53 protein-coding genes (2 of these 53 running past the window's edge) are annotated in these 57,671 nt (G+C 63.2%); 20 read left to right on the top strand and 33 right to left on the bottom strand.

Annotated elements, in window-relative coordinates; translation table 11 throughout:
• From BLT26_RS06775 to BLT26_RS06785, 3 genes are all read left to right on the top strand, one after another.
• On the top strand, nt 1-23 hold the 3' end of the coding sequence (locus BLT26_RS06775) for an amidohydrolase (RefSeq protein ID WP_091510611.1). It extends 1,276 nt beyond the left edge of the window; only the last 23 of its 1,299 coding nucleotides appear in the window; the start codon falls outside the window, past its left edge; the stop codon is at nt 21-23.
• A 260-nt stretch (nt 24-283) separates the two neighbouring features.
• Nucleotides 284-1,552, top strand: a complete 1,269-nt coding sequence (gene ectB, locus BLT26_RS06780; RefSeq protein WP_091510614.1) for a diaminobutyrate--2-oxoglutarate transaminase — start codon at nt 284-286, stop codon at nt 1,550-1,552.
• Between the two features lie 9 nt (nt 1,553-1,561).
• On the top strand, nt 1,562-2,917 hold the full coding sequence (locus BLT26_RS06785) for an aspartate kinase (protein ID WP_091510618.1): 1,356 nt from the start codon (nt 1,562-1,564) through the stop codon (nt 2,915-2,917).
• A 70-nt stretch (nt 2,918-2,987) separates the two neighbouring features.
• On the opposite strand, the gene BLT26_RS06790 is transcribed toward BLT26_RS06785, so the two are convergent.
• Nucleotides 2,988-4,307, bottom strand: a complete 1,320-nt coding sequence (locus BLT26_RS06790; protein ID WP_091510622.1) for a DEAD/DEAH box helicase — start codon at nt 4,305-4,307, stop codon at nt 2,988-2,990.
• 515 nt (nt 4,308-4,822) lie between these two features.
• Here BLT26_RS06790 and BLT26_RS06795 point away from each other — a divergent pair.
• Nucleotides 4,823-5,419, top strand: coding sequence for a GNAT family N-acetyltransferase (locus tag BLT26_RS06795; protein WP_091510625.1), 597 nt, complete (start codon nt 4,823-4,825; stop codon nt 5,417-5,419).
• Between the two features lie 215 nt (nt 5,420-5,634).
• On the opposite strand, the gene BLT26_RS06800 is transcribed toward BLT26_RS06795, so the two are convergent.
• From BLT26_RS06800 to BLT26_RS06865, 14 genes are all read right to left on the bottom strand, one after another.
• Nucleotides 5,635-6,120, bottom strand: coding sequence for a hypothetical protein (locus tag BLT26_RS06800; RefSeq protein WP_091510628.1), 486 nt, complete (start codon nt 6,118-6,120; stop codon nt 5,635-5,637).
• A 268-nt stretch (nt 6,121-6,388) separates the two neighbouring features.
• Nucleotides 6,389-7,180, bottom strand: a complete 792-nt coding sequence (locus tag BLT26_RS06805; protein ID WP_091510633.1) for a tetratricopeptide repeat protein — start codon at nt 7,178-7,180, stop codon at nt 6,389-6,391.
• 175 nt (nt 7,181-7,355) lie between these two features.
• A complete protein-coding gene (locus BLT26_RS06810) occupies nt 7,356-8,126 on the bottom strand; it encodes a tetratricopeptide repeat protein (protein ID WP_091510637.1) in 771 nt (256 codons plus the stop codon).
• 210 nt (nt 8,127-8,336) lie between these two features.
• A complete protein-coding gene (parE, locus tag BLT26_RS06815; RefSeq protein WP_091510645.1) occupies nt 8,337-10,226 on the bottom strand; it encodes a DNA topoisomerase IV subunit B in 1,890 nt (629 codons plus the stop codon).
• A gap of 56 nt (nt 10,227-10,282) precedes the next feature.
• Entirely contained in the window at nt 10,283-10,906 is a 624-nt protein-coding gene (locus BLT26_RS06820; RefSeq protein ID WP_091510647.1) for a YqiA/YcfP family alpha/beta fold hydrolase, read from the bottom strand.
• Nucleotides 10,907-10,971: 65 nt separating this feature from the next.
• Nucleotides 10,972-11,664 (bottom strand): hypothetical protein, encoded by a 693-nt coding sequence (locus BLT26_RS06825; protein ID WP_091510649.1) that lies wholly within the window; start codon nt 11,662-11,664, stop codon nt 10,972-10,974.
• Nucleotides 11,665-11,792: 128 nt separating this feature from the next.
• Nucleotides 11,793-12,623 carry a metallophosphoesterase gene (locus BLT26_RS06830; protein WP_245720623.1) on the bottom strand — a complete coding sequence of 277 codons (831 nt, stop codon included), beginning with the start codon at nt 12,621-12,623 and terminating at the stop codon, nt 11,793-11,795.
• A gap of 44 nt (nt 12,624-12,667) precedes the next feature.
• The gene (locus tag BLT26_RS06835; RefSeq protein WP_091510651.1) at nt 12,668-13,174 is read right to left on the bottom strand and encodes a DUF1249 domain-containing protein; all 507 of its coding nucleotides are present in this window, start codon (nt 13,172-13,174) and stop codon (nt 12,668-12,670) included.
• Nucleotides 13,175-13,261: 87 nt separating this feature from the next.
• Complete coding sequence (locus BLT26_RS06840) at nt 13,262-13,936, bottom strand: NUDIX domain-containing protein (protein WP_091510654.1); 675 nt, start codon at nt 13,934-13,936, stop codon at nt 13,262-13,264.
• A gap of 73 nt (nt 13,937-14,009) precedes the next feature.
• Entirely contained in the window at nt 14,010-14,549 is a 540-nt protein-coding gene (locus BLT26_RS06845) for a DUF4136 domain-containing protein (RefSeq protein ID WP_091510657.1), read from the bottom strand.
• An 82-nt stretch (nt 14,550-14,631) separates the two neighbouring features.
• Nucleotides 14,632-15,186 carry a DUF4136 domain-containing protein gene (locus tag BLT26_RS06850; RefSeq protein WP_091510663.1) on the bottom strand — a complete coding sequence of 185 codons (555 nt, stop codon included), beginning with the start codon at nt 15,184-15,186 and terminating at the stop codon, nt 14,632-14,634.
• A 19-nt stretch (nt 15,187-15,205) separates the two neighbouring features.
• Nucleotides 15,206-17,551, bottom strand: a complete 2,346-nt coding sequence (locus tag BLT26_RS06855; protein ID WP_091510666.1) for a PqiB family protein — start codon at nt 17,549-17,551, stop codon at nt 15,206-15,208.
• Complete coding sequence (locus tag BLT26_RS06860; protein WP_245720624.1) at nt 17,544-18,230, bottom strand: paraquat-inducible protein A; 687 nt, start codon at nt 18,228-18,230, stop codon at nt 17,544-17,546. The genes BLT26_RS06855 and BLT26_RS06860 overlap by 8 nt, the downstream gene beginning before the upstream one ends.
• Entirely contained in the window at nt 18,227-18,910 is a 684-nt protein-coding gene (locus BLT26_RS06865; protein WP_091510668.1) for a paraquat-inducible protein A, read from the bottom strand. The genes BLT26_RS06860 and BLT26_RS06865 overlap by 4 nt, the downstream gene beginning before the upstream one ends.
• Before the next feature lie 367 nt (nt 18,911-19,277).
• On the opposite strand from BLT26_RS06865, the gene BLT26_RS06870 reads away from it, so the two are divergent.
• Complete coding sequence (locus BLT26_RS06870; RefSeq protein WP_091510671.1) at nt 19,278-20,759, top strand: TolC family outer membrane protein; 1,482 nt, start codon at nt 19,278-19,280, stop codon at nt 20,757-20,759.
• Nucleotides 20,760-20,925: 166 nt separating this feature from the next.
• Here the strand turns inward: BLT26_RS06870 and waaA are convergent, their stop codons facing one another.
• Entirely contained in the window at nt 20,926-22,224 is a 1,299-nt protein-coding gene (waaA, locus tag BLT26_RS06875) for a lipid IV(A) 3-deoxy-D-manno-octulosonic acid transferase (protein ID WP_091511152.1), read from the bottom strand.
• Between the two features lie 114 nt (nt 22,225-22,338).
• Nucleotides 22,339-23,250 (bottom strand): glycosyltransferase family 2 protein, encoded by a 912-nt coding sequence (locus BLT26_RS06880; RefSeq protein ID WP_175453049.1) that lies wholly within the window; start codon nt 23,248-23,250, stop codon nt 22,339-22,341.
• 271 nt (nt 23,251-23,521) lie between these two features.
• On the opposite strand from BLT26_RS06880, the gene BLT26_RS06885 reads away from it, so the two are divergent.
• The 3 genes from BLT26_RS06885 to BLT26_RS06895 all read left to right on the top strand — a co-directional run bounded on the left by BLT26_RS06885 (nt 23,522) and on the right by BLT26_RS06895 (nt 26,892).
• Complete coding sequence (locus tag BLT26_RS06885; RefSeq protein ID WP_091510677.1) at nt 23,522-24,637, top strand: glycosyltransferase family 4 protein; 1,116 nt, start codon at nt 23,522-23,524, stop codon at nt 24,635-24,637.
• The gene (locus BLT26_RS06890; RefSeq protein ID WP_091510680.1) at nt 24,634-25,296 is read left to right on the top strand and encodes a YrbL family protein; all 663 of its coding nucleotides are present in this window, start codon (nt 24,634-24,636) and stop codon (nt 25,294-25,296) included. The genes BLT26_RS06885 and BLT26_RS06890 overlap by 4 nt, the downstream gene beginning before the upstream one ends.
• A 177-nt stretch (nt 25,297-25,473) precedes the next feature.
• Entirely contained in the window at nt 25,474-26,892 is a 1,419-nt protein-coding gene (locus tag BLT26_RS06895) for a mannose-1-phosphate guanylyltransferase/mannose-6-phosphate isomerase (RefSeq protein WP_091510683.1), read from the top strand.
• Between the two features lie 11 nt (nt 26,893-26,903).
• On the opposite strand, the gene BLT26_RS06900 is transcribed toward BLT26_RS06895, so the two are convergent.
• The gene (locus tag BLT26_RS06900; protein WP_091510688.1) at nt 26,904-27,995 is read right to left on the bottom strand and encodes a glycosyltransferase family 4 protein; all 1,092 of its coding nucleotides are present in this window, start codon (nt 27,993-27,995) and stop codon (nt 26,904-26,906) included.
• 66 nt (nt 27,996-28,061) lie between these two features.
• Nucleotides 28,062-28,961, bottom strand: coding sequence for a mitochondrial fission ELM1 family protein (locus BLT26_RS06905; protein ID WP_175453050.1), 900 nt, complete (start codon nt 28,959-28,961; stop codon nt 28,062-28,064).
• 248 nt (nt 28,962-29,209) lie between these two features.
• Here BLT26_RS06905 and BLT26_RS06910 point away from each other — a divergent pair, with 248 nt between their 5' ends.
• The 3 genes from BLT26_RS06910 (at nt 29,210) to BLT26_RS06920 (ending at nt 32,907) form a co-directional block, all read left to right on the top strand.
• On the top strand, nt 29,210-30,226 hold the full coding sequence (locus BLT26_RS06910) for a glycosyltransferase family protein (protein ID WP_091510693.1): 1,017 nt from the start codon (nt 29,210-29,212) through the stop codon (nt 30,224-30,226).
• The gene (locus tag BLT26_RS06915; protein WP_139169423.1) at nt 30,210-31,505 is read left to right on the top strand and encodes an O-antigen ligase family protein; all 1,296 of its coding nucleotides are present in this window, start codon (nt 30,210-30,212) and stop codon (nt 31,503-31,505) included. Before BLT26_RS06910 ends, BLT26_RS06915 begins: the two co-directional genes overlap by 17 nt.
• A 61-nt stretch (nt 31,506-31,566) precedes the next feature.
• The gene (locus tag BLT26_RS06920; protein ID WP_091510699.1) at nt 31,567-32,907 is read left to right on the top strand and encodes a UDP-glucose dehydrogenase family protein; all 1,341 of its coding nucleotides are present in this window, start codon (nt 31,567-31,569) and stop codon (nt 32,905-32,907) included.
• Between the two features lie 76 nt (nt 32,908-32,983).
• On the opposite strand, the gene BLT26_RS06925 is transcribed toward BLT26_RS06920, so the two are convergent.
• From BLT26_RS06925 to tfpB, 3 genes are all read right to left on the bottom strand, one after another.
• The gene (locus tag BLT26_RS06925) at nt 32,984-33,940 is read right to left on the bottom strand and encodes a branched-chain amino acid transaminase (RefSeq protein ID WP_091510700.1); all 957 of its coding nucleotides are present in this window, start codon (nt 33,938-33,940) and stop codon (nt 32,984-32,986) included.
• 85 nt (nt 33,941-34,025) lie between these two features.
• Nucleotides 34,026-36,881, bottom strand: a complete 2,856-nt coding sequence (glnE, locus tag BLT26_RS06930) for a bifunctional [glutamate--ammonia ligase]-adenylyl-L-tyrosine phosphorylase/[glutamate--ammonia-ligase] adenylyltransferase (RefSeq protein ID WP_091511158.1) — start codon at nt 36,879-36,881, stop codon at nt 34,026-34,028.
• A gap of 48 nt (nt 36,882-36,929) precedes the next feature.
• On the bottom strand, nt 36,930-38,720 hold the full coding sequence (tfpB, locus tag BLT26_RS06935; protein WP_091510701.1) for a type IV pilus assembly ATPase TfpB: 1,791 nt from the start codon (nt 38,718-38,720) through the stop codon (nt 36,930-36,932).
• A gap of 168 nt (nt 38,721-38,888) precedes the next feature.
• Here tfpB and BLT26_RS06940 point away from each other — a divergent pair, with 168 nt between their 5' ends.
• The 3 genes from BLT26_RS06940 (at nt 38,889) to BLT26_RS06950 (ending at nt 41,755) form a co-directional block, all read left to right on the top strand.
• Complete coding sequence (locus BLT26_RS06940; RefSeq protein WP_091510702.1) at nt 38,889-39,566, top strand: TIGR00153 family protein; 678 nt, start codon at nt 38,889-38,891, stop codon at nt 39,564-39,566.
• Nucleotides 39,567-39,578: 12 nt separating this feature from the next.
• Nucleotides 39,579-40,853, top strand: a complete 1,275-nt coding sequence (locus BLT26_RS06945; protein ID WP_091510703.1) for an inorganic phosphate transporter — start codon at nt 39,579-39,581, stop codon at nt 40,851-40,853.
• 104 nt (nt 40,854-40,957) lie between these two features.
• Nucleotides 40,958-41,755: a PhzF family phenazine biosynthesis protein gene (locus BLT26_RS06950; RefSeq protein ID WP_091510704.1), complete on the top strand. Its 798-nt coding sequence runs from the start codon at nt 40,958-40,960 to the stop codon at nt 41,753-41,755.
• Between the two features lie 50 nt (nt 41,756-41,805).
• Here BLT26_RS06950 and BLT26_RS06955 read toward each other — a convergent pair whose 3' ends face one another.
• Nucleotides 41,806-42,264, bottom strand: coding sequence for a DUF6314 family protein (locus BLT26_RS06955; RefSeq protein WP_091510705.1), 459 nt, complete (start codon nt 42,262-42,264; stop codon nt 41,806-41,808).
• Between the two features lie 32 nt (nt 42,265-42,296).
• Between BLT26_RS06955 and BLT26_RS06960 the strand changes: the two genes are divergently transcribed.
• The 4 genes from BLT26_RS06960 to ilvD all read left to right on the top strand — a co-directional run bounded on the left by BLT26_RS06960 (nt 42,297) and on the right by ilvD (nt 47,727).
• Nucleotides 42,297-43,175 (top strand): carboxylate/amino acid/amine transporter, encoded by an 879-nt coding sequence (locus BLT26_RS06960; protein ID WP_091510706.1) that lies wholly within the window; start codon nt 42,297-42,299, stop codon nt 43,173-43,175.
• 40 nt (nt 43,176-43,215) lie between these two features.
• Nucleotides 43,216-44,376, top strand: a complete 1,161-nt coding sequence (gene argE / locus BLT26_RS06965; protein ID WP_091510707.1) for an acetylornithine deacetylase — start codon at nt 43,216-43,218, stop codon at nt 44,374-44,376.
• A 60-nt stretch (nt 44,377-44,436) separates the two neighbouring features.
• Complete coding sequence (gene argA / locus BLT26_RS06970; RefSeq protein ID WP_091510708.1) at nt 44,437-45,756, top strand: amino-acid N-acetyltransferase; 1,320 nt, start codon at nt 44,437-44,439, stop codon at nt 45,754-45,756.
• A gap of 135 nt (nt 45,757-45,891) precedes the next feature.
• On the top strand, nt 45,892-47,727 hold the full coding sequence (ilvD, locus tag BLT26_RS06975; RefSeq protein ID WP_091510709.1) for a dihydroxy-acid dehydratase: 1,836 nt from the start codon (nt 45,892-45,894) through the stop codon (nt 47,725-47,727).
• Nucleotides 47,728-47,792: 65 nt separating this feature from the next.
• Here the strand turns inward: ilvD and BLT26_RS06980 are convergent, their stop codons facing one another.
• The 10 genes from BLT26_RS06980 to lgt form a co-directional block, all read right to left on the bottom strand.
• The gene (locus BLT26_RS06980) at nt 47,793-48,440 is read right to left on the bottom strand and encodes an energy transducer TonB (RefSeq protein ID WP_091510713.1); all 648 of its coding nucleotides are present in this window, start codon (nt 48,438-48,440) and stop codon (nt 47,793-47,795) included.
• A 226-nt stretch (nt 48,441-48,666) separates the two neighbouring features.
• Entirely contained in the window at nt 48,667-50,004 is a 1,338-nt protein-coding gene (locus BLT26_RS06985; protein ID WP_091510716.1) for a tetratricopeptide repeat protein, read from the bottom strand.
• 11 nt (nt 50,005-50,015) lie between these two features.
• Entirely contained in the window at nt 50,016-50,639 is a 624-nt protein-coding gene (locus BLT26_RS06990) for an energy transducer TonB (protein WP_091510719.1), read from the bottom strand.
• A 5-nt stretch (nt 50,640-50,644) separates the two neighbouring features.
• Complete coding sequence (locus BLT26_RS06995; protein WP_091510722.1) at nt 50,645-51,046, bottom strand: ExbD/TolR family protein; 402 nt, start codon at nt 51,044-51,046, stop codon at nt 50,645-50,647.
• Nucleotides 51,047-51,173: 127 nt separating this feature from the next.
• Nucleotides 51,174-51,701 carry a MotA/TolQ/ExbB proton channel family protein gene (locus BLT26_RS07000; RefSeq protein WP_091510724.1) on the bottom strand — a complete coding sequence of 176 codons (528 nt, stop codon included), beginning with the start codon at nt 51,699-51,701 and terminating at the stop codon, nt 51,174-51,176.
• 14 nt (nt 51,702-51,715) lie between these two features.
• Nucleotides 51,716-53,086, bottom strand: coding sequence for a MotA/TolQ/ExbB proton channel family protein (locus BLT26_RS07005; protein ID WP_091510727.1), 1,371 nt, complete (start codon nt 53,084-53,086; stop codon nt 51,716-51,718).
• The gene (locus BLT26_RS07010; RefSeq protein WP_091510731.1) at nt 53,083-53,865 is read right to left on the bottom strand and encodes a DUF3450 domain-containing protein; all 783 of its coding nucleotides are present in this window, start codon (nt 53,863-53,865) and stop codon (nt 53,083-53,085) included. The genes BLT26_RS07005 and BLT26_RS07010 overlap by 4 nt, the downstream gene beginning before the upstream one ends.
• Nucleotides 53,866-54,137: 272 nt before the next feature.
• Nucleotides 54,138-54,647: a type 3 dihydrofolate reductase gene (gene folA / locus BLT26_RS07015; RefSeq protein ID WP_091510739.1), complete on the bottom strand. Its 510-nt coding sequence runs from the start codon at nt 54,645-54,647 to the stop codon at nt 54,138-54,140.
• Nucleotides 54,647-55,480 (bottom strand): thymidylate synthase, encoded by an 834-nt coding sequence (locus tag BLT26_RS07020; RefSeq protein ID WP_091510744.1) that lies wholly within the window; start codon nt 55,478-55,480, stop codon nt 54,647-54,649. Before BLT26_RS07020 ends, folA begins: the two co-directional genes overlap by 1 nt.
• Nucleotides 55,481-55,513: 33 nt before the next feature.
• Nucleotides 55,514-56,353, bottom strand: coding sequence for a prolipoprotein diacylglyceryl transferase (gene lgt / locus BLT26_RS07025; protein ID WP_091511165.1), 840 nt, complete (start codon nt 56,351-56,353; stop codon nt 55,514-55,516).
• A 113-nt stretch (nt 56,354-56,466) separates the two neighbouring features.
• On the opposite strand from lgt, the gene BLT26_RS07030 reads away from it, so the two are divergent.
• Together BLT26_RS07030 and BLT26_RS07035 are read left to right on the top strand one after the other, a co-directional pair.
• Entirely contained in the window at nt 56,467-57,306 is an 840-nt protein-coding gene (locus BLT26_RS07030) for an NRDE family protein (protein ID WP_091510747.1), read from the top strand.
• 340 nt (nt 57,307-57,646) lie between these two features.
• Nucleotides 57,647-57,671, top strand: the beginning of a protein-coding gene (locus tag BLT26_RS07035) for a L,D-transpeptidase family protein (RefSeq protein WP_091510751.1). It continues 1,907 nt past the right edge of the window; only the first 25 of its 1,932 coding nucleotides appear in the window; it begins with the start codon at nt 57,647-57,649; its stop codon lies off the right edge, out of view.

Consider the following 57,671-nt stretch of genomic DNA (forward strand, 5'->3'; position numbering starts at 1 on the left):
TGCAGAAGTACAGTCGCGACTAACTTTACCCTGCCATGACACCACCCGGGGCCGCGGGGCCCCGGGGCTCCCCTCCTGCACTGGCCGTACGCCGCTTTCGAAACTAACCTTCTGCAATGATGCGAGGCTTTTGGCGCCAGCGCCGTGCCTCGCCAACCCGGCGCACCGGCCAGCCGATCCGGCGTGCAGCGCGACGACCGCGCGCGGCACCACCGACACTGGTGCGTGTGGGCCTGGTACCGCCCGGCGGGAATCGCCAGTCAACAAGCAGGGGGCATGCCCTATGCGAATCTTCGAAGAGATGGAATCCGAGGTGCGCGGCTATGTGCGCTCCTTTCCCACGATATTCGACACCGCCCACGGCTCGGAGATGTTCGATGAGCAGGGCAAGCGCTACCTCGACTTCTTTGCCGGCGCCGGTACGCTCAATTATGGGCACAACAATCCCCTGATCACCGATGCGCTGATCGCGCACCTACAGCGGGGCGGCATAGTGCACGGGCTGGACAAGGCCACGGTAACCAAGCGCGCCTTCCTTACGAAACTGCGCGACACCATCCTCGCGCCGCGCAACCTCCACTACAAGGTACAGTTCACCGGACCCACCGGCACCAACGCCGTGGAGACCGCCATGAAGCTGGCGCGCCTGGTGAAGCGCCGCTCGAATATCATCAGCTTCACCAACGGCTATCACGGACTGACCCTGGGCTCACTGGCCGTCACCGGCAATTACGACTACAAGGACGAGACCTACGGTTCCCGCAGCAACACCGCCTTCATGCCGTACGACGGTTTTCTCGGACCGGACGTGGATACCATCGACTACATGCGCCGCTTCCTCGAGGACGGCAGCAGCGGCGTCGACCTCCCCGCAGCGGTGATCCTGGAAACCGTCCAGGGTGAGGGCGGTATCAATGTCGCCAGTGTCGAGTGGCTCAAAAAACTGGAATCGCTCTGCCGGGAGTTCGACATCCTGATGATCGTCGACGATATCCAGGTGGGCAATGGCCGCACCGGCACCTTCTTCAGCTTCGAGCGCGCGGGGATATTTCCCGATATGGTAACCCTGTCGAAATCCATCGGCGGCGGCCTGCCCATGGCCCTGCTGCTGATGCGCTCGGAACTCGATCAGTGGCAGCCCGGCGAGCATACCGGCACCTTCCGCGGCAATAACCTGGCGTTCGTCGCCGCCACCGAGGCCCTGGCTTACTGGGAAAGCGACGACCTGTCCCAGGCAGTGCTACGCAACGGCGAGCTGATACAGAAAGAGCTGCAGCGCATTGCTGACAAGTATCCGGAGCTGGATGCCCGCGTGCGGGGACTGGGAATGGTCTGGGGTATCGAGCTGCCCCAGAGCGGTGTCGCTGGCGCCGCCTCCGCCGAGTGTTTCGAGCGCGGCCTGCTGGTCGAAACCGCCGGCGACCGCGACCAGGTGCTCAAGCTCCTCCCCTCGCTGCTGATTGAGGAAGAGCTGCTGCGGGAGGGACTCGGCATTATCGACGATGCGCTGGGCGTGCTGGTGGAGAAACGCCACAAGGCCATCGGCGGGTAGGGCTGGCCCATGGCGGATATCATCGTCAGCAAGTTCGGCGGCAGCTCGGTGGCCAATGCCGGGCAGATTCAAAAGGTGCGGCGGATCGTGGAGGAAGACTCCAGGCGGCGCATCGTCGTGGTGTCCGCACCCGGCCGCAGCAAGTCGTCGGAGCAGAAGATTACCGATCACCTGTTCAATATTGCCACTGACGGCATGCACTTCCGCGACCAGCGCCTCAGCATCCCGGTGGCGGACAGCAAGCTGGCGGTGATCGAGCGCTTCACGGAAATCCTGCAACAGCTGGATATCTCCGGGGAGGGCATTATCGAGGCGCTGAAACAGGACCTGGACTGCAAGCTGCGCGGCGACCGCCGTGTGGCATTCCTGGCCTCGCGCGGAGAGCACTACAACGCCCGCATCATCGCCGAGTATTTCCAGGCGTCGGGGATGGAGGCCGAAGTTGGGCTGCCAGAGGATTTCGGCCTGCTGGTAAGCGAGCAATTCCTCAATGCGAGCCTGCTCCAGGAGGCCTACGGCAACATGCAGCAGCTGGGCGGAGAGAAAATTACCGTGGTGCCCGGTTTTTACGGTGTCACCAAAAGCGGCGAAGTGGCGGTTTTCTCCCGCGGCGGTTCCGACTTGACCGGCGGTGAGATTGCCCGGGGCGTCCACGCCGCCAGTTATGAGAACTGGACCGACGTCAGCGGGGTTTTCGAAGCGGACCCGCGCCTGGTACCCGAGGCACGCGCCATCCCCCGTCTCACCTTCAAGGAGATTCGCCTGCTATCCAGCAAGGGTTTCAACGTCTTTCACCTGAATGCCATGCTGCCGTGCAAGGAACGCAAGATTCCCATCCACATCCGCAATACCAATGCGCCCGAGGAAGGGGGAACAGTGATCCTGTTCGAGCGGGTCCCCGAGGAGGGGGTGGTAGGCGTGGCCCGCCTGGACAGCGTCGCCTATATCTATCTCGAGAAGGATATGCTGGGAGAGGAAATCGGCTTCACCGCCGACCTGCTGGGCATACTGCGCGAATTCGGTATCCAGACCTACCACTTCCCCACCGACAAGGACGACATCGCGGTACTGGTAAACCAGGACGACCTGACCGGCGCCATCAATGACCTGCGCCGACGTATCGAGCAGCAACTGAAACCGGATTTCATGGATGTGGTCTACAACCTGTCAATCCTCACTGCCGTGGGACTGGGCCTGCAGGGTAATTCCTACCCCATCGTCGATGCACTGAGCGCGCTGGGCAAGGCGCATATCCCGATCGAGATGATCGACCAGAGCCCCTCGCAGATCTGCTTTCATATCGGCGTACAACAGACAGTGGCCGACGATGCCCTGAAGATCCTGTACCGGGCGCTGATCGGCTAGCAGAAATTAGCCGACCCGAAACCAAAAAGGGCGCGGTGATAGACCGCGCCCTTTTTTGATTGGCTGGCTGTTACGCCGTGCGCGAGCGCGACGGCCGGCGCCGGCGCCGTGGTGCCTGGCCGTCACGATTGCCATCGTTGTGGCGGCGCTCACCCCGGTTGTCACCGGCTCCGCGGCCACCGTCGCGGCGACCGCGAGCGGGGGCGCCGGAGTTGCCGCGCGGGCTACCGCCCTTGGGCGCGGAGGTCGGCAGGCTGTGGTCCGGCTCGAACCCCTCGATCTCCTCGCGCGGAATCGGTTTCTTGATCAGCCGCTCGATATCCCGCAGCTGCTTGATCTCGTCGGCGCTCACCAGCGACACCGCCTGCCCGCGGGCACCGGCGCGGCCGGTACGGCCGATACGGTGCACATAGTCCTCGGGTACATTGGGCAGGTCGAAATTGACCACCTGCGGCAGCTGGTCGATATCGATACCGCGGGCGGCGATATCGGTGGCTACCAGCACCTGCACCTTGCCGTTCTTGAAGTCCGCCAGTGCCTTGGTACGCGCATTCTGGCTCTTGTTGCCGTGAATGGCCGCCGCGCGGATATCGTCGCCCTCAAGCTGTTTCACCAGCCGGTTGGCGCCGTGCTTGGTGCGGCTGAATACCAGCGCCTGGTGCCAGCCATTCTCGTGGATCAGGTGGCTGAGCAGTTTCTGCTTGCGCGTCTTGTCCACCGGGTGCAGCTTCTGCTGCACGCTCTCCGTGGTGCTGTTGCGCGGGCTTACATCGATCTCCACCGGGTCGTGCACCAGGCCCTTGGCCAGCTGGCGGATCTCCGGCGAGAAGGTGGCCGAGAACAGCAGGTTCTGGCGCTTCGCCGGCAGCAGCTTCAGCACACGCTTGATATCGTGGATAAAGCCCATGTCCAGCATGCGGTCGGCCTCGTCCAGCACCAGCGCCTCCAGTCGGTCGAAGCGGATGGCACCCTGGCCGTGCAGGTCCAGCAGGCGTCCCGGTGTCGCCACCAGGATGTCCACGCCGCCGCGCAGCCGCGAGATCTGAGGGTTGATCTTCACGCCGCCGAACACGCAGGCGTGCTTCAGGGGCAGGTACTTGCCGTACAGCTGCACATTGTCGAATACCTGCGCCGCCAGTTCGCGCGTGGGAGTCAGCACCAGGGCGCGCACCTGCTTGTCTTTTGCCCTGTCGCCGCCCATCAGGCGGTGCAGCAGCGGCAGGGTAAAGCCGGCGGTCTTGCCGGTGCCGGTCTGCGCCGCGGCCATGATGTCGCCACCGCGCATTACCGCAGGGATCGCCTGCTCCTGGATCGGTGTGGGTTTTTCGTAGCCCTGCTCGGCTACCGCGCGGGCCAGTTCCTGTGCCAGGCCCAGATCTTCAAACAACATAAAAGTCCTCAGGTTGCGCTTCACGCAACTGAACAGATCCCCGCCCTTTGGCGGGAAAACCAAGAAAACCAGAGATCACGAACTTATTCGATTCGCTCTGCCGTCATGTGACCGGATATTCATTAACCGGTTCGGTGCGGCATTCAGTAGGGAGTTCCAGGGGAGACTTTGGAAAAAGCATTCCAGGGAGGATGCCGCGCGTGGTAAGGCGGCCTACAGATGACGCAGCTGGCCTGATGCCAGCGCGGGCACTATAACATAAAGGACCCGACCGGGAAGTTTTCTTTTCCCGAGTCGCGCGGCGCCCCGGCCACGGGTGTGTCACCGTCCAACGATATGCACGGGAACGCTTTCAACAGCATCCCCTGCTCCCCTTTATGCTTTGCACTGCCCGCCGTCCACCATAGTGTTTCTTCAACAGCCGGAAATGGCCGGCTTTTAAATACACCTGGAATCCAAGGGTCGAGTTTGAACACCTGCCAGGGAGCCCAAGCTTACTCGGGAGGGGGAAGAAAATGTCCAGCTATTACTGTGAAAACTTCCAGCCGGAAAACGTCGCCCTGCACGATGGCCGCGAGGTGCAGATACGCGCGGTGTGCAAGGAGGACGGCGAGCTGGAGAAACAACTGTTCGAGGGCCTGTCCCCGGAGCTGCGCCGCGACCGCTTTCTGGGCGGCAACCACAAGGTCAGCGAGAAGCTGCTGGCACTGTTGACCGATAACGACCACAACCTGCACGAGGCGCTGATTGCGATCGCTGATCCCGACACAGATCCCCGTGCCGTAGGGGTGGCACACTACGCCTGCGATGCCAGTGGCCATGCCTGTGAGTGTGCGGTCGTGGTCGCCGACGACTGGCAGCACGTTGGCCTTGGCCGCCTGCTGCTGCAAAGCCTCACGGAGATCGCCCAGGGCCACGGACTCGACGAAATCTACTCCGTCGAGTCGGCGGAAAACCATCACGGCGAGCGACTCGCCCGGGCCATGGGCTTCCAGGCCCACGCGGACCCACACGACTACACGCTGCTGACCTACACCAAGTACCTGCACCCTGATTACCTGGTGAGCAGAGAGGCGGCAACCGGTGTGGGGCGCGGACAGGCCAGGCACTGACCCAGCGATAAACTATAAGGGCGCTTCCCACCCCGCTCGTCACGGAAGGGAAACGCCCCCAGACCAAGCTACCCGGTTCGCGGAGGGGCTTGACCAGCCCACGCACCGGCGGCGTCGCACAACGATATTAATTTTCATGGAAGTTCAAAAAGCTTTTTTCGACGGCGCACTATTATCAATCCCGACGCCGGACGCCGCCGCCCACTTCGGCTGCCTCACTTTTGAGGGGTAACGGCTTTTTCTGACACCTCCCCATTCGAGTAAAAATATTGAACAGCAGAGGCCAGGCCAGCAGCCGGAAACTCAATCACAACCCCCGACCCTGATAAAGAAATCTTAGGTTGGTCACTACAATTACCTATTGAATCCGACATGAAATAGGGGGTTAAAGAAAAATCAAATAACGTATAGGTGGCAGGGCATCCAGAGCCACCTGAAGCCTCTTGCAGTATCAAGTACCTCAAGCCCGTTCCCGCGTCATGAAAAGACTCAACCTCCACCAGTGAGCCATCGAAACGCCTGACCACATCCCCGCCATAAACGACTTCGAACACCGGGAAAAAGTCCTGCTCGACCTCCCTGAGTAACTCAAGCTTTGTGCCAGACTCGGAAACAGCAGAGAAATCGACATCCCAGCTCTCACTCGCCGTGGACATGCAAGACATACATATCAGGCATAAAAAAAGGGAATAGCGAATCACGGTTTAATCTCCTTTCACCTACCTATCCGGTGAAACTGCTTTGTGGATACAGTGCTATCACCTAGTGGTGCCGGGTCTAGCTACCGGAACCAAATGCTGCCCCCATCTACCCGCCTTCTGCCGGTAAATGTATTTTCAGGCACGGCTGAAGCACGGATCCCGGTCACTTGACAATTGACTGCCGTCATAACCATTTCCTGGAATCATTTCAATTAGCTTCTTCATAGCCGCTGCCCTACAGAGGCGCGCCAGGCAATCGGAGTATTCGCTAGATGCCCTTCAGCGTCACCAGGTGAGCGTCGGTAGCTGCATCTCCAGACTCTTTTGCCTTGTGAATTCTCTTCCTGAGATCAGACAGGGCTTCCTGGAAGTCTGAGTTTTCCTCTGCTGCGGGGTTGTTGTGCAAGAGCATTTTCAATGCATTAGTGGCCACAACAAATTTTCCCTGCATTGCATAGCACCGGGACATCACCAGCATGGAGCCCAAGTCATGGAAGGTTTTTTCATCCAAGGCGGCTGCCTGGTCGACGGATGAAACAGCCTGATCACAGTTGCCAAGGGCATAGAATGCAACGGCAGCTGCCTGATAGGCCTCAGCCATGGGTTCGATTTTTGCAGAGGCTATGAAGTGTTCCAACGCCTCATCAAACCGTTGCTCCGAGCTTAACAGTTTCCCCAGCACAAGTTGTACCGCCGCACTCTGGCTGTGATTCCGCAGGAAGCCCTTTAGCACCCGCATAGCCTCGCGCGTGCTGCCCCGCGCGGCGTATACCCTTGCCTGCAGTATTACAAAATGCTCCTCGTATATACCAAAGTCTGGCTTAGCCGATACCACGGCAAGTGCTTCATCGAAGCGCTTGTTTGTAGCAAGAAGTCGGGCCTTCACCAGGTCATAATAATGATCACCGCCACATTTCTCCTCCATGTCCAGCAGCGAGTCCAGCTTGGCAGTATAAGACTGACCGGAAGCTAAGCCCTCCTCGACCTTTACCCGGCAGAGTTCTGCAGCGCCGCACTCCGCCATAAAGAGGAATCCCAGGGCAAATAAAATGTGCTTCATAATCCATTCCTATCGCACTTACAGATTTTGATTTCTTGTTTTCGATATTTCTTTACTGGCGTTACTTTAATGGTTACTGCCAGCTAGCCGCGGAGGACATAGTTAACAGCTGTAGGCCCCCTCCGGCGGCGCGGGATTTCATCCATTCACGAGAGGCAAGGTACCCGACGCGCCGTCAGTCTTGCGGCACACTGCTGTCGATACCGCCAGCCTCTGCTGCGCGGATATCCCGCTCGAGCATTGCGATCGCCTGGTGGAACTGCTGGTCCTGCTCGGCGCGAGGATTGTTCTCCGCCAGCACCCCGAGCAGGTTCCGTGCGACCACAAACTTGCCCTGGCTGGCGTAGCACCGCGAAGCGACCACCATTGCATCAATATTGCCGTAGGTGGCCTTGTCCAATGAGGCAGCCTGCTCGATTGCCACAATGGCCTCACCACAGTTGTCGACTATATAGAGCGCCCTCGCGGTACTGATGTAAGCCTCGGGTGTGGGCTTTAGCTTTATGGATGCTATAAAGCTCCGAACAGCCGGGTCGAACTTCTTTTGCTGCAGCTGCATTTCGCCGAGAAGCAGGTGCGCACGAGGACTATCGGGGTGGGCCCGCAGGTAGCGCTGCATGATCGTCTCGGCCTTGTCGAACCGGCCCAGCTTGCCGTGCGAGCTGGCCGCGAGAATCGCATATTCTTCCGGAAATTCGACGACTTTACCTGCACCCTCGACCATGGCGATCGCTTCGCCGTATTCGCCGGCCCTTGCATGCAGCTGCCCGAGGACCAGCAGGTGGTATTCATTTCCGTTACAGGTATTTTCCATAGCGGCGATACTGGAGGCTTTCTTCGCGAGCGAGAAATTTCCCTTAAGGACCTGGTCCACCTGTTGGCGGCAGGTATCGGCGGAAGCGTGTGCGGCGGCAAGCAGCCCGAGAATGGCGAATATAATCTTCATGCGGTTATCCCTAACATGGCAAAAAAAACTTTGGCCCTATCCCCGACAGCGGGGGGTTATTTTTCTCTAACCGGAGCCAGCCTATAGGTATTTATTGAAAACCTCCACCCGCGCTGGCTGTTTCCGGATAAGGGGGGGGGGAGGACGGCGGACAGTTCCAGAATAAAAAAAGCCCCGCATGGCGGGGCTTTTTAGTTCACGGAAAATATGTCAGCTGACCACCTCGGCGAGGTTACCCTTGCTCTCCAGCCACTGCTTACGGTCCCCCGCACGCTTCTTGGCCAGCAGCATATCCATTACCTGGTTGCTGTCATCGCCGTCGTCAACATAGAGCTGCACCAGACGGCGGGTATCGGGGTCCATGGTTGTTTCGCGCAGCTGCAGCGGGTTCATTTCCCCCAGCCCCTTGAAGCGGGTTACCTGGATCTTGCCCTTTTTCTTCTCCGCACTGATGCGGTCGAGAATGCCCTGCTTCTCGGCCTCGTCCAGCGCGTAATAGGTATCCTTGCCGATATCGATACGGTAGAGCGGCGGCATGGCGACAAACACATGGCCGTGCTTGACCAGGGGGCGGAAGTGGCGCAGGAACAGGGCGCAGAGCAATGTGGCAATATGCAGGCCATCGGAGTCGGCGTCCGCCAGGATACAGATCTTGTTGTAGCGCAGCCCCTCGAGGTTGTCGCTTGCCGGGTCCACCCCCAGGGCCACGGCGATATCGTGCACTTCCTGGTTGGAGAAGATCTCCCCGGAGTCCACCTCCCAGGTATTCAGGATCTTGCCGCGCAGCGGCATGATGGCCTGGAAGTCGCGGTCGCGGGCCTGCTTGGCGGAGCCGCCGGCAGAGTCGCCCTCCACCAGGAACAGCTCCGAGCGGCTGGTGTCGCCGCTGGCACAGTCCGCCAGCTTGCCCGGCAGTGCCGGCCCCTGGGTGACCTTCTTGCGCGCCACCTTCTTGGCGGAGCGCAATCGCTTCTGGGCGTTGCCGATGCACAGCTCCGCCAGCCGGTCGCCCTCCTCGGTATGCTGGTTCAGCCACAGGCTGAAGGCGTCCTTGGCCACCCCGGAGACGAACGCGGTGGCCTCGCGGGAGGACAGGCGCTCCTTGGTCTGGCCGGAGAACTGCGGGTCTGCCAGCTTGGCAGAGAGCACGTAGGAACACTGGGCCCAGATATCCTCCGGCCCCAGCTTGACGCCGCGCGGCATCAGGTTGCGGATCTCGCAGTACTCGCGCATGGCCTCCAGCAGGCCGGAGCGCAGGCCGTTGACGTGGGTTCCGCCCTGGGCGGTGGGGATCAGGTTCACGTAGGATTCGGCGGTAACCTCACCGCCCTCCGGCAGCCACTGCACGGCCCAGTCGGCCGCCTCGGTGGAGGCGCTGAAGCTGCCCACGAAGGGCTCACCGGGCAGGACCTCCCAGCCCTGGTTGGCAGCCGCCAGGTAGTCCTTCAGCCCGTCCTCGTAATACCACTCGTCGGACTCGCCGTCCTGCTCATTGATGAACACCACGGTCAGGCCGGGGCAGAGTACCGCCTTGGCCCGCAGCAGGTGGCGCAGGCGCGGCACCGAGAACTTCGCCGAATCGAAATACTGCGGATCCGGCATAAAGCGCAGGCTGGTGCCGGTTGTGCGTTTGCCGCAGGTGCCAATCACTTCCAGGTCGGACGCCTTGTTGCCGTTCTGGAAACCCATCCGGTAGACCTGGCCGTCGCGCTGGATGGTTATCTCCAGTACCTTCGACAGTGCGTTCACAACGGATACACCCACACCGTGCAGGCCACCGGAGAACTGGTAGTTCTTGTTGGAGAACTTACCGCCGGCGTGTAGCGTCGACAGGATCACCTCCACCCCGGGGCGGCCCTGTTCCGGGTGGATGTCCACCGGCATGCCGCGACCGTCATCGCTCACGGACAGGGAATTGCCCTTGTGGAGGACTACCTCGATCTTCTTCGCATGCCCGGCCAGGGCCTCGTCGACGCTGTTGTCGATCACCTCCTGGGCCAGGTGATTGGGGCGCGTGGTATCGGTGTACATGCCCGGGCGCTTGCGCACCGGGTCGAGCCCCGTGAGTACCTCGATATCTTCAGCGGAATAGTTGGCCATAATTCTTATTTTCCCGCCTGCGAACAGGCTCCTACATCAAATGGAAACGAAATCGATCATGTATTTTCGGCCTTGCGGCCGAACAGGAAGTCCACAATGGCTTCGCAATAGCGCTCAAAGCCCTGGAAGCCGTGGTCGCCGCCATCCTCGATGGTCTGGCGTTGCCCGGCGTAAAAGGCCTCTGCCTCCCGGCAGTCCAGCGTCTCGTCGCCGCGCTGGGCCAGCAGCCAGTAGCGCCCCCGCAGCGGCAGCTGCAACTCCCTCTCCAGGCTGCGCATGTTATCAACGTCGGCGGCAGTAAGGCGATACTCCCGGCTTTCGCCGCTGTAGGGCAATAGCGGCTGCCCCACGTAGGCGGGCATAAAACGGGCGGGATGCACCGCGGGATTTACTACTACCGCGGAAAGGCCGTGACGCTCGGCCAGCAGGGAGGCATAGAAGCCGCCCATGGAACTGCCCACGAGCCCGATGTCTCCACGGTATTCTTCCACTACCTGCTCGAGCGCAGCCGTCGCACTCGCGGGATGCGGAGAGATCAATGGAGCGCAGAAGTCTACGTCGGGCCGTTCGCAGGCCAGCCAATCCTCCAGCAGCCGGCACTTGTGTGACTGCGGCGAAGACAGGAAACCGTGCAGGTAGAGCAACAATCGTGGCGAACGGGATGATGAAAGTTCGGACATGGGCAGGGATTATAGCGCCCCCGCCGCGAAGAGCGAGTAGCCCGTCCCCGCAGGTTCCCTGAGGCCTATCGCAGCGCACGATCGAGGGATGAGAATGCCCGGCGCATATCGGCCCGCATATCGCCCCAGAAAACGGGGCCGCTGAACTGTTGCAGCTGCCCCCCCGCGGTGAGGGAGCCGGGGTTCTCGCCGATATCCCGCCGGTCGCGGAACTGCATTACCAGTTTCCCGTCCCGGTCATACAGTTCGCCCGCAAGCACCCCGTACGCGCTCTGTTCGGTAAGGGTCCTTTGCGTCCACGTGGGAGGCTCCAGCGGGGCACTCAGCGCAAAGTCCTCGAGACGCAGCTGCAGGCGGTAGTCCGCCTCGGCGGGACTGGTCGCGAGCCGGCTGTTGCGCGGCTGCAGGAAGCGCTCAGCGAACGCCCCCTCCATCAATCGCTGCAGTCGCTCCCGCTCGCGCGCATCGAACTCGAAGTCACGCGCGTGCAGTCGCTCCCGAACGTCGCGCGAGCGCTCCCGGTACTGGACCTGTATCGGCGCCACATACACACTCGCGTTACTCAGGTCGAAGGCAAACGCCGCAGCGACCTGGTCGAGGTTAGCGGAGCGTGACTGGAGCCCCTCCCTGGCAACCGCAGTCTCCGGCCCGTCCAAGTGCGGGCGCGACGGCAGCGGCTGTGCACAGGCCACTGTGAGGACGGAAGCTCCCAGCACCGGCACTATCTTGTGTAGAGATACCTTGCGTAGAGATACCATTGCTCACCTTGCTGCAGCCTTGAATGCAGTCGGTATTATAAGGTGGCGGGCAGCCGTGCACCGCCCGCGGAGTGACGATCGGGGTCGACCGTCCAGAAAGGGGGTATTCCGCCGGCAATCCGCTAGTTTCAGTATCCGGCGGAGGAAAGGTCGACGTTGTACTCGGAGACCTGCACACGCTCGACCCCGGTCCTGTAGGAACCGTCGTCACAGAGATCGAACCAGCGATAACCGGGCAGTTTGTCGTCCACCGAGAAAGGGCCACTGCCCGGCGTGAACTGGACCGAAGTGGATGGCGTCGCGTGCAGCCCGATACCCTCCAGCTCGCCGTCAAACTGCTGGTGCACATGCCCCCATACCAGGGCCTTCACATTGCCGGCGGCCACCACAAGCTCCAGCAGCTGTGCCGCGCCCTCTTTCAGCATGTGTCCATCAATCCAGTTGCTGCCTACCGGAACCGGCTGGTGGTGCATCAGCACCATCACCGGCTGGCCGCGGCACTCCCGCAGCAAGGTAGCGAAACGCTCGAGCTGCGCCTCGGTGAGGCCGCCGCAGATCTGTCCCTCGACACTGGTATCCAGAAGCAACAGGCGCCAGGCGCCCAGCTCGATCAGCTCGGCACAGTTGGCCGGCGCCACCTCCCGCATCCGCTCGGAACGGTCGTGATTGCCCGGCAACCAGAACCACGGGGCCGAGAGAGAGACTCCACGCATCTTGCGCACAAAGCGTTCATAGGCGGCCTCGGCGCCGTTAGCACTGATATCACCGGTGGCCAGCAGCAGCTCGGTTTGGGGCTGCTCGCGCTCAATGGCCCGCAACACATCGTCGAGGGTCCTGCCGGTATCAAGTCCGAGTAGCTGATAGTCCGGCCGCCCACCGATATGGGGATCTGTAAGCTGCACCAGCCGGTGCCGGGTAGTGCTCAATTCTTTCTGCCTGGTTCCGTCGCTTGCAATCACTTGTTCACCCTGTCACCACATCCATGTGAGCGCCGACAGCGGCGTCAGAGCTGTCGACCGTCTAATACCAGTTCAAATTCCACCCGGCCATTCGCAAGGCAATGCCCCAGCCACTCGCCGAGAAAGCGGTTGGCCTGCTGCCGCTCATCGGCGCCCTGCATACGCGCCCCGGCATGCTGCACCCCCGGCGCCTTCTCACCCAGCGGTCCCTTGCCGTCCACTGCCACCACCTCGGCCATCTGCGCGTCATGGTACAAGCGTACCGTAATGCACGGGAGCGCGAGCCAGCGCTGATCATCGGCAGACAATGCGCTCAGGTTTACTTCGGTGGTGTAACGCGAGCGCTCCACCACCTCCAGTTCCAGGGAGCCGTGGGGCACGCGGTACCGCCATTGCTGGCGCTCGGCCAACTGGGGCAACAACTTGCACAGGCGCAGGTAGTTAGCGTCACAGTCGGCATGATACGCCGGCAAATCGACCCGGTAGGAAGGCCGCTTGCGATTTTTTAACCGCAAGTCCCCGGCCGCCCGGGCCTTTGTCTGAACCGCCATTATCGACACTCCAATTCTATTGTCGCCGTGAATTGCATCTCAGTTTCCGTCGCTGGCCGTCAAATGCATGTTTTATACGATGACCCGTTAACCACGTTCAGTACCCGGCCTGCCAGTCAGCCGGGCCCGGTTGAGCTGCAGCCACTGCAGGCATATCAGTGTGGCCGCATTGTCCACGGCAACGGCCTCCGGGGCGGAGCCGGACAGTGCCGGCAGCAGCCTGTCCAGCGGAATGACCCGCAGGCGGATATCCTCGTTTTCCTCCGGTAACCCGAAGATACCCCCGGCATTGTCCAGGTCCGCCAGGGCGCAGTAGAGATGCAGGCGCTCCGAGCTGCCGCCCGGACTCGGCATGTAGCTGTGGATGAATTCCAACTCGCCCACATCCAGCCCCGACTCCTCCTCCACTTCCCGGCGCGCCACCTCCTCGAGGCTCTCGCCCTCCTCTACCATGCCCGCGACCACTTCCAGGCACCAGGGGCCGCCGGGGCGCTGCAGCGCGCCTACGCGGAACTGCTCTATCAACCCCACCAGCTCACGCCGGGGATCGAACAGGAGCACCCCCACCGCGTTGTCCCGCACGAACAGTTCGCGCTCGAACAGGCCGCTCCAGCCGCCGCGAAATAACCGGTGGCGCAGGCGCAGGCGCATCATTTTGAAGAAGCCGTCAAAGACGGTTGTACGCTCCACCACTTCCACCGCGTCGCGGGAGAAAGAAGGCTTCAGCTCAGTTTCCCTGGTCTGTTCATTGTATTCGGGCATGGCAGGGCTCAAGGCAGCTGGGGTTTGGTTCGGGATGCGAGGCCGCGGCTATCACCGACCGCGGCCGCTATTATCAATAGGCTGGAGGAAAGCGGTTCAACAGCAGTGCGGCCTCTTCCCGCAACCGCTGGTGGCGCTGGGCCGGGTCCCGGTAACGACCCGCCCTGGAGGGCATGCTGGCGCGCCACAGGGGCGAATTTTCCGGCGACAGGACATCGACCACCAGGATGTCCTGGCGGTATTCCCGCACCTCCACCGGGGCGCGCCAGCCGAACCCCCAGTAGCGATAACCCCCGTACAGGCCAAACCGGTCCTCGTAAACCGCCACCTTCTCAACCGACTGCATCTGCACCTGCACCAGGAAGTCCGCGTCTTCCGGGTGTTCCACGGAACGGTAGCGGTTGCTGAGGATGCCCTCCACCGCCTGGCGGGCCCGCTTCAGCTCCAGCGGCGAGACCGGGCCGGTGGCCAGTGGGTCGAGGAGATGATAGGTGCGCAGGCCACTGAAATCCGCCTGCGGATCATAGTCGAGCGCCACGGGCGGCGCGGTGGCACAGCCGCCCAGTAACAAAAAGAGAAACAGCGCCAGCACCGGCGCCCGAAATCTGGCCATGGTTTTTCTCCGTATTCTGCAGCTCTACTCTGGCAGATCGGGCTTCCGTGCCGGATATTGCCCCGCTCCTTGCGGGGAGTAATCAGTAACCGGCGGCCGGGGGCAGGTCGCTCAGCAACTGCCTGACCATGTTTGCCAGCAGTTGCTGGCGTTCGGGCGCGTCTTCGGGTTGACCCAGCACCTCAGTGGAGGTCCCCCCCCAGATAGCGGCGCCCTGGCTGCGGCCGATCTCCAGGGTCAGGATCAGGCGCGGCGCACCGGTATCGGTGGGCAGTTCCACCGCGCCGCGGGGCGCGTTGCTGTCAAACTGTGCGTCCCAACCGGGGTTGGTCTGCTCGGTGGTGATCTCGCCCTCGACCACCGCAACCTGGTAGCTCACCACCATGTCGGCACTCTCGGGCTCGTCCACTTGCCGGTAGCCACGATTGCGCAGATACCCGTCGACTATCTGCCGCAACTCGTTGTCCATTTCGACCAGCTGTGCCGAGGCATCGTCGACCTCACCCAGCGCAGCCATGCCCCAAGCATAGGTGGAAAACGAAACCGGCGCCTCCGCGGGCTGGACCCTCTCCACCAGGGGAGCCTGGCAGCCCGCTACCAGCGCGAGGAATACAAACCCTAACATTATCTTTCGCATAGTGAATCCTTACTTCAGTCTATTTTTCCAGCAATACCGGATCGTGCAGGTCAATCTTGGGACGCCAGAGCAACCATTCTGGTTTCGGCTCAGGATACAGCGGGAAGTGGCTGCCGGACATGACCTCCATGCCCATCTCCCCGGCTTCCGGCGTTGCGAAGGCCACTCCCCCGGCCAGCAGGGCCTGGGCAGACTCCGTATGGACGTTGAGCCCGGTCTGCAGGCCGAAATTGACGTCGACACCACTGGCGTTCCAGAACACCGTGTGTTCACGCACCAGGGTCTGGTACGGAGGCTCGATATATACGTAGATGTATACGCGGTCCGCCAGTTCCCCGAGCGCAAAGCCGGTAACTTCCCCCACCTGCACCTGGCGGTAATACACCGGGCTGCCAGGCACCAGCGAACCGCGCCGTGGCGCATCCAGGATGATCGCGAGCCCGGGGCGCATCATGATATCCGCCAGTCCCGGTTCCGGGGGGGCGGCCAGGGCGACGAACTCCGTCTGCACATCCCCCTCTCCGGGCTCCAGGGCCAGGTAGCGCCCCGTGACCAGGGTCTCGAGGTTGGCCACCTCTTCGATGCCGATCTCCGGCGCAACCACCCACATCCGGGTGCCGGCACGGGCGAAGTACTCGGCCCGGCGATAGAGCGTGGCGTGGGCGATGACTTCCGCGGGATGCTCTCCCAGCCGCAGCCGGACGATCTCGCCCACCTGCACGCCCTTGTAGCGCAGCGGGGCGCCCTCTCGCAGTCCTTCGGCACTGGGCAGGGCGATGCGGATACGCACCCCTGCCTCGAGGGCGGCCTCCCGACTTGAATAGAGACGGAAGCGGTCACCGCTCTCGACCGGGCCCTTTTCATCCCTGGCGCGCGGGTCACTGCCGAATGCAATCCCGCCACGCAACAGCGACAGCAGGGAGTCGGCCTCTACCTCAACCCCGCTGAGACTGGCCTTGGCGCGAATGCCACTGACATTCCAGAAGCGGGAGCGGTGGTTCACCAGGTGCGCGTAGCGCGGCTCGATAACGATGTAAACCTCCACCCCGTCACCTTCGGCATTGAGCTCCATGCCCTGTACCTTGCCCACCTCGATTCGGCGATAGTAGACGCTGGCACCACGCTGCAGCGAACCCGGCGATCGTGCCGTGAGCCGCAAGTGCAGGCCGGGCACCCGCGGATCCCGCGGCGGCGGTGAGGCTCGTGCCGCAAACGTGCGCAGGGAACGCTGGCCGCGCTGCAGGTCCACCTCGAGCCGGTTGCCTGACAGCAGGTCGCCGAGGCCCGAGGAGATATCCAGGGTTGGCGGCGCCATCCAGAAGCGGGTGTTTTCGCTCAGGAGGTCATCGGTAATGGGATCCATCAGCACGCGCACTTCCATGCCCTTTATGTTGCGGCTCGCCTTGACCTCACTGACCTCCCCCACCTTGATGCCCTGGTAAACCACATTAGTACTGCCGGGCGTGACATTTACCCCACGGTCGAAATTCAGCACCACCTCAATGCCCGCGTCCGCCGCGGAAAAACTGCGGTAAAGTTTGAACTCACTACCGTTGACCGCGAGCGGCGAGTGGCGCTGGGCTTCCGGCGTATGGAAACTGACGCCTCCGGCCACCAGGGCCGCGAGAGATTCCATGTTGACGGTAACGCCACTGATCCCTCCCTCCACGGACAGCCCGGAACTGTTCCAGAAACGGCTGCCCCGGTGTACCAGGTGGGCGTATTCCTGGCGGATGAACACGTCGACCTCCACCTGTGCGTCATCTGCGGAGAGACGGTAGTCTTCCACCTGGCCCACGCGCAACTGCCGGTAATAAACCGGTGAGCCACGATTGAGGGAACCCAGGCGCGGCGCCTTCAGCACCACCCGCAAACCCTCTCCACGCACACTCGCCGGCGCGCGCTGCAGGGCCACAAACTCGCGCTTCCGTGCCCCGCTGCCGGGTTCCATGCCGATATAGTTGCCCGACACGAGGGTCTCGAGGCCGCGAATCCCGGTGATGGTGAACTCCGGCTTTACCAACCAGAACTTGGTGCCCTGCACCAGCAGGTACTCTGCACTGCGATTGAAATCTACCTGGGCGCGTACGCCGTCGGCGCCATCAAGTTCCGGAGCATTGGGCACCAGTTCGAAGTCCTGTACCACACCGATATCCACTCCGGAGTACTTGACGACCGTCTTGCCCTTTACCAGCCCTTCGCCCGAGAGGAACAGGATCTCCGCACGTATATCGCCCGAGGTAAAATCCTTGTAGACCAGCCACACCGCGATCATCGCCGCCACCAGCGGCAGCAGCCAGATCAGCGGCAGCCCGTGACTGCGCTTCACCACGGGTTGCTCTTGTCTGGGGAACTCCTCAGGCATCCCCGTTCGCTCCTTTTCCCAATGGTTCCGTTATCGTAGGTTCACTCCTCTCGAAACGCTGCTCATCATAAGTGTCCCAGATCAAGCGGGGGTCAAAGCAGCGCACCGCCACCATAGTAATCACTACCACCGACGCAAACGCGGTACTGCCCGGTCCGGCAGCCACGCTGGCAATGGTACCCATATCCACCAGCGCGACCAGGATGGAGATCATGAACAGGTCGAGCAGCGACCAGCGACCTATGGCCGCCACGATACGATACATCTTCATCGACTGCGAAGGCTCGATGGGCAGGCGGCCCTGGACCTGCAGCAGGAGCAGCACAAGGCCCACCAGTTTCATCACAGGCACGGCGATACTCGCAATAAACACTATCAGGGCAATGCCCCACAGGCCGACACTATAAAGCTGCATCACGCCACCGATGATCGTGCTGGGCTCGCCGCTGCCCAGGTAAATCACGGTCATGATCGGCAGGATATTGGCCGGCACCAGCAAAAGGGCGCCAGTAATGGTCATCGCCCAGGTCAACATCACGCTGCCGTCGATCCGCTGGTGCACCATGCCACCGCAACGATCACAGCGGCAGCCGCCGCCACCCCTCGGCAGCGTAACCAGCCAGTGACAATTCAGGCAGCATGTGCGGCCGCCCTCACGCGCCTTCGGGTGTGGGGTCACGGTCGCGGCTCCCCCCGCCGGGCAGCCGGTTCCCGGCCCCCCGCGTCCCGGCGCCGCCGCTCTTCCAGCCGGGACCAGATTGCCTGCTGGTCGTAACTCAGGGTCGTCAGGTTAGACACCAGCATCATGGCCACAAAACAATAGAGACCCGGTTCCACCTCCATTTTCCCAAGGTCGCTCATTTTGATCAGAGCGACGAGCAAGCCGAGCATGTATACGTCCAGCATGCCCCACTCTTTCAGGTGCTCGTACCAGCGCACGGCCCAGGTAACCGGGCGATCGAGCAGCCGCCAGTGACAGCCCAGCGAGATGAACCCCAGCAGCAGGAATTTGCCCAGCGGTGCAATCACGCTGCAGAACAGCACCAGTCCGGCCATCCATATATAGCCTTCGCCAAACAGCGCGATCACCCCGTTCAGCAGGGTGTTCTCCGCACCGAATGCAAGAATCGAGAAGCTGAGCAGGGGCAGTGACAGGACCGGGAAGAAAAGCAGCAGGCCGGTAAGGCTCAGGGCCGCGGTGTGGGCGGCACTGCCGCGGGGGTTGCGATGCAGCACGGCATCGCAACGCGGGCATTCCAGTTTTTTGCCCGGGGGAGCCACCGCGTCACCCAGCAGCAGGTCGCATTCGTGGCAGGCCCGCTGCCGCCGCGACCAGCGCCGCTCAACGGACGCCGCCATCCGGCCAATCTCCCTGCGCGATTCTGTTGATTGCCGTCTGCATCCGAAAAGCCATCGCCTGCGTCTAAAGAGAAACCGCGCCTGTTCCGGTCATCGCTTGCCAGTTGCCACTGGCCACTGCACCAGTGACCGCACATTCGCGTCGGTTTAACGAAGATATACCAAAATGCTGCCAGCGTCGCCTCGACGCTCCAGGCGCGCGCGGGTACACTCTCGCGACTGAAATGACCGGGCGTACGCATAGAGACGGGGCAAGACCTGCTCAAGGGGCCCCGCCCGCCGGATTGAGATCGCGCTCGCATCCCGCCAGGGGGGAGACTGGCAGTGCATTTGCAGCTTTGAGACCCGCCACAGGAAGTTGAGACAGATGAAAGCAAAAGAATTCGCCAAGCGAGGCCGCGCCCTGCGCCCGCTGAAAACCATGCTCGCCGCAGCAGTGATCGGCCTGGGCTCTATGCAGGCACAGGCATCCACCCTGTGGGAAATCTACCAGCTCGCGCTGGACAACGACCCGCAGCTGGCTGCAGACCGGGCGGCGTATCACGCCGGGCTCGAGGCCAAGAACCGGGGCCGCTCGGCCCTGCTCCCGCAGATAAACGGCAGCGCCGAAGCCAGCAGCACCAGTTCCACCTCCACCCAGTTTGACTACACCTTTACCCCTGAAGTGGTGATTCCCACGCCCAACAGCCGGGATACGGATGTGGACGACCGGGTTTACTCTGCACGCCTCGACCAGGCCCTGTTCGACGCCACTGCCTGGTTCGGCTACAAGCAGGGCAAGAAAACCAGTGAGCAGGCGGCGGCAGAATTCAGCGCCAACCAGCAGGAAATGATGCTGCGGGTCGCGACAACCTACTTCGATGTACTGCGCGCCTACGATGTACTGGAGGCCGCCCAGGCGGAAGAGGAAGCCCTGGCGAAACAGCTGGAGCAGACCCGCCAGCGCTTCGAAGTGGGCCTGACCGCAATAACCGACGTGTATGACAGCGAGGCAGCGTACGAAAACGCCGTCGCCCGCCGGCTGACTGCCGAGGATAACCTGCTCAGTAATTTCGATGCGCTGTCGATCCTGACCGGCACCCAGCACGACCAGGTGGCTCCATTGCAGGACGGTTTTACCGTCGTCCCGCCTGAGCCTGCCGATCGGGCCGCCTGGGTCGATTTCGCCCTGGCGAACAACTTTACCCTGAAGGCCGCCCGCCTCAATGCGGACGCCGCCCGCTACAGCGCGCGGGCCGCTGCGAGTGAACACCTGCCCACGCTCTACGGTTCGGTGAGCTACCAGGACTTCCGCCAGGACGGCGAAGCCTCCACCTCTGTCCCGGGTGAGCCCACGGTCGACCTGCCCATCGATACGACCCGTGAAACCACCGTCACCGCAGTGACCCTCAACGTGCCGATCTTCACTGGCGGCCGCTTGAGCGCCAACCGTCGCGAGGCGCGCAGCCTGGCGTTCCAGGCGGAAGACCTGCGCAACCTGACCCAGCGCAACACCATCCAGAATACCCGCACCCTGCACCGCAACCTGGTGACTGACGTGTCTCGGGTAAGGGCGCGCCAGCAGGCCGTGATTTCGGCGCAGAGCGCCCTTGAGGCGAACCAGGCAGGTTATGAAGTGGGCACGAGAAATATCGTCGACGTGCTCCTGGCCCAGCGGACCCTTTTCCAGGCCCAGACCGATTACGCCAACGCCATCTATGACTACATCGACAACACCCTGCGCCTGAAACGCGTTGCCGGCCTGCTGTCCCCCGCTGACCTGCAGGAGCTGGAAGCGAAGCTGAACCCGGCCATCCCCGTTGTGCGGGTCGGTGCAACCGCTGCCGCCCCGGCCGAGCCGACCAAGTAACGGCCAGGCTCGCAGCCGGCCTGAAGAAACGAAAAAGCGGGGCTCAGGCCCCGCTTTTTCGTTTCGCATAAACCACTGACCGCTGCTCAGGTTTTTTCATTTCCAACAACCAGAGCTGCACCGTAAGCGATGCAATTTCTCCCACCAGGCGACCGCTGGCAGCCCCTCAGGGACCCGCCAGCGCGTCAATCTCATTGACCAGCCTCTGCAACGCCCCGGTATTCTCGGACGCAACCTGGCGCCCGCGGGCCCCGGCGGCGTGGCGCTCCTCACTGTCTTCCAGCCAGGCGCGCACCTGGGCCGCCATCTGGGCCGGGTTCTCCGCCACCCGCAGCGCGCGCGCATCCTGCAGCAGCGAAGCCACCCGGGAAAAGTTGTGCAGGTGTGGCCCACAGACCACGGGCACGCCCCACGCGGCCGGCTCGATCATATTGTGGCCGCCCACCGGCACCAGGCTGCCGCCGACGAAGGCGACATCGCAGGCGCCATAGAAACGCAGCAACTCCCCCATGCTGTCGCCGAGCAGGACCTGGGCCGATGGCGCCGGCGCACCGCCCTCACTGCGACGCTTCAGGGTGAAACCCCGCTCATGCACCAGCTCCGCCACCACCTCGAATCGCTGCGGATGCCGGGGCACCAGCACCAGCAGCAGGTCGGGAATTGTCTCCAGCAAATCGGCAAAGGCGTCCAGCACCAGGGCCTCTTCACCGTCGTGGGTGCTGGCTGCGAGCCACACCGGCCGCGCACCCTTGCCAGGTAGCGGTCCCCGCCACTGGTGCGCCAGGGCCTGGGCCTCGCTGGCCATACCCATACCGATTTCCAGGTCGAACTTGATATTACCCACGGCCACGACGCGCTCCTCGGGCAATCCCAGGGACACAAAGCGGCGCGCGTCTTCGGGATACTGGGCCACGACCCGCGAGAGCCTGCGCAGCATCTTGCGGGTGAGTCCAGGGACCCGCGCATAGCCTTTGGCCGACTTGTCGCTGAGGCGTGCATTGGCCAGCAGCACCGGAATATCACGCCGCTCACAGGCGGCGAGCAGGTTGGGCCAGAGCTCCGTTTCCATGATTACCAGCAGGCGCGGGTGCAGCGCAGAGAGGAACCGGCGCAGGTACTCGGGCAGGTCATAGGGCAGGTAGTAGTGCAGCAGGCGGCCGTCGAGCATGGGACGCAACCCTGACTCGACCCGCTCGGAGCCCGTCGGGGTGGTGGTTGTGACCAGCCACTGCCAGTCGGGATGGCGGGCTGCCAGCTGCTCGATTACCGGTACCGCTGCCAGGGTCTCACCTACAGAGACTGAGTGCACCCACACCAGTGGCGCCCGGCTCGCTCGTACTGGCACCCGCCCGAGGCGCTCGCGCCAGCGCAGGCGATATTCCGGCTGGATTCGGCCCCGCCACCACTGGCGCAGCAGGATAAACGGCAGGGCCAGGCGCAGGAGCCAGGTATAGAGGAACTGCATGCGGACGTCCGACACTCGAATTGACTTGGTGGAAATGCCGGATTTTAACCGGCTGGCAACCGCACGTCGCCCAACTCGCTGCCAGCTACCGCCCGCGCACTCCCTCCACCGGCTTCAGGAGGACGGGGAGCGGTAAAACTGCGACTCGGCGCCCATCGCCCCGCTCGCCATCCCGGCGGAACGGCATACGCGCAACCAGGCGCGCGTTCGATGCCGGCTTACCGCGACACCAAGCGCGCATACCAGGGCCGCATTGAGCAATTGGACCGTGGCCGATAGCAGCACCATCGCCCGACTGCGGCCGCCATACATTTTCTGGCGCGCCAGGGTAATGCCGACCGAATACTTGCGTCGCGACAGCCAGCGAATGGTGGCACGGTGCTCGGGGACATCCTCGTAGACTACCGCTTCCGCGCAGTGAAAAATGGATACCCCGCGCATGGTCGCCTCGGTGAAGAACAGCACATCCTCGCCACCGGCAAACGGACGCCTCTCATCAAATCGCAGTCCAAGCCTGCGGACTTCTGCCAGGGGTATCAATACATTGTTGGTGGCACAGTAAGGCAGTCGCTCCCCGGTGCGACGGCGCTTGCGGGAGAAAAACATGGAATAGTAATCCGGCGCAGAGGCCGGCAGCAGGCTGATCACACTCCCGCACACCACGGCCTTGTCGCCAGCGTCCAGCGAAAAGCCGTAGAGTTTCTGCAGCCAGTCCCCGGCCACCCACTCATCATCATCGATAAACACGAGGTAATTGGCACCCTTGGCCTGTGCCTCGTCGAGACAACGGTTGCGCGCGAACGGGATACCCCGCAGCGGCTCTACGACGTACTTGAGCGGTACCGGAAAGGTCGCTCCCAGCTCCTCAGCCACGGGCCGCGCCTGTTCCGCCGGGTCGTTGTCGACGACCGTAACCGAAACCTTCACTGTATCAGGCAATTGCGCGGCCGCGAGGCTGGACAGTGCGCGGCGCAACAGCTCGGGCCTCTGGCAAGTGCAGATACAGATATCGAGATGGGGATGCAACTTAAACTCCAGTCACCAGCCAAAACCCAGGGAAAGCGCCCACCGGGCGGAAAGCTGGCAGCCTATACCCCAATGCTGGAGATGTCTATAATAGCCCGCTTTGCCCCCCTCCCCGCACCGGGGCGTCACATACATGCACGGCCCCGGGCCGGTTGAGTGACAGGGGCCAGGCATCGCCACGTCCGCGTCGCTATCGAACAACCTCTGTGCTCGGTTCAGCATTCAACGGCGTCCGGCTCACTCGGAACTCACTCGGAACTAAGGGCCCCCGATGAAAGTCATGCAGTTGCTGCCAGCGCTGAACTCCGGTGGTGTCGAGAGAGGAACCCTCGATCTCGCCCGCGCGCTTGTGGCGGCGGGCCATGAATCTGCAGTGGTCTCCAGCGGCGGACGCCTGGTGCAACAGCTGGAGCTCGAGGGCTCCCGCCACCTTACCCTGCCGATTCACCGCAAGTCGCTGGCGAGCCTGCGGGAGATCCGCCCGCTGCGGGAACTGATCCGCGCAGAAAAACCGGATATCCTCCATGTGCGCTCTCGCGTGCCCGCGTGGCTTACCTATTTCGCATGGAAGAAGCTGGACCCGGAAACCCGCCCGCGACTCGTCAGCACCGCCCACGGGCTCTACTCCATCAACCGCTACAGCGCCATCATGGCAAGTGCCGAACAGGTGATCGCTATCTCCGACTGTGTGCGCGATTACCTCACAGGTAACTATGCCCGCTACCTTAAGCGGCCGCCGGAAGTGATCTACCGCGGCGTGGACACTGGCGAATTCCATCCCGGCGTACAGCCCCCCGACGGCTGGCGGGACTCCGTGGAGGCGGAATTTCCCGCGCTGCGGGACAGACGCTGGCTGCTCCTGCCGGGTCGCCTGACAAGGTGGAAGGGCCAGGAGGATTTCCTGGAGCTGATGGCAGAGCTGGATCGGGATGACCTGCACGGTGTCGTGCTCGGCGGGGCAGAGCCCAATAAACAGCACTACGAAGAAGAACTGCGCCAGCGGGCCGTGGAGCTGGGGCTTAAGGACAGGGTCTCATTCGTCGGCCAGCGCAGTGATATCCGCTTCTGGTACAAGGAATCTTCACTTGTATACAACCTGTCGAAGCGACCGGAACCCTTCGGCCGTACCGTGATCGAGGCCGTGGCCATAGGTACACCGATCATCGGCTACAATATCGGCGGCCCCGCTGAGTCACTACGCGCCTGCTTTCCCGAAGGCCTTGTCCCCAGCGGCAGTATCCCCGGGCTAAAAGATAAAACCCTCGAACTGCTCGACAGCAGCGCCCGCCCGGTCCTGCAGGACGATTTTACGCTCGCGACCCAGGCGAGCCGCACCATTTCCCTGTATGACAGGCTTCTGGCAGAGCGCCGACAGGGGGTATCGTGATCGACCTCAGTGGCCTCACCCCATTTGCCAGCGGCGGCAATCGCCACTGCTATCGCCATCCTGACGACCCGGAGAAATGCGTCAAGGTGATGCGCCCCGGGCGTATTGAGGAGCTGCGCGGCCGGGCCCCCTGGTACAAGCGTCTCGCAGGAGAGGCCCACTTCGATGACAACCTCAGGGAACTGGCCGGCTACAGGCAGCGCGCGCTGCGCCGCGCCGGTAATGACAACCCGGTCTGGCACCACCTCCCGCGCTGGTACGGTATCCAGGAGACCAGCGCCGGCCCCGGTGCCGTCTCGCAACTGATCCTCGACCACAAGGGAGAACCGGCGCCGACGCTCGAGCACTACCTGCAGCAGCACGGGTTGGATACCCCGATTACCGCGGCCCTGGAGCGCTTCGCGCGCTGGCTGAGGGACACCGGTGTACTGACCAAGAACCTGTTGCCGCACAATCTCGTGGTGACCATGCGGCAGGGCGCACCTGAGCTGACACTTATTGACGGCCTGGGTCGCGCGACCCTGCTGCCGTTTCCGGAGTGGTTCCGGTGGTCCAGGAGGCGCTACATTCGCCGGCGTATCGAGCGGATGTGGCGGCGGATCCACTGGGAGGTCTCGGACAAGTCCCTGTCGTGGAAGGAAGCGGAGCGCCACGGCTAGCCGCCCCACCCCCAAAGCCTATCGCCCCAACACAATCAATAGCCAAGACTTATAGTCCTGTCCCGGCCCGCCCGTGGCTGCCGCAGCCCGCAAAGTCCATACTTACTTGTTCAGGGAGCGCGCGGCCCGGACCAGGGGGCGCGCCCCGCCGTTTGGTTTTCAGGGACTCGCCAGGAAATGATCTTGCCCGTGATAATGGCCGGTGGTTCCGGCTCCCGCCTGTGGCCGCTCTCCCGCCGGCTGTACCCGAAGCAGTTCCTTCCCCTGTTGGGCGAGCAGACCATGCTCCAGGAAACCTGTGCCCGGCTCGCCGGCCTCGAGCACCAGCCACCACTGCTGGTCTGTGGTGAAGACCATCGCTTCATGGTGGCCGAGCAATTACGTGCGGCGAGCCAGCCAAACAGCGGCATAATCCTGGAGCCGGCGGGTCGCAATACCGCCCCCGCACTGGCTCTCGCGGCACTGCATGCCACGGCATCGGGGAAGGAAGACCCCCTGTTACTGGTGCTCGCCGCGGACCATGTCATCAAGGAGGCCAGGGCTTTCCTGGACGCCGTCATTACGGCGCGAGCCCAGGCGGAAACGGGCCGGCTGGTGACTTTCGGTGTTGTCCCCACCGGACCAGAAACCGGCTACGGCTATATCCGGCGGGCGCAGGCAGAGGCCCCGGGCAGCCAGCCGGCGTTTGCCGTTGACGAGTTCGTGGAAAAGCCGGATCTGGACACCGCAGAGCAATATGTCGCCAGCGGGGAATTCTTCTGGAACAGCGGCATGTTTTTGTTTCGCGCCAGCCGCTACCTGCAGGAACTCCGGACGCACCGACCGGACATCCTTGCCTCCTGCGAGGAAGCCATGACCGGGTCGACAGTGGATGCGGATTTCGTACGCCCTGCCAGGGGCGCCTTTCTCGCATGCCCCGCTGAATCCATCGATTACGCCGTAATGGAAAAGACCCGCGATGCCGTGGTGGTACCGATGGATTGCGGCTGGAGCGACGTGGGATCCTGGTCGGCACTGTGGGAAGTCTCCGACAAGGACACACAGGGGAATACCGCCATTGGCGACGTAATCCTTTACGACAGCCGGGGCTGCTACGTGCAAAGCGACCGCAAGCTGGTGGCGGCGATCGGCCTCGAGGACGTGGTTGTCGTCGAGAGCGATGACGCGATCATGGTGGCCACCAAGGACCGCGTGCAGGATGTGAAGCAGGTGGTCGAACAGCTCAGTGCGGGCAACCGCCCCGAAGCCAGGGTGCACCGCAAGGTTTACCGGCCATGGGGATTTTACGATTCCCTGGAGTCGGGGCACCGGTTCCAGGTAAAGAGGATTGTGGTGAACCCCGGGGCCCAGCTGAGCCTGCAGATGCATCACCACCGGGCCGAGCACTGGGTTGTTGTCTCCGGCACTGCAAAGGTGACCTGCGGCGAAGAGGAGCTGCTGGTGACCGAAAACCAGTCCACTTACATTCCGCTTGGAGTGAAGCACCGCCTGGAAAATCCGGGCACGATTCCCCTCGAACTGATTGAAGTACAGTCAGGCTCCTATCTCGGTGAGGACGATATCGTGCGTTTTGCGGACCGGTATTCGCGCAGCTGAAAACCCGGCAGCTAATTTACTGCCTCAAGAAAGCGCTCTATGGATGCGCGCCACTGGCCCCTGCCGCGGGCAAGCCGCTCGGCGTTGGCCCCCATCTCCCGCAGCCTGGCGGGCTCATCCAGCAGTGAGAGGATATGGGCGGTGACATCCGCCTGCTGACCGGCATCGCACAGCAGTCCCGTCTCGCCGTCGCTGACAGCGTCCGCTGCGCCACCCTCGCGCCCTGCCAGGGCCGGCACGCCATACCAGTTGGCCTCCCGGTAGACGATACCGAACCCCTCCACGGAATCGCCCTCGCGCCGCGCGGGCATCACAAACAAATCTGCGCGTGAAAACAGTGCCGCCTTCTCCTGTTCGCTCACGGCGCCGGCAAAGTGGACGCTGTCCGCAACGCCCGAGGCACTGGCGAGCTGCTCCAGCCGGGCCCTGTCGTCCCCCTTCCCGGCAACGATGTACAGCACCTTCGGGTGCCGCTGGCGGATTTCCGGCAGGGCGCGAATGACCGCGTCCACCCCCTTGCGCGGTTCGAGGCGTGCCAGGGTCAGCAATACCGGCCCGCGGTCACCGATCACCTGCTCCAGGGCGGCAACCCGGGCCGGCTGCGGCTCTGGCTGGGGCCCGATCGGCGGGTTGATCACCACCAGCCGGGTACCTTCCCCGATGTAGGGTCTTGCCAGCTCGGCGGTGTACGAGGAATTGGCAACGACCGTTGTGGCTGCCGCAAATGTCCTGGAGATTCGCGCGCGCTTGGCCCGGTCCGGGTTGGCGGGAAACTCCATGCCATGGGCCAGCACCACCAGCGGTACCCCGAGGCCGGAAAGAAGCTCCGCGCTCTTCCACGAATCCGCAAATACGGCCTCGACATCACCCCTGCGCACCGCGGCGCGTACCGCCCGCGCCTTCCGGCGCCTCCGCCAGAGCTTCCAGCCACCATAGAGACTGAGTTCGTAGCCCTTCCCATGGGGCCCCTCTTCCTCTCCAACCCGGTCCGCGAGCACCCGGACCCGGTAGCCCGCTTCCACGAGATTCTCGGCCAGCCCTTCCATCAGCATCTCTATGCCCCCGCGCCGGGGAGGGAAGCACTGGGTCGTAATCAGGATCATCTTGACCTCCGGGTAACTAAGCCTGCAAGGGCCTGAGGAAGGGTACAGTCGCGCCGGGCAGGCCCGTCATTCGCCCAATCGGGGACAGCGCCGCAACAGCGCCCGCGCACAGGCGACCTGCTGACCCAGGGGCGGCCTCGGGGGCCGGACGCCGGCCCGGGCGGCATCGGCCAGGCGGTCCGTCACCAGTCCCTGGTCCAACAGGCGCTGGACCGCCGCGCGGACCTTGTTGGCAGGCCGCCGGCTGGGCAACTGGATCACGCCCACCTGGGCCTCGCTCTGCAGCGCCTCGAACAGCATCGAGACACTGTCCCCGGTCACCCAGATCTGTTCAGCCTGCGCAAGCTGGTCTGCCAGCCATCCCGGCGGACAGTCACGCCAGTGACAGAGCTCCGCCCCGCCGGTATCGAGCCCCTCCAGTGTACCTGCCGGGGTCCGGCGGCTGTCGGACACTACCCATTGGCCGGGCGTTTCCAGCAGGCTGTTTACCGCCGAGCGCACCCCGGCCGCGTCCCAGGCAAAGTGCTTGCTGGGACCCCCGAGCAGGATCAGGCCCCGGCCGGGACGTATCCGGCCGCAAGGCAGGGGCTCGGTCAGCGCCCCCTGGCTGAGGATCACGTTGGCCAGGGGCGGTGGGCGGTCGTGCTCGGGGATGATGGCGAAATCGAACCAGCGCAGCGGCAGTGACGGGCGCATGATGACGACAGTGAGCCCGCCGAACTGCCGGCGCGCCAGCAGCAGGGCCAGGTGAGTGCGATGACCGGCACCAATAATCAGGTCCGGCGGCGGCAGCTCCCGCAGGTTCGCGGGCAATCCGCTGCGCACCAGCGCAAGCCCCCCGGGAGCGGGAATATCGTGGCATTCGACTGCGGCGCCGGCGCATTCGCGCAATCCGCTGACCAGCGCCGCGCTCTGCTTTTCATGAGCGCGATTGCCATCGAGAAAACGCCAGACCGTGAGCCGCACTTGGGGAACCCCGATTCGTGAAAGGTAATGCACCGACAGCGGGCGCGGGGCGCTTATGCTAACCGATAGGCCAGCGCGATTGAACCCGGGCGCCCGCCCTTGAGCCACGCCGGCAGCGTGGACTTGCTCTGCGCCAGGCCGGTATAATCGCGCCCCTTGTAAACTGCCTATTGCCCCGCATTCAGCCGCGTCCGCGGCTGGCGCCCCGGGGTCACGGCTCGCCATACCGCCGACGGCTAACCATCCTTATGCGCATCATCCATGTCGACAACCACCAGCAACGCAAGTACGGCTACACCTCCGTCAGCTGGGCCCTGAAGCTGTATACCGGGCTGGTCCGGGCGGGGCACAATGTGCTCGCATTCAGTGACCGGGATGTCGCGGCCTTCGAGGCCCCCTTTCGCATGCGGGAACTGGTCAGCCGCAAGAAAGTGAACCGGCGCCTGCTCCAGAGCGTCGAAGCCTTCGAGCCGGACCTGGTGATTTTCGGTCACTGCGACCTGATCGATAACGAGACGTTTGGCGAGATCCGCCGCCTGCGCCCCGGCATCGTCATCGCGGCCTGCAATAACGACCCACTGTTCGTGCCGCGCAATTCAGACAATATCGCCAGGCGCTGCGAAATCGCAGACGCCATGTTCGTGTCCACGGGAATCGACGACCTGAAGCGCTACGAGGGCAAGCGGGCCAGCCTCTGGCACATGCCCAATCCCGTGGACCCCTCGGTAGAGGACGCCGACTGCAGCCAGCGCACCGACCTGGATGTGGACCTGCTGTTCTGCAGCAAGTCGCAGGCGCATACAGAGCGGGGCAAGCTGGTGACGGCCTTGCGCGAGCAACTGCCACCGGATTTCAACTTCCGCACCCCCGGCATGTTCGACGAACCCACCCTGTGGGGACGGGATTACGACCGCATCCTGGCCAACAGCAAGATGGGCCTGAACCTGAACCGCCAGGAGGGCTACCAGTGGTACTCCTCGGCGCGCATGGCGCAGATGGCGGGCAACGGCCTGCTGGTATTTACCCATGCCTCGGCCAACTTTGCCGACTTCATGCCCGAGGAGACACTGGCCTATTTCGACAGCGAGGAATCCCTGCTCGCGGGCATCCTCGAATTCCACGCCGACGACGCCAGGCGCCGCCACTGGGCGAGCCGCTGCCGGGAATTCTTTCACCGGGAAATCAACAACACCCTGTACGCCCAGTACATTGTCGAGACTTCCATGAACCTGCCGCACAGCCACGATTATGTCTGGATCAAGTAGTACCACCACCGCTCTTGCCACCCCGTCCCTCGAAGGCCTTTATCGCCAGCCGGACTCGCGCTGGGTGGCGGGCCTGACCAGGTTTGTGAGCGCCAGCCTGCTGCTGATACTGGTGGGCTTCCACCTGCTGCCCGAGGTGGGCCGCATCCAGACCATCTTCTACCTGACCCTGTTGCCGGGCACCCTCCTGCTGCTGGGGTGGCGGCGCGACTGGGGCTTCCTGCGCTCCTGGCAGTTCGCCTGCTTTATCAGCGTGCCGCTGGTGCTGGCGCTGTCCACCCTGTGGGCCGACAGCGCCACGGCCACCGTGGAACGGGATACAAGCTTCTACTTCAAGGTGCTGGCCTACCTCGTACTCTTCTATTGCGCGGTGTACCTGGTGCTGGAGCAGCGCGGCGACGGCATGCTCCACCGCTGGCTGCGCTGGCTGATCGTACTGGGCACTGTGTCCTGCGCCGCTTCCCTGGTGCGCTACGGCATGGAAGGCGGCTTCCAGAAACTGCACCGCATCGGTGGCATCTCGATGCAGAACAACATCGACAAGACCGCCATGCTTTACGGCTTCCATACCCTGTTCTGCTGTTACGGCCTGTCCCTGGACTCGCGCCGCTGGCGCTGGCTTTCCTGGACTGGCCTGGTCCTGGGCTGCATCTATATCGTGCTGTCACAGACCAAGATCCCCATTGTCATGGCCGCCTTCGCCATCTGCCTCGCAGCGGTAGTGAGCCGCTCACTGGTATTGCGGGGGCTGGTGCTGGTCGGTGCCTTTGCGGTACTGCCGGCGGTGTACCTACTGCTGTACGGCGACCTGCCGCTGCTGCACCGTGGCGCCGCCTACTCGATCAGGATGGAACTGTGGGCGAAGAGCCTGGAGACTTTCCTCGAGTCCCCGTGGATCGGCAACGGGCTGGTGCACAAGCAGTTTATCGAACTGGGCGAAGTCCTGCCCCACCCCCACAACTACCTGCTCGACGTGGCCCGTTTTGCCGGGCTGCTGGGCGTGGCGGCCTGCCTATGGCAGGGGCTGGCGGTGGCGGCCATCGGATTGCGCCGCGACCAGCTGCTGAGCTGGGTGCCCGGCACCTACCTGCTGTGGTTCGGTTTCGGTGTGATCGCCATGCTGATCTACGCGCAGCAGCCATTGGTGAAGCCCAGCTATATCTGGCTCTTTTACTGGATCCCGCTGGCGGTGATACTGGTGCGCCACCAGCTCGGCAAAACCCGTCCTCAGGAGAGCCGGGCACCTGCGGCGGAAAGCAGCGCGATACCGGCAGCCTGAGACGCGGAAGCCTGCCTGCGGACACCACTGACAAGAATCTAAACAGGACAGAGTCTCGACGATGAAAGTAACCGTATTTGGCACCGGCTACGTTGGCCTGGTCCAGGCCGCTGTACTTGCGGAGTCCGGCAACAACGTGGTCTGCATCGACATCGATGAGGACAAGGTGGCACGGCTGCGCCGCGGTGAGATTCCCATCTACGAGCCCGGCCTGGCACCGCTGGTGGAGGAAAGTATCGCCAACGGCAACCTGTCTTTCTCTACCGACGCCGCCGAGGGCGTCGCCCATGGTGAGCTGATCTTCATTGCGGTGGGCACTCCCCCCGACGAGGACGGCTCGGCCGACCTGCGCCACGTATTGACGGTGGCCCGCACCATCGCCACCCACATGGACAGCAAGAAGTACATCATCAACAAGTCCACCGTGCCCGTCGGCACCGCGGACAGGGTGCGTAGCGCTGTGAGCGAGGTACTGGCCGAGCGCGGCCGGGCGGAGCTGGAATTCGACGTTATCTCGAATCCCGAGTTTCTCAAGGAGGGCTCGGCGGTGGCCGACTGCATGCGTCCCGACCGCATCATTATCGGCACCTCGGAGAAGGCCTCTGAGCAGAAGATGCGCCAGCTCTACGCGCCCTTCAACCGCAACCACGAGAAAATCCTGGTCATGGATGTGAAGAGCGCCGAGCTCACCAAGTACGCTGCCAACTGCATGCTCGCCACCAAAATCAGCTTTATGAACGAGATGGCCAATATCGCCGACAAGGTCGGGGCGGATATCGAGGCCGTGCGCAAGGGCATCGGCTCCGACCCCCGGGTGGGCTATCACTTCATCTACGCCGGCATCGGTTATGGCGGTTCCTGCTTCCCGAAAGACGTCAAGGCACTGATCAATTCGGCAGAGCAGCTCGGCCTGTCTGCCGATATCCTGGCTGCGGTGGAGTCTCGCAACGAGCGACAGAAGCACTACCTGCTGGAAAAGATCGACGCCCATTTCGGTGGCGACCTGAAGGGCAGGACCTTCGCCCTGTGGGGACTCTCGTTCAAGCCCAATACCGACGATATGCGCGAGGCCCCCAGCCGCGTGCTGATGGAAGGCCTGTGGGAGCGCGGCGCACAGGTGCAGGCATTCGACCCGGAGGCCACGGAAGAGTGCCGTCGCATCTACGGTGAGCGCGACGAGCTGAAGCTGTGCGACTCCCGCGATGCAGCCCTGGCCGGCGCGGACGCCCTGGTAATCGTTACGGAATGGCAGCAGTTCAAGGCGCTGGATACCGCCGCCCTGAAACAGGCGCTGCGCGAGCCAGTGGTGTTCGATGGTCGCAACCAATACGAACCAGAGGACATGCGCGCCGCGGGCTTCCACTATTACTGTGTGGGCAGGCCGGATACCGCCGGCAGCTGAGTGCGTCCCCGGCACAAAAAAGCCCGGCTCGAGCCGGGCTTTTTTGTGGGCGCAAATCCGCGCGCGCTGGCCCGCTTCAGGCAATACGCGCCTCGAAGTGGGCCGGCCTGTCGGTGACGTCGGTCAGCCAGCCGGCATGGGCAGGGCTGCGTCCCTGCACCACATCGAAGTACAGCTCCTGCAGGCGGCGGGTTATCGGGCCGCGGCGCCCGGCGCCGATGGTGCGGCCGTCCAGCATGCGAATCGGCAGCACCTCGGCGGCGGTGCCGGTAAAGAACGCCTCGTCGGCAATATAAACCTCGTCCCGGGTGATGCGCTTCTCCACCACCTGGTAGCCGCACTCCTGCGCCAGCTCGATTACCGAATTGCGGGTAATACCATCCAGGCAGGAAGTCAGCTCCGGTGTGTAGAGCACGCCGTCGCTGACGATGAAGATATTCTCGCCACTGCCCTCGGCCACGTAGCCCTCGGGATCCAGCAACAACGCCTCCTCACAGCCGTTGCGCACCGCCTCCTGCAGCGCCAGCATCGAGTTGATGTAGTTGCCGTTGGCCTTCGCCTTGCACATGCTGATGTTCACATGGTGGCGGGTATAGGAAGAGGTATTCACCTTGATGCCCAGCTCCCGCGCCTCCGGTGTCATGTAGCTGGGCCACTCCCAGGCGGCCACGATCACATGGGTCTGCAGTGCATCGGCGCGCAGGCCCATGCCCTCGGAACCGTAAAAGACCATGGGGCGCAGGTACGCTTCGCGCAGGTTGTTCTCGCGCACAACGGTGCGCTGTGCCTCATTGAGCTCCTCCGCATCGAAGGGCATGGGCATGTTCATGATCTTGGCAGAACGGAACAGGCGCCGGGTGTGATCGTGCAGGCGAAAGATGCTGGTGCCATCCCCCGCCTGATAGGCGCGTACGCCCTCGAATACACCCATTCCGTAGTGCAGGGTATGGGTAAGCACGTGAACCCGGGCATCCCGCCAGGGAACCAGTTCACCGTCAAACCAGATAAGGCCGTCGCGATCGGCAAAAGACATGGGAAACTCCTACAAATCCATAATTCCGGATTGCTGAAAAACAGTTTAATCATTGCGCAGCAGCGAGGAGTCCCGGCGGGGACAATCAGCCGAGAATTTGCTGCCAGCTTGCTTGAACGGTCTTTCTTTCCGCTTCGAACTGGTCACCGTTAACCACTCCCGGCAGCTGTTGTAATGCCAGGCGATGACCTTCAGATCGGTAGGCTTTGTAGGCGTCGATCATTTGTCCGGCTTGTTGGGCCGACATCAGGCCTGCCTCAATGAGGCTTTCGAGTATGCGGATGTTATCGGTATACCGCACGATCGAGGGCTCCTTGTGGGCCCAGGCCAGGGTGGAATATTGAACCAAAAACTCGATATCGACAATACCGCCGGGGCCCTGCTTGAGATCGAATTCCTGATCGTTGCTCTTATCGAGATGGGTGCGCATTTTATCGCGCATGGCCACCACTTCCTCGCGCAGTTTCTGCTCGTCGCGCGGCTGACAAAGCAATGCAGCACGCAGCTCCCCGAATTCACTGCTGAGGCGCCCGCTGCCAGCTACCGGCCGCGCCCTTACCAGCGCCTGGTGCTCCCAGGTCCAGGCGCTTTCACGCTGGTATTTCTCGAATGAGGTCAGCGAGGTCACCAGCAGGCCCGAGTTGCCGGAAGGGCGCAGCCGGGTATCCACCTCGTAAAGCGGTCCGCTCAGGGTGCGGGTCTGCAGGATATGGATCAGGCGCTGCGCCAGGCGGGTATAGAAACTCAGGTTGTCGATGCTGCGCCCGCCATCCGTGACGCCCTGCGGATCGGCATCGTGCACGAACACGATGTCCAGGTCGGACCCGTGGCCCAGCTCGAGCCCGCCCAGTTTGCCGTACGCGACAATGGCAAAATGCATGTCCTCTGCCGAGGCCCCCGCCGGGACCCCGTGCTTTTCCGTCACCTGGTTCCAGGCCAGCTGCAGCGCCTGCTGCAGGATGGCCTCTGCCAGCCAGGTGAGGGAATCGCTCACCTTCATCAACGGCAGCGCGCCGCTGACCTCCTGCGCGGCAATACGCAGGCTCTGGCTCTGCTTGAAATGCCGCAGCGCCTCCATCTGCGCCTCCAGGTCACCTGGATCCACGCGCAGTATCTCCCGGCGCAGCTCGTCGGCAATATCTTCCCTGGACGCCGGTGCCAGCAGGCGGCGTGAGTCCAGCAGCTCGTCGAGCAGTATCGGGTGCTGTGCCAGCTGCTCGGCGATCCACGGGCTGGCAGCGCAGAGGCGCAGCAGTTGCGCCAGGATCGGCGGGTTTTCATTGATCAGCACCAGGTAGGCGCTGCGCCGCAGTACCGAGCGGATCAGCGGCAGGACCCGCTGGAGGGCGAGCAGCGGTTCGGGCTCCTCTGCCGCGGCCGCCAGCAGCAGCGGCATGGACTGGTCGAGCCGCTGGCGCGCGGTGCTGGGCAGGGCGGCCACGATGCGGGCACCGCCCAGGTCCGCCAGCAGCTGCAACGCCTCCTCCGCCGGTGCGAAGCCCGCCTCGCGCAGGCTGTCCAGGTTCACCTCGCGGCTGTCCTCAGCAGTGCAGGAGCCCCACAGGCTCTCCCACTCTTCCGCGGCACTGGGCTCGGCAATCTCCTCCGGTGGGGCAATCACCTGGTCAAACTCACGCTGGACGACGCCGCGCGCGGCGACCAGCGCATCCATCAGGTCGTCCCAGCAGCCATACCCCAGCGCGAATGCCAGCCGCCCGCGGGCCTCATCCTCACGCGGCAGGGTCTGGCTCTGCTGGTCGCGATCCGCCTGGATGGCGTGCTCGACCCGGCGCAGCAGCAGGTACGCATCCGCCAGTTCGGCCGCCACCCCCGGCTCCAGGTGGCCCTCGCCCTCCAGCAGCGGCAGCAACGCCAGCAGGTTGCGCTCGCGCAGCGCCGGCTCGCGGCCACCGCGGATCAGCTGGAACGACTGCACGATGAATTCCACTTCGCGGATACCCCCGCGCCCCAGTTTGATGTTGTCCGCCAGTCCCCGCGCCCGTACCTGGCGCTGGATCAGCGCCTTCATGTCGCGCAGCGCGTCGATGGCACTGAAGTCGATATAGCGGCGATAGGTAAAGGGCCGCAGCAACTCCATCAGTTCCCCAGCGAAGACCTCGTCGCCGGCGATCGGCCGCGCCTTGACCATGGCGAAGCGCTCCCACTCGCGGCCCTGGGTCTGGTAGTAGTCCTCCAGGGCGGCAAAGTGGCTCACCAGCGGGCCGCTGTCGCCGTATGGCCGCAGGCGCATGTCCACCCGGAAGACGAAACCGTCTGCGGTCATGGCATCGAGGGACTTGATCAAGTGCTGCCCCAGCCGCTGGAAGAACTTCTGGTTCTCCAGCGATCGCTCCCCGTCGGTTTCCCCGGGCTCGGGGTAGGCGAAGATCAGGTCGATATCGGACGACAGATTGAGCTCATGCGCTCCCAGCTTGCCCATCCCCAGCACAACGAGGGATTGCGGATTGCCCTGGCGATCGCGCGGCTCGCCGTGGCGTGCCATGAGGTTGCGGTGGTGCCAGTCGAGGGCGACGCCCGTGCAGCGCTCGGCGAGCTCCGACAGGCGAGCGCAGGCGCGCGGAATGCCCCACTGGCCCGCGAAGTCGCGCCAGATAACCTCGGCGGTCACCTGGTTGCGTAGCCGGCGCAGGGCGCGGTTGAGTTCTTCCTCCTCGTCGATGGTGCGCATCCAGTCCACATCGAGCCCCAGGTCCTCCTCGCCGAGCAGGCGCGGCAGCAGCCCCGGGACACGGCAGCAGACCCCGACAAAGAAGTCGGACCCGACAAATGCGCGCGCCAGTGCCCGCCTGCCCCCAGAGCTTTCTGCCACCAGCGAGCCCACCTCGCGCGCCACCTCTTCACCGGCGGCCTCACACCAGCGCTGCCAGCGCTCCCGGAACAGGGGCTGGAGCTCGGGTGGGCACTCGTGTTCGGCAGGCATCGGCAGGTTCATCCTTAAAGTTTTGCAGAAGATTGGCTGGTGACAGGATCAGAAGGCGATATCCGGGGGCGGCGCCACCCGCAGCACCTCGGCCACGGTGGTAATACCGGCAGCCACCTTGCGCGCCCCGGCGAGCCGCAGGCTGTTCATACCCTCGCGCATGGCCTGGTGCCGCACCTGCTGCAGGTCGCAGTCGGCAGTCACCAGTTTCTGGATCGACTCGCTGAACGGCAGTATCTCGTAGATGCCCTGGCGACCGCGATACCCGGTATTGCGGCACTCCAGGCAGCCCTCGGGGCGGTAGACCGTCTCCGGGCGCGGCGCCTTCCACGGCCGGGTCAGGGCCTGCCAGTCGTCGTCACTGACGCGGTCGGGCTGCTTGCACGCCGGGCACAGTGTGCGCACCAGCCGCTGTGCCATCACCCCGATCACCACGGACTTGAGCAGGTAGTGTGGCAGCCCCAGGTCCAGCAGGCGGGTGACCGCGGTGGGCGCATCGTTGGTATGCAGGGTGGATATCACCAGGTGGCCGGTCAACGCCGCCTGCACCGCCATCTGCGCCGTCTCCAGGTCGCGGATCTCGCCCACCATGATGATGTCCGGGTCCTGGCGCATGAGCGTGCGGATACCCGCGGCGAAATCGAGGCCGATGGAGTGTTGTACCTGCGTCTGGTTGAAGTTGTCCTCCACCATCTCGATCGGGTCCTCGATGGTGGAGACATTCACCTCGCTGGTGGCCAGCTGCTTGAGGCCGGTATAGAGGGTGGTGGTCTTGCCGGAACCGGTGGGGCCGGTGACCAGCACTATGCCGTTGGGACGGCCCAGCATGGCCTGCCAGCGGGCCAGGTCATCGCCGCCCAGCCCCAGGTCGCTGTAGGAGCGCGCCAGCACCTCGGGATCGAAGATACGCATCACCAGCTTCTCGCCGAAAGCGGTGGGCAGGGTGGACAGGCGCAACTCCACCTCGCTGCCATCGGGGCGCTTGGTCTTGATACGGCCGTCCTGCGGCTTGCGCTTTTCCGCCACGTTCATGCGCCCGAGGATCTTCAGCCGGCTGGTGACGGCGGCGGTGACCTGGTCGGGGAAGTCGTGGATCGGGTGCAGTACGCCATCGATGCGGAAGCGGATACGCCCCAATTCCCGGCGCGGCTCGATGTGGATATCGCTGGCGCGCTGGTCGAAGGCGTGCTGCAACAGCCAGTCGACGATATTGACGATATGCTGGTCGTTGGCCTCCGGGTCCTTGAGGTTCCCCAGCTCGAGCAGCTGCTCGAAGTTACCGCTGCCGGAACTGCCCTTGAGCCCACTGGCCCCGGAGATGGAGTTGGCCAGGGAGTAGAACTCCACGCAGTAGCGCTGGATGTCCGCCGGGTCCGCCACCACGCGGCGGACCTTGCGCCCGCTGGTGTGCTCCAGCTGCTCCTCCCAGCCCGAGGTGAAGGGCTGCGCGGTGGCCACCAGCAGGCTGTCCTGGCTGGCCTCCACACACAGGATCTGGTGACGCTTGGCAAACTGGAAGCTCATTACCTCGGTTACCGAGGCCACGTTAATCTTGAGCGGGTCGATATGGTACAGGGTGTGGCCGGAAGCCTCCGCCAGCCAGTCGGCCAGCACCCCGGCGGTGAGCACCTTGCCCGGCACGCGGAGGTTCTCCAGCTCGCAGCTGGCGATGTAGGTCAGCGGGTGCATCTGGGCCTGCTCGGCACTGCGCGGGGTGCCGATCAGGCGGTTGGCATCCTCGCGGGCCACCAACCCCTGTGCCACCAGGTCCTCCAGCAGGCCGCGCAGGTCCAGGACCCGGTCCGCTGCCTTTACCGCCGCCACTTTTCCTGACGCCATGGCCAACCCCTTCATCTATTATCTTTTAACCCGTGCCAGACGGCGCATTGTAGCCCGAAGCCGGCTCCGGGGAAGTGCGCTGCCCCACCGGAAGCTACCGGATTACCGCGCATACGCCAAGTTGGGGTACCATGCCGCCCACTTCATACCAGAGCCAAGGAGCTAACCATGCCCCTTTCCAATATCGCCAACCTGTTTGGCCGCTCGCCGATCAAGCCGATCAAGGAGCATATGGCCAAGGCCCACGAGGCCTCGGCAGACCTGGTCCCCTTCTTCGATGCCCTGATGAAGGGCGACCTGGGGACCGCCGAGGAAGTGCAGAAACGCATTTCCGCGAGCGAGAACAAAGCCGACGACATCAAGCGCGACCTGCGCCTGCACCTGCCCGACAGCCTGTTCATGCCGGTGTCCCGCACCGACCTGCTCGAGCTGCTGCACGCACAGGACGAGGTGGCGAACACCGCCCAGGATATCGCCGGGCTGGCGACCGGGCGCAAGATGCAGATCCCGGCACCGCTGCAGGTACAGATGAAGACCTTTGTCGACAGTGCCGTGGCCACCTCGGCCCAGGCCCTGCGCGCCATCAACGAGCTGGACGAGCTGCTCGAGAGCGGCTTTGCCGGCCGCGAAGTGGACATCACCCGGCGCATGACCGAGGAACTGGACGACCTGGAACGCAAGTCGGACAAGCTCGAGGTTGAGATCCGCGCAGCGCTGTTCGATATCGAAAAAGACCTGCCACCGGTGGACGTGATATTCCTCTACCGTGTTATCGAGTGGATCGGCGATCTGGCCGACCGCGCCCACAGCGTGGGCAACCGTCTGCAGTTGTTATTGGCACGCTAAGGGGGAAGCACCGTGGAAGTTATCAGCCAGTACGGCACTATCCTGCTAATTCTCGCCTGCGTCTTCGGCTTTTTCATGGCCTGGGGCGTGGGCGCCAACGACGTGGCCAACGCCATGGGCACGTCCGTGGGCTCGCGGGCCCTCACCATCAAACAGGCGATCCTGATCGCCATGGTGTTCGAGTTCGCCGGCGCCTACCTCGCCGGCGGCGAGGTCACCTCGACCATCCGCAAGGGCATCATCGACTCGGATATCTTTGCCACCCAGCCGGAGCTGCTGGTGTACGGCATGCTGTCGGCGCTGCTGGCGGCCGGCACCTGGCTGCTGATCGCGAGTATCCTGGGCTGGCCGGTATCCACCACGCATTCGATCGTGGGCGCCATCGTCGGCTTCTCGGCCGTGGGCATTTCCATGGACGCCGTGGCCTGGGGCAAGGTGGGCAGCATCGTCGCCAGCTGGGTGGTGTCGCCCGTACTCGCCGGCACCATCTCCTTCCTGCTGTTCCGCAGCGTGCAGCGGCTGATCCTCAACACCGAGGACCCGTTCGGCAACGCCAAGCGCTATATCCCCATCTACATGTTCGCCGTGGGCTGGATGATCGCCATGGTCACCCTCACCAAGGGCCTGAAGCATGTGTTCAAGGATGCCAATATCCAGCTCAACTTCCTGCAGGACGCCGGCATCGCCGCCATTGCCGGCCTGGTGGTGATGGGCATCGGCGTCGTCATGCTGAAGCGCATCAAGCGGGACCCGGAGCGCGAGCGCGAAAACCGCTTTGCCAATGTAGAGCGGGTGTTCGCCATCCTGATGATTTTCACCGCCTGCGCCATGGCCTTTGCCCACGGCTCCAACGACGTGGCCAACGCAGTGGGTCCGCTGGCCGCCGTGGTGAATACCGTGCAGATGGGTACGGTCACCGCCAAGGCAACCATGCCCTCCTGGATCCTGCTGCTGGGGGGCGCCGGCATCGTGGTTGGCCTCGCCACCTACGGCTTCAAGGTGATGGCCACCATCGGCCGCAAGATCACCGAGCTGACCCCGAGCCGCGGCTTCGCCGCGGAGCTGGGCGCCGCCGCCACCGTGGTGCTGGCTTCCGGTACCGGCCTGCCGATCTCCACCACCCACACCCTGGTGGGCGCGGTGCTGGGCGTCGGCCTGGCGCGGGGGATAGGCGCACTCAACCTGCGCATGATCACTACCATCGCCGCCTCCTGGGTGGTGACGCTGCCCGCGGGCGCCGGCATCGCCATCCTGTTCTTCTTCTTCTTCAAGGGGATCTTCGGCTAGCCACAGGCCGGGGAAAGCGGTACAAAAGGGGAGCCTCACCGGCTCCCCTTTTTTATGCCGTGCGCATAACCAGACCGGATAACGAATCGAGAACAGGAATTCCGATGCAACTACCCATCTACCAGGCGGATGCCTTTACCTCCCGACTTTTCAGCGGCAACCCGGCCGCGCTGGTGCCCCTGCAACAGTGGCTGGCGGACGATGTGCTGCAGGCCATCGCCGCCGAGAACAACCTGGCCGAGACCGCCTTCACCGTTCCCAGCGGGCGTGGCTTCGAGTTGCGCTGGTTCACGCCGGCGGCGGAAGTCCCCCTGTGCGGCCACGCCACCCTGGCCAGCGCTCACCTCCTGTGGACCGAACTGGGCTGCCTTGAGGACGAGATCCGCTTCTTCACCCGGAGTGGCGAGCTGCGTGTCCGGCGCGAGGGCGAGCTGATCGCCATGGATTTCCCCGCACTGCAGTCACAACCCGTAGAGATCACGGACGAGATTGTCGGCGCCGCAGGGTGCAAGCCGGTGCGCGCAGCCAGCGAGGAGCAGGAGGGAGGCAAACTGCTACTGGAATTCAGTACCCCGGCAGACGTGGCCCAACTTGCGCCGGACTTGCGCCGGGTGGCCGCACTGCCCTACCAGGGCATCGCCTGCACCGCTACCGGCGAGGGATTCGATTGCGACTTTGTCAGCCGCTTTTTCGCCCCGGCAGTCGGTATTGACGAGGACCCGGTAACCGGCTCCGCACACAGCCTGCTCGCCCCCTACTGGGCCGCGCGGCTGGACCGGCCGCGGCTGCGAGCGCGGCAGATTTCCGCCCGCGGCGGGGAGCTGGAATGCGAGCTGCGCGAGGGCCGGGTATTCATGCGCGGCGCGGCAGTTACCTACCTGCGCGGGCACATCAGCCTGTAGACCGGGCCGCGAAAGTCAGCGGCCGGGACGGCCTGCAGCCACCCGGCCCACTACCAGTAGTGGTAATGCAGCCGCTCGTTCTTGCGCGGGCCGTGGATCTGCCAGATCAGTTCCAGCTGGTTGCGGCGCAACAGCAGCTCAGCGGTGTAGGTATCGGGACCGCACTGGTGCGGCTGCACCTCGCGAAATCCCTGCCCGGTGACCGGCTCCAGCTCGAACAATAATACCGGCTCGCTGCGGCGCAGGTGCTCGAGGCGCAATGAACCCGGAAGGCGCGTCCAGCGATAGGTGTTCTGCATATCCAGTTTGCGCCCCTCACTGCTGGTAAAAAGCGCCTGCTCGCGGAACAATAGGTGCCCGTCGTCGCGCTCGGCCAGGACACTGCCGCGCGCATGGCCACGCCAGTCGGTCGCCGAGCCCGGCCCGTTACTGGCGGTAAAACTGAACTCGGACACTTTTGCCAGGCGCCCCCACAAGGCCTCGATGGCCCGGGACGCCGCACTACCCACTGACAAGATTCACCCTCTGTTATGCCGCTGTTATGCCGTTACTGATTTTCGTCACCCTGCTGTGGGCCTTTTCCTTCAGCCTGATCGGGGTCTACCTGGCAGGTTCGGTGGACAGCTATTTTGCCGTATTTACGCGTGTCCTCCTGGCCGCCCTGCTGTTCCTGCCGCTGCTGCGCTGGCGCGCCTGTAGTCCCCGCACCGCGCTGGCACTGATGGCGATCGGTGCCGTGCAGCTGGGGGCGATGTACCTGTTCTACTACCAGTCGTTCCTGCTGCTCAGCGTGCCGGAGGTACTGCTGTTCACCATCTTCACCCCCCTGTATATCACGCTGCTGTATGACCTGCTGGAGCGGCGCTTCTCCCCCTGGAACCTGGTTGTCGCGCTGGTTGCCGTCGCCGGTGCAGCCGTAATCCGCTGGGGCCGGCCGCAGGGGGACTTCTGGCTCGGGTTCCTCGTGGTCCAGGGCGCCAACTTCTGCTTCGCGCTCGGCCAGGTGGCCTACAAGCAGTTTATGCAACATTCCACGCAGCGGGGGCCTGCGCTGCCGGGCCGGCAGGTATTCGGCTGGTTCTACCTCGGGGCGCTGCTGGTGGCCACTGGCGCCTGGCTGTGGCTCGGGGAACCGGTATATCCGCAGGGCGCGCTGCAGTGGGGCATACTGCTGTGGCTGGGCCTGGTCGCCTCGGGCCTCGGCTATTTCCTCTGGAACCGGGGTGCCACGCAGGTATCGGCCGGTACCCTTGCGGCCATGAACAATGCGCTGATCCCGGCGGGACTGCTGGTGAATCTGTTAATCTGGAACCGTGACGCCGACCTCGGGCGGCTGGCGCTGGGTGGACTGGTGATTGTCGCAGCCGTGTTGCTGAACGAGTGGCGCCTGCGGCGGCCGCAGCCGGCACTGGCGCGGTGACAGGGTAACGACCGGCATCGGTCAATTTCAGGAGCAGGTTATGGATAACGCGATACCGGGTCTCAGGCAGCAGCTCAGGCAGCTGGTGGCTATCCCCAGCGTCAGCGCCACCGACCCGAAGCTGGACATGGGCAACCGCGCGGTGGTGGAACTGCTGGGCGAGTGGCTCGAGGTGCTGGGTTTCGACGTGGAGCTGATGCCGCTACCGGGCCAGCCGCACAAGGCGAACATGATCGCCACCCTCAGCAGCGGTGGCCCGGCCGACGGTGGCCTGGTGCTGGCCGGCCATACAGACACGGTGCCCTACGACGAGGGGCGCTGGCAATCTGACCCTTTCAAGCTGGAGGAGCGCGACAACCGCTGGTACGGCCTCGGCAGCACCGACATGAAAGGCTTCTTTCCGCTCGCCATCGAGGCGGCCCGCGCCGTCGCCGGCAAGCCCCTGCAGCAGCCGCTGATCATCCTGGCCACCGCCGACGAGGAGACCTCCATGGCGGGCGCCCGCGCCCTGGTGGAGGCGGGGCGGCCGCGCGGCCGGTTTGCGGTGGTGGGCGAGCCCACCGGACTCAGGCCGGTACGTATGCACAAGGGCATGATGATGGAGGCGGTGCGTATCACCGGCCGCTCCGGCCACTCGTCCAACCCGGCCCTTGGCGCCAGTGCGCTGGAAGCGATGCACGGGGCAATCGGTGAACTGCTGGCGCTGCGCAGCGAATGGCAGCAGCGCTATAACAACCCGGGTTTCGCGGTACCGGTGCCCACCATGAACCTCGGCTGTATCCACGGCGGCGATAACCCCAACCGCATCTGCGGCTTCACAGAGTTGCAGTTCGATGTGCGCCCGCTACCGGGCATGGCACTGGACGAGCTGCGCGGGGAGCTGGAACAGCACCTGCAGCAGAGCGTGCACGGGGAGGGATTGCGGCTCGACTACGGGCCGCTCTTCGAAGGGGTGGAAGCCTTCGAGCAGCCAGCCACCTCGGAACTGGTGGAAGCCGCGGAGAAGCTCACCGGGCACACTGCGGGCAGCGTAGCTTTCGCCACCGAGGCGCCGTTCTTCAAGAGCATGGGTATGGACACTATCGTCCTGGGGCCGGGCGATATCGACCAGGCCCACCAGCCGGACGAATACCTGGGGCTGGACCGCATAGAGCCGATGCTCGATGTACTCCGGGGGCTGATCGCCCGCTTCTGCCTGTGATCAGCTGTCCCGAAATGCGGTATATTGCGCCCAAACCCGCGACCACACGGACGTCCACTCGTGAGCGAAGATAACACCTCCCTCAACTGGTTCCGCCACGCCGCGCCCTATATCAATGATCTGCGCGGGCGCACGCTGGTGATCGCCATACCCGGGGACGGCCTCCAGCACGCGAATTTCCGCAACCTGGTCCACGACCTGGCCCTGCTTGCGAGCCTGGGTATCCGGCTGGTGGTGGTGCACGGCGCCCGGCCGCAGGTCAACCACGCCCTGCAGGAGCAGGGTATCGAGAACCGCTTTCACGGCAACACACGCATTACCGACCGGGAAACCCTCGAGATCATCAAGGCGGCGGTGGGCAAGCTGCGCTTCGACATAGAGGCGGCTTTCTCCCAGGGCTTGCCGGACTCACCCATGGCCCGCTCCTCGCTCAAGGTAATCTCCGGCAACCTGGTGACGGCCCGCCCGATCGGTGTGCTAGACGGCGTCGACCTGCGCTGGACCGGACGCGTGCGGCGGATGGAAGTGAGCACCATCAACCACTCACTGGAGCAGGGTGCACTGGTGCTGCTGTCCCCGCTCGGCACATCGCTTACCGGTGAGCAGTTCAACCTGAACTATCTCGACCTGGCCGCCGAGGCGGCGCGGGCACTCGATGCAGAAAAGCTCGTGCTGTTCCGGGAGCAGCCGCAACTGCTGATCGACGGCGGCCCGGTGCGGGAGCTGAGCATCCTGCAGGCAGAGCAGGCGGCGCAACAGGTAGAGAGCGAGTCCCTGCGCTGCGCGATCAACGCCTGTAACGCCGGCACCCCGCGCACCCACCTGCTGAGTTACGCCGACGACGGCGCGCTGGTGCAGGAGCTGTTCCGGCGCGAGGGCACCGGCACCATGATCTACCGCGACAGCTACGAGGTGATCCGCCGTGCCCGCATCGCCGACGTGGGTGGCATCCTCGGGCTGATCCGCCCCCTGGAGAAACAGGGCATCCTGGTCAGGCGCTCGCGGGAAAAGCTCGAGGCGGAGATCGACCACTTCACCCTGGCTGAAGTCGACGGCACCGCGGTGGCCTGCGCGGCCCTCTATCCAATCGACGACAAACAGGGGAAAACGGTGGCCGCCGAGCTGGCCTGCGTGGCGATTCACCCGGATTTCCGCGGGGGTGGCCGCGGGGCCAAACTGCTACATCACCTGGAGCGGCAGGCGCGTGCCCTCGGCATCGACGAACTCTACGTCCTTACCACCCAGGCGGAGCACTGGTTCATCGAGCAGGGCTTCCGCCAGGTCGCGGTGGAGGAGTTGCCCGCTGCACGCCAGTCGCTCTACAACATCCAGCGCAATTCACGCGTACTGCGCAAGGCGCTAGGCGCGCAACAGGCCTAACAGTCAGCCGCATATTGAGAAACGTGCATCCTAATTTAATCCTTACAGACTGCCGGCCGCGAAAAGCCATCCCGAATCCGGCTGTTTTTTGTTAAGCTGTCGCTCCATTACTTCAGGACAGTCGGACGCAGTTTTATGCCAGAGTACCGCTCACGCACCTCCACCGCCGGCCGCAATATGGCGGGCGCCCGGGCCCTGTGGCGGGCCACGGGAATGAAGGACGACGATTTCCACAAACCGATCATCGCGGTGGCCAATTCCTTTACCCAGTTTGTCCCCGGCCACGTGCACCTGAAGGATATGGGCCAGCTCGTGGCCCGCGAGATCGAGCGCGCCGGGGGCGTGGCCAAGGAGTTCAATACCATCGCGGTGGATGACGGCATCGCCATGGGCCACGACGGCATGCTCTATAGCCTGCCGAGCCGGGAGATCATCGCCGACTCTGTCGAGTACATGGCCAATGCCCACTGCGCCGATGCGCTGGTGTGCATCTCCAATTGTGACAAGATCACGCCGGGGATGCTGATGGCAGCCATGCGCCTGAACATCCCGGCGATCTTCGTGTCCGGCGGCCCCATGGAGGCCGGCAAGACCAAGCTCGCCGAACACAAGCTGGACCTGGTGGACGCCATGGTGATCGCCGCCACCGATGATGCCTCCGACGAGATGGTAGAGGAGTATGAGCGCTCCGCCTGCCCCACCTGCGGCTCCTGTTCCGGCATGTTCACAGCCAACTCCATGAACTGCCTCACCGAGGCCCTTGGCCTGTCCCTCCCCGGCAACGGCACCATGCTTGCCACCCATGCCGACCGCGAGCAGCTGTTCCTGCGTGCCGGCCGGGAGATTGTCAGCCTGGCCAAGCGCTGGTACGAGGGCGATGATGAGCGTGCGCTGCCGCGCACCATTGCCAACCGCGAAGCCTTTGCCAATGCCATGGCGCTGGACATAGCAATGGGGGGGTCGACAAATACCATCCTGCACCTGCTGGCCGCAGCGCAGGAGGGCGAGATCGCCTTCGACCTCGCGGACATCGACGAGCTTTCCCGCCGAATCCCACAGCTGTGCAAGGTGGCGCCCAATACGCAGAAATACCATATCGAGGACGTGCACCGCGCCGGCGGGGTCATGGCAATTCTCGGCGAGCTCGAGGCGGCGGGCCTGATCGACGCCTCCCTGCCGACCGTGCACAGCAACAGCCTGGCGGAGGCACTGCAGCAGTGGGATATTCGCCGCACCGATGCGCCGGAGGTACACAAGTTCTTCCGCGCGGGCCCCGCCGGGATTCCCACACAGACCGCATTCAGCCAGGATTGCCGCTGGTCATCCCTGGACGGCGACCGCGCCAACGGCTGTATCCGCTCGATAGAGCATGCCTATTCCAGCGAGGGCGGCCTGGCGGTGCTGTTCGGCAACCTGGCCCCCAATGGCTGCGTGGTGAAGACCTCCGGCGTGGAGGAAGAGCTGTGGCGCTTTGAGGGCCCCGCACACATCGTCGAGAGCCAGGAGGCCGCGGTGCAGCACATTCTCGAGGGGAAGGTGCAGGAGGGCGAGGCGGTCATCGTGCGCTACGAGGGCCCCAAGGGCGGTCCCGGCATGCAGGAAATGCTCTACCCCACCAGTTACCTGAAGTCGAAAGGCCTGGGCCAGTCATGCGCGCTGATTACCGACGGCCGCTTCTCTGGTGGCACCTCGGGCCTGTCTATCGGCCACGTCTCCCCGGAAGCGGCCGCCGGGGGCAACATCGGGCTGGTCAGGGACGGCGACCCGATACGGATCGATATCCCCGCGCGCACCATCGAGGTGGGCATCAGTAACGAGGAGCTAGAGCAGCGGCGCCAGGCGATGAATGCCCGCGGCAAAGACGCCTGGCAACCGGCCGAGCAGCGCCCGCGCAAGGTCAGTCGGGCGCTCAAGGCCTATGCGCTGCTGGCCACCAGCGCCGATCGTGGCGCGGTGCGGGAAATCGACTGAACCCCCACCACTACTGCACCTCCCAAGCGCCAGGGGGCGGGCTCATCGCCCCCTGGCATTCCCGTCTAATCAGCCAGCCGGAATGAGATCCGGTTGCGCACCCCGTGGCGTTTCACCGGCCGGCCGTCGTCCATCGACGGCTGGTACTTGAAACGACTTACCGCGCTCAGGGCCGCGCGATCAAATACCCTGGTTTCATTGCCGGCACTGTCGAATCCCGCCACCACGCGCGGCGCCATTACCCTGCCTGTTTCACTGATGGTGAACTCCACTACTACATAACCCTCCAGCCCGCGCCGCAGTGCCGCCGAGGGGTAGCTCGGGGCCGGCTTGTAAAGGGGGACAGGATCACGATTGATGGCCACCGGGCCGCCCCGGTCGAACCCCGGGCCGGGCGGTGCGGGCAGCGTGGTGAGCCTGGTCGGGTCCACGGCCCGCTCGATGGTGCTGACCGGCGGCTGCGCGGGGGGCAGCTCCGGGCGCACAGGCCGCCGATCGATGTTCTCGGTGGGCTTCATCTCCGGGATGTGTATGGGCCGGACAGGGATCGGCTCGGGTTCCGCCGCAGCCTGATAACTGGTGGCAATCAGCCGGCTCATGGCGAACAGCAGCAGCAGGGTGACCAGGGCTGCGAGCGCCAGGCTGCGAACCGGGGGGTCCAGAGGAAGGAAAGAATAAAAAATGCGCGATTCGACTGAACAAGCTCTATCCATAACACCACTCCTTATTATTCTGGTGTCTTTCAAGGTCCGGCACTGGGGCCGGCGATGGAAAAGCTGATCAGCTGTATACACTTATAGCGCATTCGGTCACAAATGCAAACTATTCACATTCCCAAAGGCCACACATGGAAGGCGGCCAAGCTTACATATAGACGCCAGGAAAGAAAAAAGGCCGCACATTCCTGTGCGGCCTTCATCGTGGATGCAGTGACAAGCGTTAGATTGCCAGCTGCTCCTCGCGCGCTTTTTCCTTCTCCACGAAGGTGATCCACTGTTCGGCGAACTTCTTGGAACGATCGTCCTTCAGTGCCTTCTTGAACTGCTTCAGCGCCTCATCGTACTTCTTCAGGTTGGTATTCGCCATCCCCAGCACGATGTAGAGCTGGTCCGCACGCTTGAGCCCACCTTTCTGCAGGGCCTTGCTGCCCATGCTTACGGCTTTCTCGTTCTTGTCCAGGTCCAGGTAGATGCCCGCCAGGCGCGAGTAGAGCTCACCCTTATCAGACAGCTTGGCTGCGGCCTCCAGCTCGGGAATCGACTTCTGCAGTTCCTGGGCCATCTGGTAGGCCTGGGCCAGGGTCTCCAGGTTCTTGGAGGTACGCTCGATCTTCTTATCGTCGATGCCCTTCTTGATCACCTTGGCACCCTTGTAGGGCATCTCGTGACCCATGAAGAGATAGGCCATATTCAACAGCTCTTTCTCTTTCTGCAGGGCGCCGGCGATGTAGGCCGCCTCCATCATATGGAGCTGGTCTTTCTCGCGCTTGAGCTCGCCGTACATACCCGCCAGCTGCTTGTAGTAATCCCCTTTCGGGTAATACTTCACCAGCTTCTCCAGGATCTGCGTCACCTTCTTGTAATCGTTCTTCTCGAAATACAGGTAACGCTGCAGGCTCAACCAGTTTTCCTTGGGGATCTTGCCCTCTTTCTCATACATGGACACCGCACGGTTGATGTCCTGGAGAGCCTTGGCCTCATTACCCATCTGGTAGAAGATCTGGCCACGCAGGGCGTAATCCTCGGCACCGACCTTGTCGGAGGCCTTGAACCACTTGTTCAGGTAATTCAGGGCGTTCTGGAAATCCTCGGTAACAAAGTACAGCTGGGAGATGGTCTTCAGCGTATTCAGCTCGACACCGACCGGGATATTCTCGACACCCTGCGCCAATACCTGCTTGTAGGCATTGATGGCATCCCTGTAACGCTCCATGCTGTAGTAAACGAAACCGTAGAAAAAGTACATCTGCGCGGTTTCGTACGCGTTGTACTTGGATTTCCCGGCTTCCATTTCGCGCAGAGCCTGCAGGGCAGCCGGCCAGTTCTGCGCGTCGGCCTCTTCCTGGACCTTGCCCAGCTTCTTGAACACGTTTTCCCGCATTGCCGGGACCTTACGCGTCTTCTGCTCGCTCTGCGCCTCGGCCTGGGCAAAGGGCGCGGATACGCCCACTGCCTCAAGCACGGTCACGCTCACCGCGGGTGCCATTACCAGGGGCAGCGCCACGGACGTGCGCAAGACGAACTTGGACAAACCTTTCGTCATGGTCGTCAACTTCATAGTGCTTCCCCTTAGTTACTGGCCATGTTAAAGCTGATCTTGGTGCGAACTCCGGGCACCTCGATCGGCTCACCATCGACCACGCGCGGCTTGTACTTGTACTTCAGCGCAGACTTCACCGCAGCGCGGTTGAAGATGGTGGTGGGATTACCGTCGGCGGTAAACGCCTCGATCACCTTGGCATCACGTACAGAGCCGTTCTTGGTTACGGTGTATTCGACGATGGCGTAGCCTTCGATACCACGCTGCAGCGCGCGGCGCGGGTACTGGGGGGCCACCTTCACGATCGGCAGGTAGTCGCCCTCACTGGCGAAGCCGCCGATACCGCCCATCTTCAGGTCTGCACTCGCACGCGGCGCGGACATGTTGAGGGCGTTATCCATGTTGGGATCGTCGAACTCAGGCTCCGGCATATCCGGCGGCGGGGTCTCCGGCTCGTCGGGTTTGTCCGGTTTGCTGGTGTCGTACTGGGTTTCGATCTTCTGCTCCGGCATCACGACATCCGCAATCTTGATCTGCTCCTCCTCTTCAGGAGCGCCAAGGTTTGCTTCAATCAGCGCATGCATGGTGAAGATCAGGCCAAAGGTGGTGGCGACCGCCAACACACCGGCCCCTAATAATCTTACCGGATTCATAGCTGTTAACTCTTTTCTGTCGCGACCGAAACTTTTTCGATACCGATCTTCCTGGCAGCATCTGCAATCAGGGCAACCTTCTCGATACTTGCCTTCTTATCGGGCTGAATCACCAACCACCCCTTGGGGTTTTCGGCATAGAGACGCTCGAGGGTGACCTTCACCATGCGATCGTCCACCTGCTCCTTGGCAATCCAGATTTCGTTGCTTTCGTTGATCGCAACCAGAATAGAGGCAGCTTTGAGTTCAGCGGTTGTCGCTTCCGGCTTGACCACTTCCTCACCCGGCTCCTTGATAAAGGTCGCGGTGACGATAAAGAAGATCAGCATAATGAACACCACGTCCAGCATGGGCGTGAGGTCAATAGCTCCCTGTTCTTCTTCGGCCGTATTTTGTCTCTTGCTCATAGCAACTCTCTCAGCGAACTTCCTCAACAGGGCCCCGCAGGGACCCCGCGAGAGTTTCTGGCTTGGCTAAACCTTCACAGCAAATAAGCTCGCGCACTGGCCTAGCTGCTTTGCCTTTTGTGGTGCCTTAGTGATCCATCGTCAGATGGTCTTCCAGCAGCTGGGTTTCGCGCTCCGCCTTACGGGTGAGGTAGGTGTTGGCGAATACCCCTGACAGGGCAGTAACCATACCCGCCATTGTCGGGATGGTCGCCATGGATACACCACTGGCCATCTGCTTGGCGTCACCACCACCGGTGATCGCGAGGACCTCGAAGACGTTGATCATGCCCCAGACCGTGCCCAGCAGCCCGAACAGGGGTGCCAGGGCCACGCAGGCCTGGATCATGTCCATATTGTCATCGATTTTCCCGGATACCCGTGAAATCAGCGCTTCGCGGATGCGATGGGCATTCCAGGACTTGCGCTCGGCGCGCTCCTCCCACTGGTCCATCGCACCCTGGACATCTCCCTTCAGACCTTTGTTGAAGTAGAAGATGCGCTCGAAAATCAGCGTCCACATGAAGAAGGTCAGGCCGGCGATCAGAAACAGTACTGGCCCGCCCGACGCCATAAAGGCGTTGACGGCGGCCCATGCGTCATTTAATGCGTGCATGTTGCCGCCTCCTCTTATTTACGCTCGGCGTTTTCCGCCACGATACCGGCACTCTGCTCATCGAGGATGTGCAGGATACGCTTGGCGCGGCCGTTGACGATGGTGTGCATCAGCACGGTCGGGATAGCCACACACAGACCCAGAACGGTAGTTACCAGGGCTGAGGAGATACCACCGGCCATCGCTTTCGGGTCGCCGGCGCCGAAGATGGTGATCGCCTGGAAGGTGATGATCATACCGGTAACGGTACCCAGCAGACCCAGCAGCGGGGCCACCATGGCGATGATCTTCAGCAGGTTCAGGCCGGACTCGATGGCCGGACGCTCTTTCAGCACCGCCTCTTCCATCTTCAGCTCCAGGGTCTCGCCGTCGATGCCCTTGTTCTCTTCGGCCACGGCCAGAACACGACCCAGCGGGTTGTTGGTGTTCGGCTGCGGGTCGCGCAGCTGCGCGTTAACCTTGGAGGACACGCCGGACAGGACGAGCAGGCGCCAGATGGCCAGCAGCATGGCGATCACACCAACAGCGGTGATGATGTAGCCAACAATGCCACCCTGGTGCCAGCGCTCGACGATGTCGGGGCTGTTGATCATGGCCTTCAGGTAGGAACCGCCGGTCGGGCCGGTCGGGTCAACACCGAAAGCGGTGAAGCCGGAAGTGGCCGCCTGCAGGTTTTCTGCCATGGACAGGTATTCGCTGTCGGGCTGGCGAATCAGCTCGGCCATTTTCTGGGCGTCGTTCATTTCCAGGTACTTGCCGTTGGAAACCAGGTTGAAGTTACCCACACGGACAACTTCCTGTTCGACCTGCTCGCCGTCGGGCTTGATCACGGTACCGTTGAACTTGACTACCTTGCCGTCCTCAACGATTTCGCGCTGCAGTTCGAACCACAGGCGCTCGATCTCTTCGATGGTCGGCAGTTTGGTCTGGGAGTTCATCTTGTCGATCAGCTGATCCAGGAACTCACCGCGGCCCGGGTACTGCGCGGAAACGATGGAAGTTTCCAGGGTAGCGCGCAGGTCGCCGGCGGTGGAGGTCATGTGACCGAACAGTTCTTTCAGGGAGCCCATGCGCTCGTCCAGCTGCTCACGCTTCTGCTGGACCATTACTTCCTGCTCCTGGTACTTGGCTTCCAGGCGCGCGGAACGCTCTTCTTCCTGAGTACGGGTCTGCTTGGCCTGGTTCAGCAGGGACTGCTGGTTGGCCTTCTGGCGACGGAACTGGGCTTCACGCTGCTTGTGCTCTTTGGACTCGGCAACCTTGGAGTTGCGAACCATCTGCAGCAGTTCGTCCAGGGACTGAGCCTTTTCCTGCGCAACGGCGGAAGCGCTGATCAGGCCGGCCGCTGCTACTGCAATTACGCGTTTGGCGATAGAGGTTTTCATTGCGCTGCCTCCGGAGCCGCAATCGGCATGGTCATGATGTCGGTGGTAGCCTGCTTCTTGGCAATCTTCAGGCCCTGCATGATGGCGCGACGGTAGTCGCCGGCATCAATCTCAACCCAGCCCTTCTGCTCTTTGTCGTAGGCGAGGGAGATCTTGGAATCGGTGGTCTGAGCCACCAGGGCGATACGACCGATCTGCAGGACGTTTACTTCGCGGTCCTGGCCGTTCACGTTCAGGGTGGTGCCGTAGCTGTCGATACCACGCGCGTACTCGGCTTCGAAGTTGTACAGTTCCAGCACCTGGCGGAATTTCTCCGCTACGGTGATATCGGAACGGTCCATGTTGTTCTTGACGTTTTGCAGGTTGGCCAGGCGCTCTTCCAGCTTGAACGGTGCGTCCAGCTTGATGAACTGCTCCAGGCCGTCGAGCATGCGCAGGATCAGCGGCTGGATCTGGCGCTCGATTACAGTGACGTTTTCGATGGACTCTTCCAGGTCCTTGATCACTGCCAGCTGGTTGGCCAGCTGCTTTTCCAACTGACGGTTGTAGACACGCAGGCCGTCAATTTCCTTGTTCACTACCTTGAAGTCCTGCAGCAGGCTGCTGGTTTCTTCGGCAATCTTGTCAATGCGCTTCTGTGAAGCCTGAGCCGCAGTGGTTTTCTGCTGGCCCACGGCGAGCACATTGTCGAGTGTATCCGCAGTGGCTACGCTGCCGTAGAGCGCGCCGGCAGACAGCGCAGTGGTCAGCGCCACAGCCATGAATCGCTTGGTTTTCATTAGACCCCCCAGTGGGTTCAATATTTCACAACATGGTCGCGATGAATTAGCTGCCACAACGCGGTAGTTTTAGGCTTGAAGACAGCTAAGAGCCGCACATTGTAAACAGCCGACTTGATTATTCAAATGCCGTTTAAGAGTATCGGCCCGCGTGTGTAGCACGGTAACAAACAGGTAACACCTGCGAGTCATGTGCACCCAATTGCGGCGGCAATTTCAATGTGCGAGGACCGGGAAATTACCAGATTGCACATATTTTGTGCAACCCGTATTTATTTTGACCTGTCGTACCGGACTAAACAGTAGTTGTATTCGTCTTTATCCGAGGCCGGATGGCACTCGCGGAACGATTCGACCCAAGAGTCATCAATCTCCGGAAAGAAAGCGTCCCCCTCGACTTCGGCGTCCACCTCGGTCAGGTATAGCCTCCGGGCCAGCGGCAGCGCCTGCCGGTAGATCTCGGCCCCGCCGATCACCATCACCTCATCTGCACCGCTGGCGACCGCGGATTCCCCTGCCACCGCCAGCGCCTGCCCGAGTGAGGAAACGGAGATTACCCCATCCGCGCCCCACTGCGGGTTGCGCGAGATCACGATATTGTCGCGACCGGGCAGTGGCCGCCCGATGGACTCGAACGTCTTGCGCCCCATAACCACCGGTTTCCCCAGGGTGGTGCGCTTGAAGTACTGCAGGTCGCCGGAGATCCGCCACGGCAGGCTGTTGCCCAGGCCAATGGCGCCGTTGCGCGCCACCGCGGCGATCAGTGCTACCGGGGCGCCCATCAGACCGCCACCGGTGCAGGAATGTGCGGGTGCGCCTCGTAGCCACGCAACTCAAAGTCCTCGAAGCGGAACTCGAACAGGTCGGTGACATCCGGGTTGAGGTGCATCTGCGGCAGGGGCAGCGGCTCGCGGGACAGCTGCTCCTCTACCTGCTCCATGTGGTTGGAATACAGGTGGGCATCGCCGAAGGTATGGATGAACTCTCCGGGCTGCAGGCCACAGACCTGGGCCATCATCAGCGTGAGCAGGCTGTAGGAAGCGATATTGAACGGCACGCCGAGGAATATATCGGCGCTGCGCTGGTAGAGCTGGCACGACAGGCGGCCATCGGCCACATAAAACTGGAACAGTGCATGGCAGGGCGCCAGGGCCATCCGCCCCGCCACGGCGTTGTCCGCCGGCGACACCCCCTCGTCGGGAAGATCGGCGGGATTCCAGGCGCTGACCAGCAGACGACGGGAATCCGGCCGGGTGCGGAGCTGCTCCAGTACGAGCTTTATCTGGTCGATATGGCGCCCGTCGGCAGCCGGCCAGGAGCGCCACTGGTGGCCGTAGACCGGCCCCAGGTCACCCTCGGCCGTGGCCCACTCATCCCAGATGCGGACACCGTTTTCCTTCAGGTAGGCGATATTGGTCTCGCCGCGCAGGAACCACAGCAGCTCGTGAATAATCGAGCGCAGGTGGCACTTCTTGGTGGTGACCAGGGGAAACCCCTCCGTCAGGTCAAAACGCATCTGGTAGCCGAATACACTCCGGGTGCCGGTGCCGGTGCGGTCGTCCTTGTAGGTACCATGGTCGCGCACGTGGCGCATCAGATCGAGATATTGCTTCATTTATTACACCTTGTCCTCGCCTGCGGACCGCCCTCAGGCGCCGCCCTTCGCCTGTTGGGCCGGCTTGTGATCACTGTTCTCGTCCGGGGTTGGCTGGGTGCGGTAGCTCCACACCATCAGCGCGATACCGGCAACGATCATCGGCAGGCTGAGCAGCTGACCGCGGGTCATCCAGCCGAACAGGTCAAAGCCGATATGCCCATCCGGCTCCCGCACGAACTCCACCGCGAAGCGGAAAATACCGTATAAAAGAAGGAAGAGCCCCCCGACCGCAAGTCGTGGCCGCGGCTTGCGTGAGAACCACCAGAGGGCCGCAAACAGCACCAGCCCCTCCAGGAATGCCTGGTAGAGCTGGGAGGGGTGGCGGGCCAACATCTGCGGGTCGCGGGGGAACACCATCCCCCAGGGGCCGTCGGTGGGACGCCCCCACAGCTCCTGGCCTATGAAGTTGCCGAGACGCCCCAGTCCCAGGCCGATCGGCACCAGCGGCGCGACGAAGTCGATCAGGTCGGGGAAGGTGGTACCTATCTTGCGCGCGTAAATCGCAGTAGCCAGCATCACGCCCACCAGGCCGCCGTGAAAGCTCATGCCCCCTTCCCACACACGCAACAGCGACAGCGGTTCCTCCACCAGCTGCGGGAAGTTATAAAAGAACATGTAGCCGAGGCGACCGCCAGCGACCACGCCAATGGCGCAATAGAGGATCAGGTCCTCCACCTCCGACTTGACCAGGGGGGTCCAGGGCTTGGCCGCGCGCCGCAGGGCCAGCCACCAGGCGGCGATGAAGCCCGCCAGGTACATGAGTCCGTACCAGTGCACTTTCAGCGGCCCTATGGCCACGGCAACCGGGTCGATTTCAGGGTAAGTCAGCATGGTCAGATCGGCTTTGTTGGCAAAGCGCGTATTATGGGCGTAAACGCGCCCGCTGCCAAAGTGCCGCCGACCGGTGCGGGGCAATCCAGAACAGTGAGACCGGAAGTACCGCCATGTGCCTGCTGCTTTTTGCGTATCGCGCCCATCCCCGCTACCCGCTGCTGATGGCCGCCAACCGGGACGAGTTCTTCAGCCGCCCCTCGGCCCCGGCCGGCTACTGGGGGGAGACCGGCGTTGTGGCCGGCCGCGACCTGCAGGCGGGCGGCACCTGGGCCGGGGTCGCCGCCGGACGGGTGGCAGCGGTCACCAACATCCGCGAGCCCCAGGTGCCGAGCCCGGCGGAACCGCTCTCCCGCGGCGATATCCCGCGCGATTTCCTGCTGGGCTCGACTCCTCCGGACGATTTTGCCCTACAGCTCGCGGCGCCGCGCTACCGGGGGTTCAATGCGTTGCTATTCCAGCTGGGCGCCCAACGGGAACTGGTCTGTGCCGGCAATCGCCATCCCGCCTTTGCCTTCTCCCCCGGCATTCACGGCATCTCCAACGGCGCCCCCGACGCCCCCTGGCCCAAGGTGGTGCGCGGGCGGGAGCAACTGGCAGCGCTGGTAGGCAAGCTGGCCGGCGAAATCGACCGGGATAACTTTGTCGCGCCCGCCCTGGAGCTGCTGGCCGACCGCCGGCGCCCCCCGCGCGATGCGCTGCCCGACACCGGCGTCGGCGGCGAGCTCGAGCACGCGCTGTCGCCCATCTTCGTCCATATCCCGCCCGGCGAACTGGCGGTTCCGCGCGACGGTATCGAGGCCCCGCGGGACGCTTACGGCACTCGCGCCAGCACGCTGGTGGCGGTGGACCGGGAGGGCGTGACCCAGCTCTGGGAGCAGAACTTTGACGAGGACACGGGCGCGGGGCCCCTGCGCCACTATACCCTCACCTCCCCCCGCACCTCCGGCTGATCCTGCCCTCCTCTCCCATCCCGCCGCCGGGGACTTTGACCACGCAGTCCCAAATAGCGCTGTCACATAGAGTGAAATGAACGGTGCGCCAAGCAAATCCCCGAATTGTTGCCATACTTAATTTCACGGGGCGGCCAATGTTGATATACGCGCAACAGCGCGGGACAGCCGCCCATAAAAAGGAACGTCGCGCGGGACGCAAGACAAAGGCGGGCCGTCGATAAGTCACTATCGACGCACAACAGGACGGGCTCGCCGCAGGTTGGGAAGGTATGAACGATCTGGCGCCCGACGTCTGAATTTCGGATTGCACCGGGCCCTGCAGCATCGCTGAGGTACCATGTCGTATTTCAACCCTGAGCGCC

The organism is Microbulbifer yueqingensis (assembly GCF_900100355.1).
GTDB lineage: Bacteria > Pseudomonadota > Gammaproteobacteria > Pseudomonadales > Cellvibrionaceae > Microbulbifer > Microbulbifer yueqingensis.

Coding starts and splice junctions, on each gene's coding strand:
- ectB (WP_091510614.1), top strand. CDS start 284: ATGCGAATCTTCGAAGAGATGGAATCCGAGGTGCGCGGCTATGTGCGC.
- BLT26_RS06785 (WP_091510618.1), top strand. CDS start 1,562: ATGGCGGATATCATCGTCAGCAAGTTCGGCGGCAGCTCGGTGGCCAAT.
- BLT26_RS06790 (WP_091510622.1), bottom strand. CDS start 4,307: ATGTTGTTTGAAGATCTGGGCCTGGCACAGGAACTGGCCCGCGCGGTA.
- BLT26_RS06795 (WP_091510625.1), top strand. CDS start 4,823: ATGTCCAGCTATTACTGTGAAAACTTCCAGCCGGAAAACGTCGCCCTG.
- BLT26_RS06805 (WP_091510633.1), bottom strand. CDS start 7,180: ATGAAGCACATTTTATTTGCCCTGGGATTCCTCTTTATGGCGGAGTGC.
- BLT26_RS06810 (WP_091510637.1), bottom strand. CDS start 8,126: ATGAAGATTATATTCGCCATTCTCGGGCTGCTTGCCGCCGCACACGCT.
- parE (WP_091510645.1), bottom strand. CDS start 10,226: ATGGCCAACTATTCCGCTGAAGATATCGAGGTACTCACGGGGCTCGAC.
- BLT26_RS06820 (WP_091510647.1), bottom strand. CDS start 10,906: ATGTCCGAACTTTCATCATCCCGTTCGCCACGATTGTTGCTCTACCTG.
- BLT26_RS06825 (WP_091510649.1), bottom strand. CDS start 11,664: ATGGTATCTCTACGCAAGGTATCTCTACACAAGATAGTGCCGGTGCTG.
- BLT26_RS06835 (WP_091510651.1), bottom strand. CDS start 13,174: ATGGCGGTTCAGACAAAGGCCCGGGCGGCCGGGGACTTGCGGTTAAAA.
- BLT26_RS06840 (WP_091510654.1), bottom strand. CDS start 13,936: ATGCCCGAATACAATGAACAGACCAGGGAAACTGAGCTGAAGCCTTCT.
- BLT26_RS06845 (WP_091510657.1), bottom strand. CDS start 14,549: ATGGCCAGATTTCGGGCGCCGGTGCTGGCGCTGTTTCTCTTTTTGTTA.
- BLT26_RS06850 (WP_091510663.1), bottom strand. CDS start 15,186: ATGCGAAAGATAATGTTAGGGTTTGTATTCCTCGCGCTGGTAGCGGGC.
- BLT26_RS06855 (WP_091510666.1), bottom strand. CDS start 17,551: ATGCCTGAGGAGTTCCCCAGACAAGAGCAACCCGTGGTGAAGCGCAGT.
- BLT26_RS06865 (WP_091510668.1), bottom strand. CDS start 18,910: ATGGCGGCGTCCGTTGAGCGGCGCTGGTCGCGGCGGCAGCGGGCCTGC.
- BLT26_RS06870 (WP_091510671.1), top strand. CDS start 19,278: ATGAAAGCAAAAGAATTCGCCAAGCGAGGCCGCGCCCTGCGCCCGCTG.
- waaA (WP_091511152.1), bottom strand. CDS start 22,224: ATGCAGTTCCTCTATACCTGGCTCCTGCGCCTGGCCCTGCCGTTTATC.
- BLT26_RS06885 (WP_091510677.1), top strand. CDS start 23,522: ATGAAAGTCATGCAGTTGCTGCCAGCGCTGAACTCCGGTGGTGTCGAG.
- BLT26_RS06895 (WP_091510683.1), top strand. CDS start 25,474: ATGATCTTGCCCGTGATAATGGCCGGTGGTTCCGGCTCCCGCCTGTGG.
- BLT26_RS06900 (WP_091510688.1), bottom strand. CDS start 27,995: ATGATCCTGATTACGACCCAGTGCTTCCCTCCCCGGCGCGGGGGCATA.
- BLT26_RS06910 (WP_091510693.1), top strand. CDS start 29,210: ATGCGCATCATCCATGTCGACAACCACCAGCAACGCAAGTACGGCTAC.
- BLT26_RS06915 (WP_139169423.1), top strand. CDS start 30,210: ATGTCTGGATCAAGTAGTACCACCACCGCTCTTGCCACCCCGTCCCTC.
- BLT26_RS06920 (WP_091510699.1), top strand. CDS start 31,567: ATGAAAGTAACCGTATTTGGCACCGGCTACGTTGGCCTGGTCCAGGCC.
- BLT26_RS06925 (WP_091510700.1), bottom strand. CDS start 33,940: ATGTCTTTTGCCGATCGCGACGGCCTTATCTGGTTTGACGGTGAACTG.
- glnE (WP_091511158.1), bottom strand. CDS start 36,881: ATGCCTGCCGAACACGAGTGCCCACCCGAGCTCCAGCCCCTGTTCCGG.
- tfpB (WP_091510701.1), bottom strand. CDS start 38,720: ATGGCGTCAGGAAAAGTGGCGGCGGTAAAGGCAGCGGACCGGGTCCTG.
- BLT26_RS06940 (WP_091510702.1), top strand. CDS start 38,889: ATGCCCCTTTCCAATATCGCCAACCTGTTTGGCCGCTCGCCGATCAAG.
- BLT26_RS06950 (WP_091510704.1), top strand. CDS start 40,958: ATGCAACTACCCATCTACCAGGCGGATGCCTTTACCTCCCGACTTTTC.
- BLT26_RS06960 (WP_091510706.1), top strand. CDS start 42,297: ATGCCGTTACTGATTTTCGTCACCCTGCTGTGGGCCTTTTCCTTCAGC.
- argE (WP_091510707.1), top strand. CDS start 43,216: ATGGATAACGCGATACCGGGTCTCAGGCAGCAGCTCAGGCAGCTGGTG.
- ilvD (WP_091510709.1), top strand. CDS start 45,892: ATGCCAGAGTACCGCTCACGCACCTCCACCGCCGGCCGCAATATGGCG.
- BLT26_RS06980 (WP_091510713.1), bottom strand. CDS start 48,440: ATGGATAGAGCTTGTTCAGTCGAATCGCGCATTTTTTATTCTTTCCTT.
- BLT26_RS06985 (WP_091510716.1), bottom strand. CDS start 50,004: ATGAAGTTGACGACCATGACGAAAGGTTTGTCCAAGTTCGTCTTGCGC.
- BLT26_RS06990 (WP_091510719.1), bottom strand. CDS start 50,639: ATGAATCCGGTAAGATTATTAGGGGCCGGTGTGTTGGCGGTCGCCACC.
- BLT26_RS06995 (WP_091510722.1), bottom strand. CDS start 51,046: ATGAGCAAGAGACAAAATACGGCCGAAGAAGAACAGGGAGCTATTGAC.
- BLT26_RS07000 (WP_091510724.1), bottom strand. CDS start 51,701: ATGCACGCATTAAATGACGCATGGGCCGCCGTCAACGCCTTTATGGCG.
- BLT26_RS07005 (WP_091510727.1), bottom strand. CDS start 53,086: ATGAAAACCTCTATCGCCAAACGCGTAATTGCAGTAGCAGCGGCCGGC.
- BLT26_RS07010 (WP_091510731.1), bottom strand. CDS start 53,865: ATGAAAACCAAGCGATTCATGGCTGTGGCGCTGACCACTGCGCTGTCT.
- folA (WP_091510739.1), bottom strand. CDS start 54,647: ATGGGCGCCCCGGTAGCACTGATCGCCGCGGTGGCGCGCAACGGCGCC.
- BLT26_RS07020 (WP_091510744.1), bottom strand. CDS start 55,480: ATGAAGCAATATCTCGATCTGATGCGCCACGTGCGCGACCATGGTACC.
- lgt (WP_091511165.1), bottom strand. CDS start 56,353: ATGCTGACTTACCCTGAAATCGACCCGGTTGCCGTGGCCATAGGGCCG.
- BLT26_RS07030 (WP_091510747.1), top strand. CDS start 56,467: ATGTGCCTGCTGCTTTTTGCGTATCGCGCCCATCCCCGCTACCCGCTG.